Annotated in this window: 38 protein-coding genes and 1 CRISPR repeat array (1 of these 39 running past the window's edge); of the genes, 23 read left to right on the forward strand and 15 right to left on the reverse strand. The window is 43.5% G+C overall.

The annotated features are described in order from the left end of the window. Nucleotides 1-106: 106 nt before the first annotated feature. The 9 genes from lpdA to AABK37_RS07940 all read right to left on the reverse strand — a co-directional run bounded on the left by lpdA (nt 107) and on the right by AABK37_RS07940 (nt 17,386). Nucleotides 107-1,648, reverse strand: coding sequence for a dihydrolipoyl dehydrogenase (gene lpdA / locus AABK37_RS07900; protein ID WP_432551037.1), 1,542 nt, complete (start codon nt 1,646-1,648; stop codon nt 107-109). A gap of 282 nt (nt 1,649-1,930) precedes the next feature. Then, entirely contained in the window at nt 1,931-4,816 is a 2,886-nt protein-coding gene (locus AABK37_RS07905; protein WP_432551038.1) for an NHLP bacteriocin export ABC transporter permease/ATPase subunit, read from the reverse strand. Between the two features lie 77 nt (nt 4,817-4,893). Then, nucleotides 4,894-7,212, reverse strand: a complete 2,319-nt coding sequence (locus tag AABK37_RS07910) for an NHLP family bacteriocin export ABC transporter peptidase/permease/ATPase subunit (RefSeq protein ID WP_432551039.1) — start codon at nt 7,210-7,212, stop codon at nt 4,894-4,896. Next, the gene (locus AABK37_RS07915; RefSeq protein WP_432551040.1) at nt 7,199-8,647 is read right to left on the reverse strand and encodes an NHLP bacteriocin system secretion protein; all 1,449 of its coding nucleotides are present in this window, start codon (nt 8,645-8,647) and stop codon (nt 7,199-7,201) included. The genes AABK37_RS07910 and AABK37_RS07915 overlap by 14 nt, the downstream gene beginning before the upstream one ends. A gap of 432 nt (nt 8,648-9,079) precedes the next feature. Next, on the reverse strand, nt 9,080-12,169 hold the full coding sequence (locus AABK37_RS07920; protein ID WP_432551041.1) for a filamentous hemagglutinin N-terminal domain-containing protein: 3,090 nt from the start codon (nt 12,167-12,169) through the stop codon (nt 9,080-9,082). A gap of 64 nt (nt 12,170-12,233) precedes the next feature. Further along, nucleotides 12,234-13,109, reverse strand: coding sequence for a DUF928 domain-containing protein (locus tag AABK37_RS07925; RefSeq protein WP_432551042.1), 876 nt, complete (start codon nt 13,107-13,109; stop codon nt 12,234-12,236). An 85-nt stretch (nt 13,110-13,194) separates the two neighbouring features. Then, the gene (locus AABK37_RS07930) at nt 13,195-15,498 is read right to left on the reverse strand and encodes a CHASE2 domain-containing protein (RefSeq protein WP_432551043.1); all 2,304 of its coding nucleotides are present in this window, start codon (nt 15,496-15,498) and stop codon (nt 13,195-13,197) included. A 118-nt stretch (nt 15,499-15,616) separates the two neighbouring features. Then, on the reverse strand, nt 15,617-16,567 hold the full coding sequence (locus AABK37_RS07935; protein WP_432551044.1) for a DUF1822 family protein: 951 nt from the start codon (nt 16,565-16,567) through the stop codon (nt 15,617-15,619). A gap of 168 nt (nt 16,568-16,735) precedes the next feature. Next, on the reverse strand, nt 16,736-17,386 hold the full coding sequence (locus AABK37_RS07940; RefSeq protein WP_432551045.1) for a sigma-70 family RNA polymerase sigma factor: 651 nt from the start codon (nt 17,384-17,386) through the stop codon (nt 16,736-16,738). A gap of 500 nt (nt 17,387-17,886) precedes the next feature. Here AABK37_RS07940 and AABK37_RS07945 point away from each other — a divergent pair, with 500 nt between their 5' ends. Together AABK37_RS07945 and AABK37_RS07950 are read left to right on the forward strand one after the other, a co-directional pair. After that, nucleotides 17,887-18,096: a hypothetical protein gene (locus AABK37_RS07945; RefSeq protein ID WP_432551046.1), complete on the forward strand. Its 210-nt coding sequence runs from the start codon at nt 17,887-17,889 to the stop codon at nt 18,094-18,096. 40 nt (nt 18,097-18,136) lie between these two features. Then, entirely contained in the window at nt 18,137-19,414 is a 1,278-nt protein-coding gene (locus tag AABK37_RS07950) for an ATP-binding protein (RefSeq protein ID WP_432551047.1), read from the forward strand. A gap of 4 nt (nt 19,415-19,418) precedes the next feature. Here the strand turns inward: AABK37_RS07950 and AABK37_RS07955 are convergent, their stop codons facing one another. Then, a complete protein-coding gene (locus tag AABK37_RS07955; protein WP_432551048.1) occupies nt 19,419-19,583 on the reverse strand; it encodes a hypothetical protein in 165 nt (54 codons plus the stop codon). 154 nt (nt 19,584-19,737) lie between these two features. Here AABK37_RS07955 and AABK37_RS07960 point away from each other — a divergent pair, with 154 nt between their 5' ends. Next, nucleotides 19,738-20,544, forward strand: a complete 807-nt coding sequence (locus AABK37_RS07960) for a response regulator transcription factor (protein ID WP_432551049.1) — start codon at nt 19,738-19,740, stop codon at nt 20,542-20,544. A 140-nt stretch (nt 20,545-20,684) separates the two neighbouring features. Here AABK37_RS07960 and AABK37_RS07965 read toward each other — a convergent pair whose 3' ends face one another. From AABK37_RS07965 to AABK37_RS07980, 4 genes are all read right to left on the reverse strand, one after another. After that, nucleotides 20,685-21,899, reverse strand: a complete 1,215-nt coding sequence (locus AABK37_RS07965) for a S8 family peptidase (protein WP_432551050.1) — start codon at nt 21,897-21,899, stop codon at nt 20,685-20,687. Nucleotides 21,900-22,306: 407 nt separating this feature from the next. After that, nucleotides 22,307-22,681 carry an NHLP leader peptide family RiPP precursor gene (locus AABK37_RS07970; RefSeq protein WP_432551051.1) on the reverse strand — a complete coding sequence of 125 codons (375 nt, stop codon included), beginning with the start codon at nt 22,679-22,681 and terminating at the stop codon, nt 22,307-22,309. Between the two features lie 236 nt (nt 22,682-22,917). Beyond that, the gene (locus AABK37_RS07975; protein ID WP_432551052.1) at nt 22,918-23,295 is read right to left on the reverse strand and encodes an NHLP leader peptide family RiPP precursor; all 378 of its coding nucleotides are present in this window, start codon (nt 23,293-23,295) and stop codon (nt 22,918-22,920) included. 234 nt (nt 23,296-23,529) lie between these two features. Then, entirely contained in the window at nt 23,530-23,901 is a 372-nt protein-coding gene (locus AABK37_RS07980) for an NHLP leader peptide family RiPP precursor (protein WP_432551053.1), read from the reverse strand. A gap of 413 nt (nt 23,902-24,314) precedes the next feature. Between AABK37_RS07980 and AABK37_RS07985 the strand changes: the two genes are divergently transcribed. From AABK37_RS07985 to AABK37_RS08035, 11 genes are all read left to right on the forward strand, one after another. Continuing rightward, entirely contained in the window at nt 24,315-27,581 is a 3,267-nt protein-coding gene (locus AABK37_RS07985) for a type 2 lanthipeptide synthetase LanM family protein (RefSeq protein WP_432551054.1), read from the forward strand. A gap of 15 nt (nt 27,582-27,596) precedes the next feature. Continuing rightward, nucleotides 27,597-27,779, forward strand: a complete 183-nt coding sequence (locus AABK37_RS07990; RefSeq protein ID WP_432551055.1) for a hypothetical protein — start codon at nt 27,597-27,599, stop codon at nt 27,777-27,779. After that, entirely contained in the window at nt 27,757-29,208 is a 1,452-nt protein-coding gene (locus tag AABK37_RS07995; RefSeq protein ID WP_432551056.1) for a cache domain-containing protein, read from the forward strand. The genes AABK37_RS07990 and AABK37_RS07995 overlap by 23 nt, the downstream gene beginning before the upstream one ends. Nucleotides 29,209-29,883: 675 nt before the next feature. Beyond that, a complete protein-coding gene (locus AABK37_RS08000) occupies nt 29,884-32,499 on the forward strand; it encodes a hypothetical protein (protein ID WP_432551057.1) in 2,616 nt (871 codons plus the stop codon). An 18-nt stretch (nt 32,500-32,517) separates the two neighbouring features. Next, a complete protein-coding gene (locus AABK37_RS08005) occupies nt 32,518-32,643 on the forward strand; it encodes a hypothetical protein (protein WP_432551058.1) in 126 nt (41 codons plus the stop codon). 77 nt (nt 32,644-32,720) lie between these two features. Continuing rightward, nucleotides 32,721-33,533: a MinD/ParA family ATP-binding protein gene (locus tag AABK37_RS08010; RefSeq protein WP_432551059.1), complete on the forward strand. Its 813-nt coding sequence runs from the start codon at nt 32,721-32,723 to the stop codon at nt 33,531-33,533. Then, complete coding sequence (locus AABK37_RS08015; RefSeq protein ID WP_432551060.1) at nt 33,530-34,696, forward strand: DUF7005 family protein; 1,167 nt, start codon at nt 33,530-33,532, stop codon at nt 34,694-34,696. Before AABK37_RS08010 ends, AABK37_RS08015 begins: the two co-directional genes overlap by 4 nt. A gap of 330 nt (nt 34,697-35,026) precedes the next feature. Further along, a complete protein-coding gene (locus AABK37_RS08020; RefSeq protein WP_432551061.1) occupies nt 35,027-36,121 on the forward strand; it encodes a cyclic nucleotide-binding domain-containing protein in 1,095 nt (364 codons plus the stop codon). Nucleotides 36,122-36,424: 303 nt separating this feature from the next. Then, entirely contained in the window at nt 36,425-39,520 is a 3,096-nt protein-coding gene (locus tag AABK37_RS08025) for a filamentous hemagglutinin N-terminal domain-containing protein (RefSeq protein WP_432551062.1), read from the forward strand. Continuing rightward, entirely contained in the window at nt 39,510-41,279 is a 1,770-nt protein-coding gene (locus AABK37_RS08030) for a ShlB/FhaC/HecB family hemolysin secretion/activation protein (RefSeq protein WP_432551091.1), read from the forward strand. The genes AABK37_RS08025 and AABK37_RS08030 overlap by 11 nt, the downstream gene beginning before the upstream one ends. Further along, nucleotides 41,234-43,969, forward strand: coding sequence for a CHAT domain-containing protein (locus tag AABK37_RS08035; RefSeq protein ID WP_432551063.1), 2,736 nt, complete (start codon nt 41,234-41,236; stop codon nt 43,967-43,969). Before AABK37_RS08030 ends, AABK37_RS08035 begins: the two co-directional genes overlap by 46 nt. A 299-nt stretch (nt 43,970-44,268) precedes the next feature. On the opposite strand, the gene AABK37_RS08040 is transcribed toward AABK37_RS08035, so the two are convergent. Then, nucleotides 44,269-44,373: a hypothetical protein gene (locus tag AABK37_RS08040; RefSeq protein WP_432551064.1), complete on the reverse strand. Its 105-nt coding sequence runs from the start codon at nt 44,371-44,373 to the stop codon at nt 44,269-44,271. A 261-nt stretch (nt 44,374-44,634) separates the two neighbouring features. Between AABK37_RS08040 and cas6 (AABK37_RS08045) the strand changes: the two genes are divergently transcribed. The 9 genes from cas6 (AABK37_RS08045) to AABK37_RS08085 all read left to right on the forward strand — a co-directional run. Next, complete coding sequence (gene cas6, locus AABK37_RS08045) at nt 44,635-45,750, forward strand: CRISPR-associated endoribonuclease Cas6 (RefSeq protein ID WP_432551065.1); 1,116 nt, start codon at nt 44,635-44,637, stop codon at nt 45,748-45,750. A gap of 212 nt (nt 45,751-45,962) precedes the next feature. Then, nucleotides 45,963-48,376: a CRISPR direct-repeat array (repeat unit 36 nt; unit sequence CTTTACAAACCACTTACCCCTAACGGGGATGGAAAC). Between the two features lie 285 nt (nt 48,377-48,661). After that, entirely contained in the window at nt 48,662-50,959 is a 2,298-nt protein-coding gene (gene cas10, locus AABK37_RS08050; RefSeq protein ID WP_432551066.1) for a type III-A CRISPR-associated protein Cas10/Csm1, read from the forward strand. Next, nucleotides 50,956-51,504, forward strand: a complete 549-nt coding sequence (gene csm2 / locus AABK37_RS08055) for a type III-A CRISPR-associated protein Csm2 (protein ID WP_432551092.1) — start codon at nt 50,956-50,958, stop codon at nt 51,502-51,504. The genes cas10 and csm2 overlap by 4 nt, the downstream gene beginning before the upstream one ends. A 51-nt stretch (nt 51,505-51,555) precedes the next feature. Next, nucleotides 51,556-52,533 carry a type III-A CRISPR-associated RAMP protein Csm3 gene (gene csm3, locus AABK37_RS08060; protein WP_432551067.1) on the forward strand — a complete coding sequence of 326 codons (978 nt, stop codon included), beginning with the start codon at nt 51,556-51,558 and terminating at the stop codon, nt 52,531-52,533. Between the two features lie 2 nt (nt 52,534-52,535). Then, nucleotides 52,536-53,609, forward strand: a complete 1,074-nt coding sequence (gene csm4, locus AABK37_RS08065) for a type III-A CRISPR-associated RAMP protein Csm4 (RefSeq protein ID WP_432551068.1) — start codon at nt 52,536-52,538, stop codon at nt 53,607-53,609. Between the two features lie 85 nt (nt 53,610-53,694). Beyond that, the gene (csm5, locus tag AABK37_RS08070; protein WP_432551069.1) at nt 53,695-54,966 is read left to right on the forward strand and encodes a type III-A CRISPR-associated RAMP protein Csm5; all 1,272 of its coding nucleotides are present in this window, start codon (nt 53,695-53,697) and stop codon (nt 54,964-54,966) included. A gap of 27 nt (nt 54,967-54,993) precedes the next feature. Then, complete coding sequence (locus AABK37_RS08075; protein ID WP_432551070.1) at nt 54,994-56,277, forward strand: protein kinase domain-containing protein; 1,284 nt, start codon at nt 54,994-54,996, stop codon at nt 56,275-56,277. 31 nt (nt 56,278-56,308) lie between these two features. After that, nucleotides 56,309-57,070 carry a CRISPR system precrRNA processing endoribonuclease RAMP protein Cas6 gene (gene cas6 / locus AABK37_RS08080; RefSeq protein WP_432551071.1) on the forward strand — a complete coding sequence of 254 codons (762 nt, stop codon included), beginning with the start codon at nt 56,309-56,311 and terminating at the stop codon, nt 57,068-57,070. Between the two features lie 17 nt (nt 57,071-57,087). Then, nucleotides 57,088-57,671 carry the 5' end (the start) of a putative CRISPR-associated protein gene (locus AABK37_RS08085; protein ID WP_432551072.1) on the forward strand. It continues 595 nt past the right edge of the window, so the window shows 584 of its 1,179 coding nt (coding positions 1-584); it begins with the start codon at nt 57,088-57,090; its stop codon lies off the right edge, out of view.

Consider the following 57,671-nt stretch of genomic DNA (forward strand, 5'->3'; position numbering starts at 1 on the left):
CCTTCGCAGGCTATATGAGTTTTAGAGCCTGCGAAGGCAGGCTTTGTTCGTATAGCCCCAGGCTTATAGCCTGAAGGCTTTTTGCCAAATTGGGATGCTCCCTACATTAACGTCTCCACGCTAACCAAGCCGAAGATAACTTCTTAAAGCTGTCCAAACGGGCAAGGCTATACTTATCAGCAGCTTTGCGGATAGCTTCTGCTTGGGTAGGATATGGGTGAATTGTTTTGGCGATCGCACTCAAACCCAAATTATTAGTTATTGCTAAAGTCACCTCGCTAATCATCTCACCCGCATGTCGAGCGACTATCGTTGCTCCTAAAAGCTTATCTGTTCCCTTTTTTACATATAACTTGGTAAATCCTTCAGTTTCCCCATCAACGATCGCTCGATCGACATCGTTGAGAGGTACGCTAAATGTATCAACTTCAATACCCTTTGCCTCAGCTTCTTCCGGATACATACCTACATGGGCAACCTCTGGATCGGTATAAGTACACCAAGGCATAATCAAAGAACTTAGCTTTTTACGTCCCAGCCCAAAAATCGAAAACAGCGCATTTTGAATTACAATCCGAGCCGCAGCATCAGCAGCATGAGTAAACTTCCACTTCATGCAGACATCACCCACCGCATAAATACGGGGATTAGTTGTCTGTAAGTAGTCATTGATAATAACACCTTGCTTTTCATCGTATTCTACACCCACAGCTTCCAGATTCAAGTTTTCCACATTAGGCGATCGCCCTGTCGCGACTAAAATTTCATCGACTGCAAGCGCTTCCTCTTGTCCGTTAATCTCGTAATGAATGACTTTTTCTGCATCGTTGCGTTCAATGCGTTTAATTTTCGACTCAAAAAGTAATTCAATACCCTCGCGCACAAAAGCTTTTTGAATAATCTCTGCTGCATCAGCATCTTCGCGACTCAGCAAGCGCGAGCCTTTTTGTATTAAAATGACTTCTGAACCTAAACGTTGAAACGTCTGAGCCAATTCGCAACCGATGTAGCCTCCACCAATTACCGCCAATCGATTCGGGCATTGTGTCAGAGAAAACACCGTTTCATTAGTGAGATATCCGACTTTATTCAAGCCATCAATCGGTAATTTAGTAGGACGAGAACCTGTAGCGATCGCCGCTTTTTTGAAGTATAAAATACTTTCTCCCACTTCTACCGTATCAGTATCTTTAAATCGAGCTTCGCCAAAAAACACATCTACGCCAAATTCTTCTTGAAAGCGTTTAGCAGAATCATTCGGACTAATTTCTGTGCGTATTCGTCGCAACCGCTCCATCACTGCGGGAAAATCAATATCAATATTACGAGGTTTGTGAATGCCAAATTTTTGCGCGTAATGGATATCTGCAACCACCCGCGCAGAGCGTATCAGAGTTTTTGATGGTACGCAACCCACATTAGTACAATCACCGCCCATCAAGTGCTTTTCTATTAAAGCCACTTTCGCACCTAACATTGCTGCACCCGCAGCAGTCACCAATCCAGCCGTACCCGCACCAATGACAACCAAATTGTAACTCGGTGCAGCGTCAGGATTAACCCAATCTGGGGGATGGAGGTTATCAATTAACGCCTGATTATACCGATCCATTGGGGAAACGGTTACGGTGCTAACTGCTGGGGTCATAATAATGGGCTTTTTTTTGACAAGAACTTATTAAATATCCTAAACAGAAAGTCATTAATTTTCACTCTCTTTGCTTTAACTAATTCCCAAAACATTCAAAAGGGTTGCAGGTTTAGGGTGTGGGGTGTAGAGACCTACGCGCTATATCGTGGGATTGAAATAGCGCAAAGTATGAGCCGAGGCTTCCTCGGATCATAACTTTGTAAGAGAAGGACGCTCGTATTTCATCGCACTGCATTCATAATTCATAACGCGCTAGAGCGATTAAAAGAAAACTTTGGTCTAAGCCATCTGCCGAGCCATTAACTGGGCAAACAGCCCTGACTGAGAAGCTAATTCCTCAAAACTACCCTGTTGCACAACTTGCCCTGATTGGAGTACATATATACGGTGTGCCTTGCGGATTGTACTGAGGCGATGGGCGATCGCTATCCGGGTAACTTGCAATTTCTCCAAACTTTCACTAACAATTGCCTGGGTTCTGTTATCTAAAGCACTAGTAGCCTCATCGAATAGCAAAATTCTCGGTTTCAATGCCAAAGCGCGAGCAATCAGCAGTCGCTGTCGTTGTCCCCCAGAAAGATTGCCACCTCCTTCACTAATCACTGTATGCATGGACATTGGCATCGCGGCAACATCGTCAGCAAAGCCAGACATCCGGGCTGCTTCCCAGGCTTCATCTAAGGTAATCTGAGCACCACCAGCTATATTCTCGAAAATCGAAGCTGATGTCAGTTGACCACCCTGCAAGACAACACCCAACTGTCGGCGCACTGCGTCAACATCTAACCCAGACAAATCTTGACCATCGTAATAGATAGTACCAGTTTCGGGAGTCTCAAACCCCAGTAGTAATCGCAATATTGTTGATTTACCGCTTCCAGAACCGCCTACAAGGGCAATAAACTCCCCAGGCTCCGCAGAGATACTTATATCATCCAGTGTCAGCGGTCCTTCATTTTGGTAGCGAAAGCGAAGACGATCTACAACAATTCTGCCTATAAGCTTGCCAGGATCGGCTTTAGTGAGATTCACTTCCGGTACGGTTGCCAAAATTGGCTGAGTGCGTTTCCACTGAGGAATGACTTGCAAAACTTCAGTAGCTGTATTACTAAGGTCTGTCGCTCCCCTAATAAAGTTACCAAAGGCTGTATTGAAAGCTAAAAAAGTGCCAAGGGATAGTCCGATACCTCCTGAAGTCTGAGTCTCTTCAAGTAAACTCATGGTAAACCAAAACAGTATTCCAGAAGTTAGTGTAGGCATCACAGTATTGAAAAGTGCAACAACATCTTCAACTTGCTGCGTGCTGAGTTCCAGCTTAACTTGCCGACTGTAGTTTTTACTCCAAGAAGCAAAGGCGCGATCCTCAGCACCAGCAACATGCAATTTAGAAATTCCGTTAATTAACTGCACCGTCTGTCCAAAAATATTTCCCTGCAATTCCAGCAGCGGACGCACCTTACGCAGGAGGAGTACACCAGAAAAGGTGGTGAAAGCGATCGCAACTAAAGCTACAGCAACAGCAACTAAAGCTAATTTGAAGTTGTAGTAAAACAACTGCCCCAAGTAAAACAGTGCGAAGAGACTGCTAATCAGATTTATCAGCGTCTTACCACTGAGTTGGCGACGGATTGTACTAATCGATGATACGCGGGACTGAAGGTCGCCTGTTGTGTACTGACGAAAAAAAGATACAGGCAGGTTCAGCAACCGATCCCACACGGCTGCTTGAGTAGAAGCGTCACTAGCCGTTTCCATCCGCAGGATAGCAAACCCCTGAGTTAGCTGAAATAAAGCTGTCCCCAAAGCAGCAACCAAAAGCCCCAATCCAACTTGCAGCAATAACCCCCTGTCGCTATCTGGAATCGCGTTATCCATGAGAATCGCAGTTGCTTGGGGTGTGACCATCCCCAGTAATGTCACGGTAATGCCAGTCATCAAAATGACAATTAATTCTTGACCGCGCCCTTTAAGTGCGAACTGAAGTAAATCGAAAGCTTTGAGTGCCTTATCAGGCAAAGACCGATAAAACATATAGGCAACGGGAGCCAGTGTCGCAGCTGTGCGCTCATCCACAAGAACGCGGGTCTGCTCAACTGGGTCAAAGACTTGATAGCGAGTTGCAGAAACTGGCAGCAGCGCCACTGGTCGGTTGTCCTGCTGAGTGTAAGCAACTATTGCACCAGAATCCTTTTCCCACCAATTGTCCCGCAACAGCACCCGTCGCATGCGGATGCGCGAAGCCCGGACAATTGTTTCCAACGGCTCTTTAACCCGTTTGAGGTTTTCTGAACGAGCAGGGGGGCGGATTTTTACACCCATCGCTTTTCCTACCGCACCAGCAGCAACTAACAAAGGTGTACCTTCCTTGAAAAAGTCTCCATCTTGATAATTCAGGGTCGATGCTAGCTCTCCTATAGCCTCCGCTGTAACTTGACGATTCAGGCGTTGGCGATCGCGCAACCGTTGTATTTCTTCTTGCGCTTCTTGCTCATCTAAAAGGTAAGTGCAGTGCAAAATTTGAGTATGAAGCTGGGACAGCCCTTGAAGCAGGATATCTGCGTTGCGGATTTCTGAAGTGGCAACACTGGCAAGCTGAACTTCCTCCACTGCTTCTAACCACATTTCGTCATTGAGGGGAAAAATTCCTGCTGCGATCGTCAAAGTCAATTCCTCAAACCCCAGAAAGCGGACAGTCCCTTGAGTCAGATGAACCCAAGAAACAACATCTGCTTCCGGCTGGAAAGTCTGACCATTAATTAAAGAAAATCGTGCTTGTCCAGAAGCTTTCACCTGAATCGCTGGCGTGGTAATGTGGGATACACTACTAAGTAGCCTCAACCAAGCTTCTATCCAGGCGATCGCCCTAACATCTGCATTCGCTACTAATTCTCTGAAACATTCTTGATTTACTTGTAGCAATTCTGTCTCCCCCATCGGCACTGCCAAAATTAGACGCTGGCGATCGCCACCAGCAACAGTTCCGAAAACTGCCTCACCCTGACTAATACTGAATAGATAACGGCGAGTCCCTTCTATAACACCATTTTTAACTGTGACGGCAAACAACGCCATAGAGCCAGACTGAATCACCCAAACCTTAAAAGGGTCATCCAAAAGTATCGGCTCATTCCCCTTAACTTGATAAACTTTTCCCTGTAATAGCATTTTACTCATTTCTCAATAATCTCCCCCTTGTCCCCCCTGTCCCCTTGTCCCCCTGTCCCCCCATCCCCCCATCCCCCTCATCCCTCCTCCAACGCTTCCCCTTCCGTGCGAATCAACCGCGAGTACACACCCTCGACTTGCCACAATTGTTGATGAGTGCCTCGTTGCACCACCTTTCCGCGTTCCAGGACGATGATTTCATCACAGTCTCGAATCGTACTTAATCGGTGTGCGACAATAATACAGGTGCATCCCCGTCGTCGGAGATTCTCATCAATGATTTTTTCCGTCTCCGCATCCAAGGCGCTGGTAGCTTCATCCATGACGAGTATCGAGGGGTTATTTACGAAAGCACGGGCAATTTCCAACCGTTGTCGCTGACCTCCACTTAAATTTGCAGCACCTTCTATCAGTTCTGCATCGTATCCCCCAGACATTGAGAGAACAACATCGGCGATCGCTGCATCCTCACAAGCGCGTATCAGGTTTTTGTCTGATATCGTCGCATCCCAAAGAGTTAAATTGTCTCTTACGGTTCCGCCAAACAGCAGGATATCCTGTTCCACCATTGCAACAGAGTTAGTAAGTAGTTGGTGGGGAATTTCTTCTTTAGGTTTACCATCAAAGAGAATTTCTCCCTCACTCGCTTGATAAAGTCCGCTGACGATTTTGGCAATGGTAGATTTGCCAGAACCGCTTCCACCTACCAAAGCTACTCGCTGTCCGGGTTTAATTGAAAGGTTAAAGTTTTCAATCAAGGGGGGGTCTAAAGGGCTATAACCAAATGTAATGTTTCGCAACTCCACATACCCCTGTAGGCGAGGAGATGGGGAAGATGAGGAGGATGGGGAAGATGAGGAGGAATAATAATTGTTTACTCCCTCATCTGCCTTATCTCCCTCATCCCCCCCTGCTCCCCCATCCCCCCCTCTCCCCCTCTCCCCTACCGGGTTATCCAGCACATCATCTAGGCGAATCAAATTGCCCTCCAGTTCTTGCAGGGTACTGCCGAAGTTGACAAGATTGTTTACTGGTTCCTCGAAACTTTGCATCAGACCTTGAAAAGCTACGAGCATCCCGATGCTTAGGTGTCCATCCATCACTCGTAAACCGCCTACAACCAACAGCAGCATGGACGAAAGAGCGGACAGTAATGTGGGTAAGACGGCAAATGTCTGATTTGTTACCCCTAGTTCTTGCTGAGAATTGATAGCCTTGGTGTAGTAACCTGACCACCGGGAAAAAAAATCCGACTCTAAGCCTGATGCTTTAAGTGTTTCTATACTTTGCAGAGCGGCAATAGACGCGCCAGAAGCTTTGCCCTGCTCTTGTATCAATCGCTGATTAGCGTCTACACGTTGACGGGAAATCCACTGTAAGGTGAAGACATTCACGGCTGCAAAGCTAACGACAATTAATGTCAGTACCCAGTCATATTGGAGCATGACTAAAGCGTAAAAAATCACCATGACTGCATCAATGACCGTAGTCGCCATCTTTCCCGAAAGGACATCAGCAACTTCGTCGTTAAGGCTGGTGCGGCTAGTGATTTCTCCGGCAAACCGTTGAGCGTAGAAACTAACGGGTAAGCGCAGGATATGCCAGAGAAAGCGGCTGGACATGCCGACAGCCAGCTTGATTTTCAAACGGCGCAGGTAGCGCAACCGCAGTAGGGTTAGCCACCCTTGGAGTACGGTGGCGATCGCCATTACCAAAAGCAGCGGACGCAGCCAGTGCAGCCGTTGCTCAACCAAGATGTCGTCTACAAAAACCTGGCTGAATACGGGTACTGCCAGCCCAACAATAGTTAAGAAAAATCCCGCAATTATACAGTAAACTAAAGCACCAGCAGCACCTTGTAGCCGTGACCGCAACGATAAAAACATGCTGGGTTTGCGACCACCTTTTTTGAATTCAGTGCTTGGTTCCATAACTAGCACCACTCCGGTATATCCCTCATCAAATTCTTGTAGGGACACAGTTCGCGGTCCAGTGGCGGGGTCGTTGAGATAAACCGACTCTTTGCGAAATCCCTCGACTACGAGGAAGTGGTTAAAATTCCAAAACACAATATAGGGAGGACGCAGGTCTTGCAGTTGCTTCAGTTCCTTTTTAAAGCCTTTCGCTTGGAGTCCATAGCTTCTAGCAGCTTTGAGCATATTAGAAGCCTTGCTACCATCGCGGGAGACTCCGCACTGTTGACGCAGTTCTGGCAAGGGCACAATCCGACGATAGTAATTTAGAATAATTCCCAAAGCAGCAGCACCACATTCCACTGCCTCCATTTGTAGAAGAGTGGGGGTTTTTACACGCTGTATGCCTTTGCCTTGCAGCAGTTTTTGCAAGTGCTGTAAAGGTAAATTAGGTGTTACTAAGGTGGGATTAGTTGAAACCACTGAAAGACCTCAAAATAGGTAGAACATACGTGATCGGAGCGCGTTCTTCCACTTTGACTCGAACAACACTCGTAGTTCCAGAAGAGATTTTTAGGTGGGGTCCTGTGGAAGAAGACCACTTATAGCCGCTCGGAGTGGTAGAATCCAGTTTGAGGTCAGCGAATACTTGCATTACTCCTTCTTGTTTTTGAGATACTAGACCTTCCACCACTTCTGAATTGCCGATGGTACTAGCGGCTCCTTCCTTGGTGATCGGAAATGGTGAGACACTGGTGATAGTACCCACGATGCCGCCAAAGCGTTCTCGCTTCACGGTTTGCGGGGTAATTTGGATTGGCATACCCGCTTGAATTTTCTTGCCCTCGGCGATCGCAAAATAAGTAATGCCAACCAGCTTGCTAGATGGATTTTCCTCATCTATACTCCCCAAGCGGGTTCCCGCACTCACAACCTGTCCGGGTGTAAGAGTGATTTCGAGAATGCGTCCATTGTGTTGACTGATAATCAAGCTGTTATTGCGTAGTTGCAGTTCTAGTTTGGCAATCTCTCGCTTGATTTCTTGAATCTCGTTTTTCCGGGTAGTTGAAGTTTGCAGGTCTTCTTGAGCTTGAGTTGCTTGTTTGCTGTCGAGTTGTTTCAACTGAGATTGAAAGTCCGAGATTGCACTCAGGTTTTCACGATAAGCCTTTTCTTGTTCAGTCTCCCTAACATCTAGTTCCTTTAACTGGGTTTTGAGTTGAGAAATTTTTTGCAAGTTCTCCAGATATTCCTGTTCTGCCCTGAGAACTTCATCACCTGAAATCGCTCCTTCTGTCTCTCGTAAATGTTTGCGGATTTCCATTCTCTTCTTGAAAACCGGGGTTAGAGTTTGGGCTTCCCGGATGCGTTGTTGCAAACCTTGGCGTTGCTGTTTAATAGAGTCGTTGCCTTTGGTTTTGAGCTGAGGTGTCACGGCTTGAAGTTCTCGTATGCGTTGCTGGAAATACTGCTGTTGTTGCTGCATCGAGATTTTTTCCTGTTCGGTTCGTACCCCTTGCAGTGAATTGATAGCTTGGTCTTGTGACTGTAGTTCCGTTAGTTTAGATCGCTGCTGTTGCAGTTGTTTGCGTAAGTCCTGTTGGTCAATTGTTGCCAGCACCTGCCCTTTTTTGACGACATCCCCAACTTTGACATTCAAAGCAAGTAACTGTCCTGAGCTTGTTGATTGCAGTGGCACAACTTTGCGCGGGTAAATCAGTACTCCGCGACCTTCGACGGTGATAGGAATGCGTCCATAAATACTCCAGACAATGCCTACTCCCACCAAGGAACCCAAGGCAAGTAGAGGTAGCCAGCTTTTGGGACTAACCACTTGCATCAGCTGGTCTAGTCTTTCAGGAGAAGATAAACGCTCTAGTGACTCTTTTCGGAATAAGCTGTTTTTTTGGTTTAACATTCACAAGTCTCCTGGATTTGTGGTGGAAAATCCTGGTTTTCGGGAGTACAAAATTTTGATTTGAATTGATACTAATTAACCGCCTAAAAAAATCAATTTATATCATATTCGCTTAATTAATATTAATAAAAACATTGCAACCGTCGTAGAGACGTTCCACAGGAACGTCTCTACAATATAGGCAATTAACCGGACATGATATAATACAGGCTATTTTTACAGCCAATAATTCATAATTGCTGTACTATTATGATAGTATCTTGTAAAAAGATTGAAGACAATGCGAAAAATTTCGGGAATATTATGATTTTTTTGTTTTGCTTTTTTTGAAGCTAAATTGGGGTTATATCGAGATATGTGCTGTTTGAAGCAACTTTGGTAAAGAAATGTAACGAGCTTTGAAAAGGACAGCTATCTTGGGCGATCGCACTTCTATTTATTTGATTGAATTGCACTGCAATCTGCGGGTTTCTGCCATGAACCATGAGGTGTGACGGTGGGGGGATTGGCTGTAAGAACAACCTCTCCCTTTTCGTTTCGCACCCACCCAGTAGCTTCTACGATTTTTTCTGGTGTGGCTGTAGTTCGTTTGCTGCTAACAGATGAATTAGAGCGGTTTTGTGTACTAGGTTTGAGCGTTACCCAATCTACTTGCACGGCATCAGGAGTGAGAAGGTCAGTCCTGGGGTTGGGTGGCAAACCACCGCGTCCAGTGATAATAAAACTACTTTGATTTTCTGCTGTACGCGGTTGACAGACTTGGGACACTTCAGTGTCAAGTGGTACGGTTGGCAAGTTGATTAAGCCGCGACTGGGGTCGATTTCGGGTGTATTGATTTCTACAGTGCCATTGATGCCAAAATCTGAACTGGCGGTGATGTCGCTTGTTTGTCGATTCTCTTTTTCTCGAAATTGAGTGCCGTAAACACCAAAAGCGTTGATTTGGATGTTACCACCAGATCCTGTGTAAGCATTAGCGGTGATGTCGCTATTTTCACGAGGGACAGCAACAAGAAAGCCATTAGGGGCATTGATGGTGATATTACCGCCGTTCCCACCAGCACTTGCTGTGCCTGCGGTGGCAGTTATGCTGCTGTTGTTACGCAGTAGTAGAATGTCTCTGACTTTCAGGGTGATATCCCCACCTTCACCCAATGTAGTCTCAGTTGTAATAGTTCCCTGCTTGTCAAGTCGGATGGAGCGAGCGTTGACTTCAATTGTGCCAGCATTGGCAGTTGCATTACCTCTAACACGAGCGAATAAGCCACTATTGGAACCGTCATTATCAACTATCGCCTCACCAAATTGTTCTTGTCGATCGGCGTAGGTGGGATCGCTGCCAGAGATATTGACGCTATCATTGGCATTGACAGTTATGTTACCTGCATTCCCACTATTAAAGGCACTGGTAAGTATCTGTCCGCCACCAGTAAGCTCTACGGTATTGGTTTTAACAGTTATATTTCCGCCACTTGTAGCGTTTCTAGTTCGTGCATTCAGAACTGCCCCATCCGATAGGCGCAAGGTATCAGTAGTAAGTTCGATATTACCTCCCAGTCCACTGGCTTCTCCTTCAGTGGCAGAAATCAGCCCAGTAGAGAATCCTCCTAAAATAACGCTATCGTCTGATTCAGCGACTTTTGAAGAAGCAAAGCCAGAGATATTAACAAAATTTGCAGCATTAATCTGAATATTCCCTGCATTTCCTTCTCCACGAGTTAGAGATTGTACTTCAGATCCGTTAGTCAAGGAAAGAGACCGCGACTGAATTTTAATACCCCCAGCATTGCCTTGAGCTTTGGACTCCACAGTACTAAAAATGCCAGTACTAGCAACGCTTTCGCTGAGGTTAGCAGGAAATGCTAGAAAAGGGCTTCCTGGCAGTGTAGGCTCTGAAGGCAGCTGTGATTCTACAATGGAACCACCTACGAGAGAGATAGAGCCGTCAACCTGCAAAAATATGCTTCCAGCATTCCCTTGACCAAAAGTACTGGCAATAAGTTGCGCTCCATCAGCCAAAAACAAGGATTGAGCCTTGAAGGTGATACCTCCACTATTGCCCACAGCGCTTGTATCTTGAAAACCTACAGTGTTGAAGACAGCAGTACCTACATCGATGAGAGAGATAGAACCATCAGCTTCCACAAACACACTTCCGGCATTCCCTTGACCAAAGGTACTAGCAGCCAGTTGGGCACCTTTAGCCAGTGAGAGAGATCCAGTTCGGATCGTAATGTTGCCACTGTTGCCTATAGGCAAGGGGTTTTCATTAACCAATGCAGACCCAAGCGAACCTACATAGCTGCTGATAGCAGCCCCTGTATCTAGAGAAACCGATTCAGATACCTGTATAACAATATTAGCAGTATTCCCCATTCCATAAGTGATGGTACTGATGTTAGCACCAGTGTTTAGCGAAAGCGATCTACCCTTGACAGTGATATCGCCACCGTTACCTACTGCTTCAGTTGCTACATAGTTGGAGACAGAAGAACCAGTAATTTCGATTGTTCCTGTAGCGTCGAGCGTAATGTTTCCTGCTTGGCTGCCAACTGTCCCCAAACCTTTTGCTATTCCAGCCAAAAGCTCACTGTCAGAAATATCTAAGTTTCCAGCATTGACTGTAATACTGCCGCCATCTCCGGCGGCTACATTAACTGTAGCTTCATTAGACAGTGATACATCTCCTCGTTGCACTCCTTGGGGAAAACTCAAGCGCAAATTGTTACTATCAATATTCAGCCCTACCGTTCCCGGTTCTGACACTCCTCCCAACTCAACTCGACCGCCCGAAGCAGTTATCTTTCCCCCATCCAATTTCACATCGCCACCCACCAGTAACAAACTTCTACCATCAGGAACTTGAAGCCCATTGATAGACCAGCCTAGTACCGAATTGGTTGCGGTGGATTGGTTGACAATTCCTTGCCGAGAAACAGCGTTAAAAAAAAGTGCAGATGGATTGACGGTTAGTAAATTACTCGTTGCAGGCTCAGAGGCGCTAAATATCCCGTTATCTCCCAGCCGAATGGCGTTGGCTGTCGTTGCTAGAAAGGAACCACCAGGACGAGGATTATTCAGTCCAGCATTCCCCATATCAAGACTGGCATTTGGTCCAAATATAATCCCTTTTGGGTTAATCAGAAACAGGTTGGGATTGGAGTTACCATATGTGCCAATGGTTCCAAAAATCTTAGAGGGGTTATTACCTGTAACGCGAGCTAAGATGTTTTGAATATCTGCGCTACGACTGTAGAAATAGGCTCCTCGTCCTTCACCCACATTGAATTCCCGAAAACTATGGAACAGATTTGCACCCCGCTGTGCCCCGCCATCGATTATGTCAACAGGTGAGTCAGAAGTGGAAGTTCTGACCAAAGAACTTTCAGCACCCAACGTGTTATCGGGTATGGGCTTGAGTTCCTGGGCAAAAGCACATTTTCCAGAAAAAGCGATCGCTCCCCCCACCACTAACAATTTTCCTAATGCCCATCTTTGCCAGTATCGAATCATCCCAGACATACTACACCCCTCAAAAGCAGTAATTGTCAGCCTCTATTTATCCACCACTTCAACTACATCGCCATTATCTTTCAAAACCATAACGCCAAACAACCGATGCCGAGGCAAATTTTTCTAAACCAACAGCTCTTAACAAGTTAGCCCAATCTTCAGCAACCACCCGCGAAGCTGAATTAGTCCGGCGCAGTTCAGCTAAATTAGTTACAGCATCCTGCCAAATATTATTAGTCGCATAAGCATTATATTCCTCTGGTTTCGCCGTTTTTAACTGACTTTCAAGCTCGCTCGTGAGCGCTACTCGTTGCACCCATGCTTTCACATAAAAATACTCAGATGTGTTAGAGCGATCGCCACAATAAACCTTAAAGTACCATTGATACTTGTTGTTTGTCTTTAAAGCATATTGCGGATTTTGTGGTAAACTAATGCCGATCGCACCAGACTTTTCAGGCAGCGTTAAAGGCATCCGGTAGACATCGTTACCCAAATCATCCTGAAATACAAACTCTCCAGAGCGAACCTTGCTCGGTAACTGTGGTACATAAACCCAAAAAGTTGGATACTCAGACACTGTAAATGCTAAGAAAGATTTCGACTCATCCGCACTTTCTTCACCAGGCACCAACGCAGTCATAGGCGTTTTCAGGTCTGGGCATTCAGTTCCAGTACGTCTTGCCCCTCCTTGACGGCGACCAATCGGTGCGCCGTTACGTGGAAATTTCAATTCCGCAAGGCGGTTTTGTCTGTTAGGTACAACCTTATTGACAGGTTGCGTAACTTGTGCATTTACTTGTGCTGGGTAACTCGCAAGCAGTATCAAAAGAATAACGCTTCGTAGTAAGCGCTGAAGCGCTTTCGCACTAACTGCACCAGAAATTATAGGTTGATGAATCGCTCCGAGAGAATCTGACGAGTTCCCGTGGTGAAGTACTAGTTTCATCTGGTTTTGAGATAGATTATTCTTGCTCATAATTCAGTGTCAAAATATCTGATGTTATTTCCCAAATAAAGACGATAAGCCAGCATCACAATTGTTTATTACGTAATATCCACACAAAACCCGTAGCCGTCAACACCAATGTCAATACAGGCGGAACAAGTGGTATCCACCCCGCTTGTGTAAAAATGCCAAAGCAGACCCCAAATAATGTTAACAGCGCTGTTGCGATCGCCAGCCCAAGGTAAAGCGGCTTTGAGCAACGCCATGCTATAATACCTCCCATCAATGACCATCCCCAAACCCAAAGTGCTTCCACCCACCCAGACCACCACCAAAACAAAGGTCTGCGATCCTCAACGGCACTGAGAATATGGCTTACCATATTTGCTTGCACCAAGAGTCCTTGTATTTTCTTTTCTTTGGACGGGGTTTTCCAATAATCAGCTTTAGCGCTTGGGGCAGTAACGCCAATCATAACGATACGATTTTTTAATGACTCGATTAATTCAGGTTTGATTTGGTCAGTCAAAACATCTTTAAGAGATACTATCTCGGCAATTTTTTCCGTTGGACGCAAAGAACGATAATTCAGCAAAACTTGATAACCCGATGCATCAATTCTTTGATAACCGCTAGAGTGTTCTTTTAATGGCTGAAAGACAACGTTACCAATCTGCAAATATCCCTGATAATTAATGTCTGCTTTTAGATTTTTAGCTTGTAAATAGTGACGTGCAAGCTGAAGACTAAAAGCATCTTCTGCGGTACATGGCGATTTTATAGGAGGAGTTAAATTCAACAATTGACGACGAAGAATTTCATCATTGTCTGCTACAAAATCACTAAAACTTTGGCGTGATTGTGGAACTTCATCAGGGGGGTGAATGCCATCAGCTTCACCATCCGAATCAGCAGAAACTTTGCACACTGCAAAAATGCGCGAGTCTTGCTGTAGACTAGTAACTAAATTTGGATAATCGGGGTCTACAGGAAAATCACGATAAATATCTATACCAATAGTTGTTGGTTGATACTGCTTCAATTTTTGCAACAGTTGAGCGAGTGCTTGATCGGAAAGCGATCCTTTCGATTTCATCCCCATTTGGTTTTGATAATAAATATCAGCCTCCCCAACAGTAACTATTAACAAACGCGGATCAGTTCTTTCCGAATGCGATCGCACTTGCATTAAATGGTCATAAGCTTGCAATTCGCTTTGTTGCAACATCCCCAGATAACGCACTCCCATTACACTTGCTGTAACAAGCACACTCACTAGAAATACAGTCAGAAAAATACGTTTAAAATCAATATGCCGAGAGGATAACTTTTTCCAAGTCGGTGGTACAACTCCAGGGTTCTGAAAAATTACTGGCAACCAAGTTGCATTAGGAAATCTATCTTCCAAACCTTGCAGTTTTTCTCTTGCTTCACGCAATGCGAGATAAAGAGACTTCCCACTAGAAAAAGCTACCAGAAAATGTTTTAAAAATTCCTGTGCGACTTCATCTGGTACTGGTTCCCGCATAACAATCATTTGCGGGATGTGTAAAGGTAGGAGTTGTGATGCTAATCCCAAACCATCACAGGAGTTAAAAATTGCTAATTGCAAACCTTGAGCGATCGCGCTTTTTAAACCATTCTCTAAATCGTCAATTGTTAAACTATCAATTTTATTAATATAAATCTTACCTTTCCCATCAGCACTTTCACTATGACCCGCGAAAAACAAAATATCCCATTGCTGCCACAAATAATTATTTAACTCATTGCGTTGTGGTTCTACTAAAAAAACTATTTCGGATGATGGTAAACTTTCTAACAATTGACGGTCTTTTTGAACATCAATTCCAGTACTATTTCCCAGAATCGCCAAAATTCTGACTTTCGGTTTACGCGGTGGTGTATTGGGTGCTTCAGAAGCTGTTGCACTTAGGGCAAATTCTGCTTGTGAGTATCTGTTAAAAAAATCCCACAAATGCCAAGGAAGCCTTTGTAATTCGCTATCATCAGTGCGAATTAATACCCGAATTATTTCCTCTCGGTTTAGTTCTTCGCGTAATGTATTATTGATAGAGCGAAATTCCGGAGACTCAAGTAATATTTGCAAGCGATCGCTCAAAACTTTGGCTGACTCACTACATTTTTTCACTCGACTTTTGATACAGCCATCGTAAATAATTTCTTGGGGTTTAATTCGGCTAGTTATCCCCAAACTGCGATAGTTATCTTGCCACTGGTGCAGGTAATTTGCCAAGTCCGGGGATGCAGGTAAATTGCCAGAAACTTCTATTTTTGGGCGAGCATTTTCGGCTCCAATTTCCAGTGTTACCCGACACCCGTGTGAGGACAAATTACCATCTAGTTTCATAACAACTAACTTTGCCATAAACCCTCATTTGAACGAGTCAAATTAACGCGCTTCAAATACTGAAATTTGACAACCTTTGTCAACCATAATATATTTTTGGTGATTGTTGTGTATCAGTATTTTTGCGCGACGAATTTCAAACTAGAAAAAGTTCTGTAAAGTTGACATCACCTAATGCCACTTTTATGCTAAAACGTTCTCCAAATTCGCTACTAAAGTTTAATTGAATACTCTTGGTATTTCTTGCAGTAGCTTGCATTACAGATATTCCCAAATCATCCAACACCATTAATTCAAGTTCTTCTGGCAGATACTTTTGACCATTAACAGGACAAACTTTCACACAGATGTTTATTTCTTGTTCAGACAGAGGTATCAGTCCAACTATTAAAGCGATCAGTTTACTTTCTGATTGTCGTCCTAACTCCAGCAATCTACCTTTTTGGACATTAATAGGGGAATTTTCTGAGTTTTGAGCTAAAGTTTTTTCAGCTGAGCGAAATCTAAAAGCTAGTTCGGATTGTTGCGTGAAAAGCGATTCTACCGTTTGCCAACCAGCGTCAACAATATTAGATAACCACTGGCTGAGGTGAATTGGCTGTTTAACTTTTTGGGGAATTTCGCTCAGTTGTAAAATGAATTCTTCAAGCGATCGCAATTGGTTTATCGGTATCTCACCACTTTGAGCGGTTTTGCTAAATCCTAACAGAGTCGCTTCTCTTAACGATTGGTCAAATTGTACAGCTACATAGCCAATTCTGTCTGACCAAACTTCTGGTGGAATATAAACCACCTTTTCGTCTGACAGCACCGGACGACACTCTAACTTTCCCAAACCGATGATTTCTAAATCGGCAACATCCATCATAGTTTGCATCACACGGTTACAACTAGAACTAGCTGACCAAGAAGTTTCAACTCCCATGCAACGCAGATAAAAATTTACAGCAGATACCGCCAAAGTATTAAAATAAACTTGTTTAGCTTTTTTGGAATTGCGATGAGAAAGGCGAAATTGTTTTGCTAAAGAATGAAGCTCACTACTTATCGGGACGGTAAATTTTAAAGATTCTGATTGTCTCATCATTTTTTCCTCTGGTGCTTATACCAATTCTATGTGAGGTTGCGCTTCCCATCTGTGTAGGCGACCCTTCATGAATTGCTTTATTCACGTAGGGGCAATTTATGAATTGCCCCGACTACAACGTTTAGTTTTGCGTAATTTCTATAAACGCATCTTCATCGAGAATTAGTATTAATTAATATCATCGTTGTCACAGTATTCTTTCAGCTTTAAAGAGAAATTATTTACGCATCGGTAATAAAAGCTGCTGACTGTAGGAACTTTAATCGCAAATTCTACGGAAATCTCTTTCCAAGATTTTCCAGACATTCGTCGCATTGCCACTGCTTGAAAGTTAGCTTGAGGACATTTCTCTACATGTTCATTTTTGAAAATGTTTTCCGGGTCTGATTCTATACATTTTCTCAGAACTTCTGCTAGGTCTGGAGGTTCTTCTGGGGCAGGAAGATTATCAGGGTCAGTATCAGTTATTTTTGTTACATTCTGCTGAGTCTCGATTTTTTTAATAGCATCTTTAAAAAATCGCCGCTGCAAAAGAACATTCACCCATGCCATGACGCAACCGCGTTTTGCATCATACTTGTCAATATTTTCACAAATATAAAGCAAAAGTTCCTGGCGTGCCTCATCATAAATTTCTGCATAAAACTGAGGTGGAAATTGACTTTTTTGTGGATGGCAAAGCCTGCCAGAGCGCACAATCTCATAAACCATCTTTGTTAAAGCAAGTCGTCTGACTCCAGAACGCGGTGGGTTAGCTTGGGCTTCTGTAGCTAGTTGTAGTAGGTACGAATCTAGTTCATCTGTTTGGGGATGATTCATTTGAGACTTCATGCCTGAAAAATAAGCAAAAGTGAATCTCTATTTTTCTCTCGCGGTTATACCGGGAATTTTATGCGAAACCAACAGTATTGTTACAATTGTTTACATTTAGCTCTTGAGGCAAAAGTGTAAAGCTTTTACCCGCCCCGAAGGGGCTGGTGTGGGGTTGCGTGTCGAAAAAGCCCCGAAGGAAGGGGTACAAGCTTCTACTCTTATGTATGAAAACCGAAACAAGATGTATTTTGAGACACAAGCTTGCGAAAAAGACAGCGTCCTTATTTGAAACCCCTGCTTTCAAGCATGGGGTTCCCCACACCCTACACCCTACCCCCTACACCCTGTTCATATAACCTTGAGCAAACCGACTTGGAAATGTAAATATCAAGTTTTGTAAAGAAAAACCGAACTTCGCGTAAAACAAACTGTAGTTCCCAGAGATACAAATAGAGCAACACATCGGTTCTTTCAGGGATTGTATCGATACTAAATGAGTTTTGAGTATGGTGTTAATTCGTGACGTTGTTCAACAAGCTATAACAACTGGTTATTTAACTGTTTCAGCAGAAGAAAGATTGCGAGAACTGCTTAGAACAAAGTATGACAGTGAAGATTTAAACGCTTTCATGACTTTGCAACAAGCAGCGATCGCTGGAAAAGTTCGTCAAGAGTCGCGTGACAGACGCAACCAGCAGCTTGGTGATAAAGAGTAATTTTCACACATTTCAATTAGTAATTGCAGTGAGTTGAACTATGGTTTTTGGCAACCGCATTTTAGAGCAAAGCAACCTTCAAGTCACACTAGAACTAGAAGAAGAATTGCATACCAAATCCCCAATAAATCTGTGGCAGCGTGCAGTTTTCTGGGTAAATCCAGACGCACAGTTTTTATACATCAATGATGCAGCGTGCAGTTTGGTTGGGTATTCCCGTGAGGAATTACTCTCCATGACCATGCACGATGTAAAACCAGACTTTTCAAAACAAGATTGGTCAAAGTATTGGAAAACTATTAAACAGCAGGGCTATCTATATTTTGAATCTCTACATTGGACTAAAGAAGGTCAAAGTTTTCCGCTGGAAATCACTTTTACATACATGGAATACAACGGCAATGAGTATGGCTGTATCTTGGTTCGCAATATCAACCAACGCAAGCAAGCTTCACTAACCTTACAGAGGGATAATGAAGCAAACAAACGCAAAGTGCAACAACAAGCTGTTGAATTATCCGAGGCTATTCAGCAATTAAACCGCGAGAAAGCTTTGCGGCAGCAGGCAGAGATGGCTTTAGAACAAGAAAAACAAGCTCAAGACTTCTGGCACTTCGTCTCTATGGTTTGTCATGAATTCCGCTCTCCCCTAAATATCATCTCATTGTCCACTAGCTTATTGAAACGTCATCATCACCACTGGACTGAAGAGAAAAAACTACAGTATTTGCAGCGTCTTCAAACAGCAGTCGAAAATATCAGCCTATTGATGGATGAAGTTTTAACCATCGCTAGAGTGGAAGCCGGAAAGCTAAAGTTTGACCCCACACCACTTAACCCGATTCAATTCTGCCGTGAGATATTGACAGAAATGAATTTGAACGAAAGCAGCCAACATAAAGTCACCTTTGTCAGTCAAGGCGATCGTCAAGTCTGCATAGATCGAAAATTGCTACACCCCATTCTCAGGAATTTACTCTCGAATGCCGTCAAGTATTCCCCGATTGGCAGCACGATTGATTTGGTACTCTCCTACCAAGATGAAAAAGTAATTTTCCTTCTTAAGGATCGGGGAATTGGCATTCCTTATTCAGATCAACAACAACTGTTTAAGCCATTTCATCGAGGTGGAAATGTCGGCGACATACCCGGTAATGGATTGGGGTTAGCACTTGTGAAAAAGCTTGTAGACCTGCATAATGGTCAAATCACCGTGGTGAGTGAAGTTGGGGTGGGTACTACGTTTGCGCTCGCATTACCAATCAACCAGTATAAACAAAAGCTTCTCTCCAGGTCTGACCAAATAATTAATAATTAATAATTCATAATTCATAACGCGCTGTCTCGGTCAGGCGATCGCTCAAGCTGGTATCGCCAATGTAATTCATAATTAATAATTCATAATTCATAATTGAAATTAGTGTCAGCTTGAACTCTCCACTTAAAAAGTTGATCGCGCTCATTAATACAAAAGCGTAAGTACCCATTTTTTTAAATATGAATTATGAATTATTAATTATGAATTAATAATTATTTGGTCAAATCGCTGTGAGAAGTGAAGTTGAGGGAAATGAGGAGACAAATAACTCCGCTTTTCCTAACTACTAACAACTAACTAACGACTAAACATCAAAGGAAGTTATGACAAAAGTTTTGGTGATTGAAGATGAGGCAGAAAGCCGAGATATCTTTCTAGACAGTTTAGAGGCAGAAGGGTTTGAAGCGATCGCAGCAGAAAACGGTCGTATCGGCGTACTCAAGGCACAAGAACACCTGCCAGACTTAGTAATTTGCGACATTGTGATGCCCGAACTCGATGGTTACGGTGTTCTGACCACATTGCGCCAAAACCCTCTAACAGCAACGATTCCCTTCATTTTTCTCAGTGCCAAAGCTACTAAAGCTGAAATTCGTCAAGGCATGGATTTGGGAGCAGATGACTATCTTACCAAGCCCTCTACGATAGAGGAATTATTGACAGCGATCGCTGCCCGACTAAAAAAACAATCAGCCATCAAGCAGTGCTACGCTGCACAGTCCCAGCAAGTTCTAGAGGCATCTTCTGCTGAAACAGCGAAATCGACAGACCCCCAGTCAATCTTGCCTTCAGACCCCCAGCTAAGTGAGGTATTCCAGTTTATTGAGGCAAATTATCATCAAGCGATTAACTTAAATGACGTAGCCCGGGCAGTTGGTTATTCCGCAGCTTACTTAACCGACCTAGTGCGGCGCCAAACGGGACAGCCACTGCATCGCTGGATTATTCAGCGTCGTATGGCAGCAGCGTGTTCTTTGCTTTTGGAAACTAACCAGTCAGTTGAGCAAATTGCTGAGGCAGTGGGCTATCGCTATACAGGGTGCTTCTTTCGTCAGTTTCGCATCAGCTTTGGAACGACTCCTCAAGTATGGCGAAACGCGCAGCGCACCCAAGGTAGTACTCTGTCATAGAAACTATGAGGGGTTAGGTTAGTCAAATTCCCGACTTCTTAAAGACAGATTCCCGACTTCACAGAAGAAATCGGGAATCTCGCGGCACAAACTATGACGGCATTCCGGGGAAAGTTATTTACCCTACTTTGCCTAATTTGTCAAGCGTTGGTGTGGTGGACTACTAGGGCAAGGCGATCGCCGAGCTTAACTATGACCTCGGACTTCTGCTGAGTGCGTTTGAGTGATAGACCGACAATCAGAACACCGATGCCCAGCAAGGCTGGGACTGCGGAAGGTTCAGGAATTGTTTTTGGTTTCACGCCTAATGCTGCGATCGCTTTGTCTCCCCGAATCAAGCCAAAGCCAAGTCTGGAATCGAAACCAGGCAAAGGGCTATCAGCCGTATTTCTCAGAGCGTCATATATCTCAGTAGGCGTTGCGGTTGGGTCTGCCTGTAACAGCAGCGCTGCCACCGCAGCCGTATACGGAGCCGATGCCGAGGTACCGAAGAAGTCGAAGAAGCCGGGGTTGGCAACACGACGGGAATCTCCACCCAAGTTGAAGGAAATCGGCAGTGCGTCCGGACCCACAACATCAGGCTTGAGGAAATTAGGGTTGCCTTCCGAAGAAAAGGGTTCCAGTTGTCCCTGCTCTATAACAACGCCGTAGGCTTGGTTTGAGTAGGATTCTGCGTTCCCGTAATACACGGCTCCAACGCTCAGTGCATTTGGGTTATTCGAGTGCCCATAAATTGGCAATTCGGGAAAACTATTACCAGCTGCACTGAAGTAAGAAACCCCCTGATTGACTACCGCGTTAATCGCCTGGTTGATCGGTCCATTCGGAGGCTCCAAATCTAAGAAGTCTAAAGGTGCATCAGGAGTATTCGGGGGGACATAACCAACATCATCCACGATGATATCTGCCCCGGCAGTCGCTAGAGCCTGAATGCCCTGACCAAAGACATCCACACCCCCCACACCTGTATGAAACGCCAAGTTAGCTTTCGGAGCCACAGCATGAATGAGCTGCAATATGGCGCGACCCTCATCTGTAGTACCAGGTCCTGGGAGGTCTTTTAGCACGTTAACGCCAGATGGTAGATAGCCGTTGGCTATGTTGGTTGCATAGGTATCCAGATTGCCAGAGGTGTCGAAGGTCTGTGCTGTGGCGAAGCTATCAGTTATCACACCGATAGTGATTCCGGTGCCATCTAAACCGTAGCGATCGCGCAAAACATCAACCCCTGTAGCTTTGGCTGCTGCTTCAATCGGCAGGGTAAAGGTAGCCGCTTGAACCTCAGCAACGAAGCTCCCAAATGCGGCAGTCGTCGCAATCACCCCTGACGTAACGATTTTTTGGAGTAGTCTCAAATTTCTCATGGTGTTTAAGAACCTTGAAGCGTAAAATGCTCGCGGCATTAAGGTTAGGTCTAATTTTATTGAATAACACAAGTAGTGCGAACCTTTGTGAATTATAAAAGGCTCAGGTTTAGAAGTTATGCAATTTACAGAATACATTTACAGCACCACTTTAAAAAGGGCGAAATTGGGAACTAGAAAATCCCAGTTATCGCTGTTGCCACAACTTGCCACGTGATACCAAATTGCAGTCAAAGACACAATGTAGTGCAAGCCTTTCGCTTCCACTACATTGGAACACAAATCCGTATGAATCCTTGCGAAAGTAAACCCAGTCAACCAAGAAGAAATTTTTTCAGAACTCACTGGGTTAGAACACTTTGGATTTCCATGTAGTTACTGGTGTACTAAGCTTACGCTTACGTTAAGTCGTTGGCATTCCTTAGTGGTCTGGTAAAGAATTGGCATTTGATGATAGGTCTAGTAAACAATACACAAGTACCACCTGCCACTGTCTCCAAAGCTTCCTCAGATAATTCTTCCTCATCTGTCATAGCTGGAGTAGGGTTAGTTGGAATTACTAAGTAGACCTTATTTGCAGTTTCTTGCAGAACTTCAACTTCAATGTTTTTTGGAAGTTCTTCTCCTGATTCTCTCGTATAAACTGCTTGGGGATTGCTGAGTAATTCTTGTTTGAAGTTTTCATCTTCCCAAACCCGCTGAATCAGCTTCTGCTCGAACTCGAACCGGGTGTTCATTGCCTGAGAGATGATTTGTTTCAGTTGTTCGTGCATTTTATTTTCTCCTTACTAGCTTCTGTCAACCTGTGATTGACACTAACTAGAATATTGATTCGTCAACTAAACCGTCAATTGGAATTTTTTATGCATCCAATCGAAAAAAGAGGAGTAATGAACTGTTGATATAAAGTAAACCCAGTGAGTGCAAAAGACTTATCTGTCATCTGAACACTGGGTTATAACAGTTTGGTTCTCCAAGTAGTTATTAAGCTACTAAAGTTTCGCTTAAACTACACTTTATTGTTAGCGTTCCATTTACAACGAGCAGACCATAACCATCGATCCTCTACCCAATTTCGACTGCTTTGTTTGCAAACACCGCCTGCCACTGCCTCCAAAGCTTCCTCAGATAATTCTTCCTCAGAACCAGCAGGCTCCGGGTTATTTGGAAGCACCAAATAAACCTTATTTGCAGTTTCTTGCAGAACTTCAACTTCAATGTTTTTTGGAAGTTCTTCTCCTGATTCTCTCGCATAAACTGCTTGGGGATTGCTGAGTAATTCTTGTTTGAAATTTTCATCTTCCCAAACCCGCTGAATCAGCTTCTGCTCGAACTCGAACCGGGTGTTCATTGCTTGAGAGATGACTTTTTTTAGTTCTTCGTGCATTTTATTTTCTCCTTACTTGTTTCTGTCAATCTAGGATTGGTACTAACCAGAAGTTCGATTCGTCAACTAAACCGTCAATTTGAATTTTTTCGGCAGAAAATCCCAAAAAGTAGGAGTAATTATTTGCTGATATAAAGTCAAACCAGTGAGTGCAAAAGATTATCTGGCAAGGCTCACTAGGTTATAACAGCATGGAGTTCCTCGGAGTTACTGCTGATTACTGGTCTGTTAAGCTTACGCTAAGTTATTGGCGTTTCTAACAGCACTCCAACCAATGCAAACATTTTTAATACGACTCCAAAGTGTACAGCCTGATACGCCACCTGCGACTGCTTCCAGAGCTTCTTCAGATAATTCTTTCGTAATGTCTGGAGCTGGGTTAGTTGGAAGCACCAAATATACCTTATTTGCAGTTTCTTGGATTACTTCAATTTCCAGGTCTTTTGGCAATTCTTCTCCTGACTCTCTTGCAAAAACTGCTTTAGGATTGCTGAGTAATTCTTGCTTGAAGTTTTCATCTTCCCAAGCTCGCTGAATGAGCTTCTGCTCGAACTCGAACCGGGTGTTCATTGCTTCAGAGATGATTTTTTTCAGTTCTTCGTGCATTTTTTTTCTCCTTATTTACTTCTGTCAACCTGTGATTGACACTAACTAGAATATCGATTCGTCAACTAAATCGTCAATTTGAATTCTTTCTGCAGAAAATCAAAATAATTAGCATTAACAAGCTGTTCGAGTTAAACATCAATGCGATTTTTTTAGGAAAAACGAAAAAATACAAACTAAATAACAGAAACTAAAAAATTGTTAGTCTTACCGAAAGATTTTGGATTGTAATTCTGGGTAGGCATCCCTTAAGCTATAAGTCTAAGTACAGTTTTGCGTAAAAACAAGCGCGTTTTTAAACGCAAAGGAACGCAGAGTGAGCGCAAAGGAACGCAGAGTTTTTCTGAATTTAATTCGTTACTAAGTATCGGTACAAACATTATATAAGTTCAACTAAAAGGGAATGCATATAAATGGAAGTTTCACAGCAAGATTTAATCAAAATAGTCGAGCAAGCTAGTACGCTCTGTGAAAGATTGGACAAGTGCTTCATCAAGAATGAATCCCAAACCAGCGAAAAGCTAATTATCTCTCGCTCAGAAGCGTGGTGTCAGGTTGTCGCACAAAACAACCCAGAAAAATTTGCCAAACGTCTTGCTTGGGATAATCTGGATTCTAAAGCTGTCGGTAATGTTCTCGGATCTATTTGCCTCGCTGATGTAAAACAACTCCCTGTCTGGGCAGAAACTTTGCAGTCAGCTTTGCAAACTGACTGGGAAACAGTTTATGCAGATGCTTCTCGCTGTCTGGATGCTGAAAAGCCAATTCCCTTTGAAGAAGTTTATCTGCCGTTTGTTTATGTAGCACGGCAGAAACTGATGGCACAGGTTGGTGATAATTGGCAACTGCTGTCGTCAGCAGTTCACATACGTCTGGAACGTCAACTGTTATTGCAGTTAGTGTCTGTTTGCACCCAGTCTCTAGAGCTTGAATTTTCACTATTTAAAGCGCTCAAGCAATCCGCTTTCACCCTCTTATGGGGACGAGGACAAGACATAGGTTTTAATTCTAATCAACAGTATCAAACCTTTGTCAAAGACCTGAAAACAGGCAAGCTACTGTCATTTTTCCACAAGTACAGCGTTTTAGCTCGGTTGGTAGCAACGGCAATGGATCTCTGGGTTGAGGAAAAAGCGGAATTTCTCCAGCGATTAGCATTAGATTTGCCAACTATCCAGCAAAACTTTGAAGATACAGGTCAGGTCGTTGCTATCCAATTAAATCTCTCCGATCTTCATAATAGGGGACGCTCTGTAATTGCTCTCACCTTTGCCTCTGGATTGAAACTGATATACAAACCCAGAGGTTTGAGCTTGGAAGCTGTGTATTTTCAGTTACTAGCTTGGTGCAATCAGCAAAAAGTTTTGCTACCGTTCAAGTTAGTAAAAGTTATCGACTGCAAGACTCACGGCTGGATGGAGTTTGTAGAGCATTTGCCCTGTGAAGACGAAGCCGCAGCGCAGCGATACTACCAACGTGCTGGAATGCTTCTGTGTCTACTCTATGTGCTGCAAGGTAATGATTGCCATCAGGAAAATCTGATTGCTAGTGGCGAACATCCGGTGCTGGTAGACTTGGAAACCCTTTTGCAGCCTGTAGCTCAGGAGATTGACCCCAAAACAGAGGAAGTGGGAGGAGCGCAATACGAGGCAAATCAACAATTTTTCGACTCCGTACTGCGAACTGGACTACTGCCGAGATGGGAATTTGGACTAGGAGGGAAGGCTGAAGACATTAGTGGTTTGGGGGGAGTTGGCGAAGGAATCCCTGTGCAAATGCAAAAGTGGCAAAACATTAATACTGACAACATGGCACTGGAGTATGAGCCAGGGATAATGCCAGCCGAAGCGAATACACCTTTCCTCAATGGCATCACTTTATCACCAAATGATTATGTTGATGAACTTATAGATGGTTTCCAGCAGATGTATCAGTTCTTGAGAGAGCGAAAAGAAACGCTTTTGGCAATTGATAGTCCTTTAGCTGCCTTAGCTCATCAGAAAGTACGGTTTTTGTTTCGCAATACCCAAGTCTACGCTGATGTTCTAGGTAAAGCCCTCAACCCAAAATTTCTACAGCATGGTATAGACCGCAGCATTCAACTTGATGTGCTAAGTCGGGCGTTTTTGACAGGCGATGGCGCAGAGCGCCCGCATAAATGCGATCGCAAACCCTCTATCTGGTCGCTGCTAGCAGTCGAACTCCAAGCTCTAGAACAAATGGATATTCCTTACTTTGTCGCTGACTCTAGCAGTGATGCTCTCTGTATCAACCCTGACTTGATAGTTGAGGGATATTTTAAAGAACCTAGCTATGAGCGAATGATTTCTCATCTCAGACGGCTAAGTAACGCAGATTTAGCCCAGCAGATTGCAATTATTAGAGGTTCTTTTTATTCGCGGCTCGCTCGTGGAATTACTGATGCAACATCTACTAATTTGGATTTGGATGCAACTGTTCCTTTGACACCAGCACAACTGGTGCAGTCAGCAGTAGAGATTGCCAAAGAACTGCACGCACGAGCAATTTACGCTGCTGACGGTAGTGTTACCTGGATTGGCATGGGATACCTGCCGTCTGCTGAACGGATGCAACTTCAGCCCTTGGGCTATAGCTTGTATGATGGTGTTGGCGGAGTTGCTTTATTTTTAGCAGCGTTAGCAAAAATTACTGCTGATGCAAAATTTCGAGATTTAGCACTCAGCGCTTTGCAAGACCTGAGAAAAACCTTGCAGGACACAGACCCGAATTTTCAGCGTAAATTTACCAAGCAAATCGGTATCGGTGGAAGTACTGGATTAGGGTCTATCGTTTATACGTTAGTTAAAATTAGCCAGTTTCTGGATGAACCGCAACTTCTAGATATTGCTAGCCGTGGAGCCTCGTTAATAACTCAGGAAAGCATTGCAAGCGATCGCTCCTTTGACACAATATCCGGATCTGCCGGGGCAATACTAGGATTACTAAGTTTGTACCAAGCTTCATCAGATCCAGCAGTTCTAGATCGAGCCACTGCCCTAGGTTATCACCTGCTGATTAACCGCACCAAGAGCGATTCTGGATTTAGAGCTTGGGCAACTTTAGAAGGCAAGTTAGCAACGGGATTTTCTCATGGTGCTGCGGGCATTGCCTACGCTTTATTGCAATTGTATAAAATCACCCAAGAAACAGTTTTTCTGGAAGCAGCAGAAGAAGCGATCGCCTACGAACACAGTTTATTTTCCCCCAGCGCCGCAAATTGGCAAGACGTAAGGGAGAATAAACCAACATTTATGACCAGTTGGTGTCACGGCGCTCCTGGCATTGGTTTAGCTCGTTTGGGGGGTCTATCCATTCTCGATACTCCAGAAATTCGGCAAGAAATTGCAGCCGCTATCAACACAACTCAACAGTTTGGTTTACAGAACCTCGACCATCTCTGCTGCGGCAATTTTGGCAGGATCGAAGTACTTTTGCTAGCAGCCTCTAAGCTGTCGCATCCAGAACTTTGCAATACTGTGCAAAAACAAGCGGCATGGCTTGTCGCAAGAGTAAAGCAAGTCGGTGCTTTTTACCTGTTTCCCGAACTTCCGGGAGATGTTTACAATCCTGGTTTCTTTCAAGGCACCGCCGGCATCGGTTATGAACTACTGAGGCTAGCGCATCCAGAATCACTTCCTTCCGTATTGCTGTGGGAGTGAATGAGAGACTGGTTAGTGGGGCATGGGGCATGGGGCATGGGGCATGGGGCATGGAAATCTGAAACTTCTTTTTATTCCCCTTTACCATTAAACAATTGCCCATTAAACAATTGCCCATTAAACAATTGCCCAATGCCCAATGCCCAATGCCCATTAAACAATTGCCCAATGCCCAATGCCCAATGCCCAACAATCTAAAATCAGAATGAAGCTTATACATCGGTTATTTTACCCGCCTGCCTGGTCTCTAGCTGCCAAACTTTCGGCAGCATTGCTCGTGGCTGCGATCGCACCGATGAGCTTCACCGCATACTACAATTTGCGACAAAGCTTAGAAAGTGTGGAGGCAAGCGAATACCGCAAACTGGAGTTGTCAGCCGCTAGTACTGCCAGTCGCCTCGATCGCCTAATTATCGATATTCAAGCTAATGTATTTCAAGTTAGCAGCGATCGCAATGTGGTGGGTTTGCTGGCTTCAAAAACGCCTGCAAAGCAAGCAGCCTTCCGTTCCAACGTGCAATGGACACTCTCAAACATCTTCCGCTCTAACCCAGAGTTTGATGCTGTCTTTATCATTGATAGAAAAGGTAAATGTCTCGCTTCCACCGATCCAACATTCGTTGGTCAAAACTACGCCTTCCGCGAATACTTTCGCTCTAGCATCCAAGGAAACTCCTACGTCTCTAGCATCCTTGTGGGTCAAACCACATCTCGACCTGGGCTTTTTCTCTCCAACCCCGTGCGTTCTGATAATGGCGAGATTGTCGGAGTGACGGTACTTAAAATCAAAGGAGAAGATATTTGGGCGATCGTTAATACATTGCAAGTAGGCTCCGATAGCTACGCCTTTCTTGTTGACCAGCATGGGGTAATCATCAGCCATCCCGATAAATCCCGACTCTACCATAGCCTCAACCCCTTACCGCCAGAAACGCAAAAGCAGGTTGTTACCGACAGACGTTATGGTGTTGATGAAATTAAAAGCTTGAATATTCCAGAGTTGAAGGTGATGGTAAGGGCAAAACAACTCGGTCATACCAGCTATCGTTTTGGGGTAAATCAAATGCCCCGGATAGTTGGCTTCGCACCTTTGGAAAAGCAACCTTGGGTGTTGGGAGTCAGCCAACCCAAAGAAAAATTTGAAGAACCCTTGAAGCGTTTGATCTGGCTGAACGGCACCAGCGTGCTGGTAGTGGGGGGAATCACGGCAATTATAGCGCTGTTTCTAGCCCGGAGCATTTCCCGACCGATTCGCGCCCTCACTGCCGCAGCGCAAGCACTAGAGCAGGAAAATTTCAATCCTCAGGAATTAACTGTTGTATCTGGCACTCAGGACGACATAGGGCGGTTGGTGCGTGTCTTTCTACGCATGGCTCGTGAGGTTAGGGCTAGAGAGCAAAACCTGAAACAGCAGGTAATCAATCTAAAAGTTGAGATTGATGAAACTAAAAGAGCAAAAGACCTTGTGGAAATTACTGAGAATGAACATTTTCGCTCCTTACACAAAAAGATCCAAAAGCTCAGAGAGCAAGCGGTAAGCTCAGGTGAAACTGAGACGCAATACTATGAGCGATTGCAGAGCCAGGTGCAATCCATCAAAGAGCGATCGCGCGAGTTAGCTGAATGAAACCAAGAGTTACGCACTATACAAATTAACCAAAATGTGCATTGTAAAATTTGGCGAGTTCCACACTATACGGCAATTAATAAAGCCCGACAGCAATAAGCAAAAAATCTACTTAACTAGGACTTACGCCCTTTACAAATCGATTATTGTATGCATAACGATATAGTGCCAACTTACGTGCGCTTGGGCAATAGTCAGATGAGCGCAAAAACTTCCCATTTATATCTCAAAAGTACATAAGTTGATTTGAAATGCATTTAATTAAAGAAGGAATTTAATAAGTCTGACCCACATAATCAGATTTTTGTCAATGCCTAAGTTTTGTGAACAGCGCTATTACTATCAAATACGAAGAAACAGAACAATTATGGTTTTCATTACCCCAATTCTGACACAAGCTAAAGCTGTTACTGCTAAACAAATGTCCAATCTGGAGATAGCAGCAAGAACCATAGTAGTTCTTATAGTTATTTATTACGGAATTTTGCTTGATTTCTTATTAGGCACTTTAGAAGACTAGGGACTAGGGACTGGGGACTGGAGACTGGGGACTATTACAGCGTGGCGTAAGTAAAGCAACCATTTGAAATAGGCTTTGTTTTGAATGCGCGACTTTTGCCTTTTGACTTTTGACTTAAAGTTTGATTTTACAGTATCCGACAGGAGGTGATTAATATGTCATCCGACGATGAACTGATATCGCGTGAGGAAGTATTAGCGGGTTTACCAGCAAAACGAGCGAATACTTTGCTGTTTTTGATTGAGAGTCGAACAGCACAGATAGTAGCGCGATCGCGTGTGGAATTTTCCCTTACCGAGCAAGCTGCGTCGGAGCGCGATTTAGCTTTCCTAGAAGCCTTTGCTTTCTTGAATGCGCCACCACTCCACCCTACCATCCAACACCTCGAACGCTACGCCCGACAATGGACACTTCTCCTACCGGAAAACCCTAGACTAAAAGCCGCCATTGCCCACGCTCTCAGCCAAAAATACACCTTTACCTATCAAGCAGTACCTAACATCCGGGCAGCTTTGGGTTTGGATGAGAAAGCGGTACAGGTGGGTTACTCGCGCTTGTACAGAACACAGCTAGAAAAAATCTTTGCATCTAAGCTGCCACTAATCGAACAAATGCGCTGGAAGAATAGTGCGATCGCACAACGACTGGAGGAAATGCCACCTTTCTGGCTTGCCTATGCAGTAACCGTTGCTCTAGGTCTTCCCCAAGCTTTCTTAGCCTTGCCCATCGCTGTAGCTGATGTTGGTCCCTTGGCTACTGTTGCCTTTCTGGTCATCATCGGCACCATTAACATACTAACTATGGCTTGCATGGCTGAAGCTGTTAGTCGCAGTGGTGACTTTCGTTACGGCAATGTCTTTATCAAACAATTAGTATCCAACTACTTAGGATATGCTGGCTCATTTATATTCTCTGTCGCCGTAAGTATCCGTGTTTTTCTCATAGCCTTGGCTTGCTACATCGGTTTGTCAACTACTATGGCAAACTTTACACACATACCAGCAGCACTGTGTGCCGTGTTGCTTTTCTTCGCTGGATTATACCTGCTGTCGCGGACATCGCTTAATTTCACGGTTGCGGTGATGGTATTGCTTGCAGCCATCAACGTTAGTTTGCTTCTCATCCTGTCATTGCTGGCATTCCGCCATGTGCAACTTGACAACCTTTTATATGTCAACTTACCTTTCCTTGATGGTCATCCTTTCCAACCTTGGATGCTACAGCGGATTCTCGGTGTTAGCCTGATGCTTTACTTCGGACATGTATATGTGGGTGAATGTGGCAAATTGATACTCCCCCGTGACAAAAGCGCGTCCTCACTGATTTGGGGTAGCGTGGCGGGAACTGCTTTTTTAACTGTGCTGTTTTGCATCTGGGTATTGGCTGTCAACGGAGCGATCGCACCACAGTTACTAGTTGGGCAATCAGGCACCGTCCTGGAACCACTGGCTGCTGAGGTTGGTTCCATCGTCACAGTTTTGGGAGCAGTCTTAATCATCCTTTTGTTGGGAATGGCTTGGCTGCGTAGTTCCAGTCTCCTACTCAACTTAGCTAAGGAGTGGTTGCCTGCAAGAGCGCGACCTATCTTGATGCTGCCTCGCAAGCTCTTAACATTGATATTGCACCCCTGTGGCAACCCCAATTGTGTTCCCCATATTGGTATAACCTACTTGGGACTGGAAGAACAAGCGCCAAAGTTTCGCCTAGATATCCAATCGAGCGGCAAAGTTTATCATCAAGAGATAACAGTTACTGAGCGTTGGGACATTAAAGAGCTATTTGGGCAGTTTCCATTGGATAAGTGGAATACTCGTCTGACTCTAGAAGTGCGATCGGCTAATGAAGATAATGCGTGTCTGCAACTGACCTCACCAATGCTCCTAACCTACGAAGGAGATTTCAGGGCAGATGTAGCTAATATTGCACCTAAAAATCAAAGTCAGACTAATAAGCTTGATATGCAAGCGCTGACACAATTCTGGGCAACGCTGCTGAAACAGCGTCGTTTCTTGTTATCCATCAGCCCGTTAGTGTTAGTCTTCCTACTAACTGAGTGGCTTTTGCTTGCTGGTACGCAATCCTTTACCAGCGTACTGGCATTTGCTGGTGTACTCGGTAACTCTCTTGTTGGTGGTATTTTTCCAATTCTTTTATTGGTTTCCAGTCGGCGCAAGGGCGAACTCGTGCCCGGAGTGGTTTTGAAAATTCTGAATCATCCGGTTTTCAGTGTCGGTATATACAGTCTATTTTTAGGGATTCTGCTCCTCCACGGTCTGTTCATCTGGGAAAATCCTGTAGCGCGGATCGGTGCATTGTGCGTTGCCTTGCTATCGCTTTTAGCGACTCTTATCATGAAACGCTATGGAGCTTTCGCCAACCGTGTGGTAGTAGAGCTACGACAGTACCCAGGAGGGCAATCCGTCTTCGCGATCGCTGCTGGTGGACAACCGAAGATGGCAGAGGTGCGGTTGGGATATGCCGGGGGTGAGCAACATACTAAGTCTGCCACTGTGGAAATTCCATCACTTTCGTCCCTGCGTTATGCCATCTTCCGCTTACCAACCAAGCATGAAAAGGAACTGAGAGTGTGGACACACAAAAGCAACTTTAGCGGAGACTCCAAGAGTCTACCTGCACTTGTGGAAGTCGAAAGTGGAAACAAGAATATGCAGTTTGACCTGAAACTGTCCAACGGAAAAGTTTTGCTACCTCTGGTCAGCGATGCTTGCTCTTTAAAATTCACATTTCCAGGGGTAGAAAGTCGGGAGTAGGGAGTGGGGAGTAGGGGGATGGGGGGATGGGGGGATGGAGGACAAGGGAGACAAGGAGGACAAGGAGACAAGGGGACAAGGAGACAAGGGGACAAGGAGACAAGGAGAGTAATAATTCTTAACTACCTAATTCCTAATTCCTAATTCCTAACTCCCTACTAACAACTAACAACTAACAACTAACAACTAACACCCATCAACTAACAATTTTGAGGTAAAATATGGCACAAATTATAGCTGTTCACTCTTTCCGTGGCGGAACTGGCAAATCAAATTTGATTGCTAACCTAGCCGCTACTATGGCACAACACGGGCAACGGGTAGGTATTGTCGATACTGATATCCAATCGCCAGGAATTCACGTTCTTTTCGGTCTAAACGAAGAAAAAATGGATCGTGCCCTGAATGATTATTTGTGGGGACGCTGTAATATTAAAGACACTGCTTACGACGTTAGTCCTACTCTCATAGCACAGGGAGAAACAAATACGATTAAGGGCAAAGTTTACCTAATTCCCTCTAGTATTAAAGCTGGTGAAATTGCCAGAGTTCTGCGCGAGGGGTATGACGTAGTTCGGCTCAATGACGGCTTTCAGGAACTCATCCGCTGTCTGAATCTGGACTACCTGTTAATTGACACTCACCCAGGTTTGAATGAAGAAACCTTACTTTCCATCGGTATATCTAATGTTCTAGTTGTTATTCTGCGTCCAGACAGCCAAGACTTTCAAGGAACAGCCGTGACGGTGGATGTAGCTCGCAAGCTGAAAGTACCTAAAATGCTGTTGGTGGTCAATAAAGTGCTACCAGCCTTCGATTTTGCAGACTTGCAAAAACAAGTGGAGACAACCTATAACGTCTCAGTGGCTGGTATTTTGCCTTTGTCTGAAGAGATGATTCAGCTAGCGAGCCGAGGTATTTTCTGCCTGCGCTACTCTGGGCATCCCATCAGTCAGAAGATGAAAGAAATTGCGGAACAGATTGTTGGTGAGGGTGAGACAAAGAAAATACTTATTGCAAGCGATCGCTTATGAGCAACCAACAGGAATTTCGCAGGAATGTACTTGCCTCCTATGGTGCTAGTGCCTCCCAAACAGAGGAACTGCTTGCTTACAATCAAAATCTCTTCTCGCACAAATGTTTAAAACATGCCGTCAAGTTTCCGCTTGCACCCGAAGCCCATGTTACCGTTTGGGAGGAGTACGCTGTTGCAGCAAGAGTTATAGGAGCATTTGAGGCACTAAAACAGCGTCTGGTGCAGTTCCGATTTCCCATACTCAAAGGCATCAGCCAAACCGAAGCATATCGCTCTGCCACCCGTAAGGGTGTGACCGTGGATAATATACCCGAAGCAACTGGTTTGATTCTTACGCTGCCTGAGAAACTCCAGTTGATAATACATCAAAGCTTGGCAGGAACCATCCCGGTTTTGCTGACTGGAAACCGAGAAGACTTTGTAACTCTTGTACAAGCGCTCACAATGCAAAATGAACCCAAACTAGTCCCAGCTTCTATGGGAGCTTGTATGGTTGCTGGTTTCAATAACTGGGACAGAATTCGCCGCTATCGCCAACAATGGTCAGCTAGAAATGGTAATTACTGCGAAAGTAGTTGGGCGGCAGAATTTCGCAATATTATACCACAAAAAACGCTCTATCAGGATCGGTTCATTATTTTGAGTGACGGTTTCTATAGCGACGTTTCAGCCGAGGACATGGGACTTGAGGAACTAGAATGGCAGCGCTTATCCCTAACCATTCGGCTGGAACATGAATGTACCCACTACTTCACACGTCGCTTGTTTGACTCAATGCGAAATAATATCCTCGACGAACTAATTGCCGACTACAGAGGCATTGTAGCCGCTACGGGGTACTATCGAGCCGACTGGTTCTTACGCTTTGTGGGGTTGGAGTCGTTTCCACATTACCGAGAAGGAGGCAGGATGCAAAACTACCGGGGTCAACCCCCGCTTTGCGATCGCGCTTTTAAAATTCTACAGGCATTGGTGAAGGCAGCCGCAGAAAATTTGCAGCGCTTTCACACCGACCATGCAAGCGAGTTAAGAGACACCAATATTCAACCTTTGATGTTGATTGCCTTAACCCACTTAACCTTGGAAGAATTGGCTTCAAAGTCGGCAAACTTCCGCATCCAACAAACCTTAGAAGAGTTGCAGAAAACTATATCTGCATAAGGCATTAAAGCAATACTTGTCAGTTAGTGATGTTTATTCCTTGCAGATCCTCCCAACCCCCCTTAAAAAGGGGGGCTATATTCCCCAACCCCCCTTAAAAAGGGGGGCTATGTTCCCCAACCGCCTTTTAAAGGGGGTCGCCACAGGCGGGGGGATCAACTCTTATCCGAAAAGTACTGGGGCATCAATGTGCCTAGTGCTGCATTCTCTTCTCTGCGACGGACACGTTCCTTAACGGGGGGGAACCCCCGCACGGAAGTGTCCTCCTCTGTGCGCCTCTGCGGTTCGTTTTTCTTCAAATTCTCCTAAAAAACATAGGTAAATCGACTTATGACAGAAGTTCTACTTAAAGAATTGAGTAACAGTGACATCGATTGGATGATTGCTACAGGTCGTCGGCGAGAAATAGCAGCAGACACCGTACTCGTCCAAGAAGGAAAAGCCGCCGATTCCCTACATATCCTACTAGAGGGAATTTTAACAGTTACTGTCTCACAACCGGGCAACAATCCTCTGGCTCGTGCTTTTGCAGCAATCGAGGGTAATGAAACCTCACGCAGAGAGATTGCGCGGCTTTCCAGCGGTGAGGTAGTAGGAGAAATCCCTTTTTTAGGTACTCGTCCAACTACCACCACTGTTAAAGCTGTTGAAAAGTCGCTGGTAATGTCAATTCCCCAGCAGCAATTGGCAGCAAAATTGCTTGATGATGTGGGTTTTGCTTCGCGCTTTTATCGTGCGATCGCTATTATGCTCTCAGACAGACTGCAAAGCATCATCAATCAGCTTAGTCGTAGTAACCTTGCACAAGGTCAGCCACTGAAGGATGTATTGTGTGTGTTAGGGGAAATGAATGACAGTGACATCGATTGGATGATGGCTACAGGTAATCCGCAAAAAATACCTGCTAACACTGTACTCATCCACGAACAGGGACCAGTGGATGCGCTGTATATTATACTGGGTGGAACAATGTCAGTTTCTATTTCTGAAGATGAGCGCAATCCTTTAGCTCGTGCCTTTGCAGCTATAGAGGGTGGCGAAATCTCAGAGCGAGAAATAGCCAGATTATCCAAAGGCGAAATTATCGGAGAAACACCCTTCATTGATGCCCGCTTGCCCTCTGCAACAGTCAAAGCGCTTGAAGACTCGCTTGTGTTGTCAATTTCTCGACAGCAACTGGCAGCAAAATTGCTTGATGATGTTGGTTTTGCATCCCGCTTTTATCGAGCGATCGCGATTATGCTTATCTTAAGATTGCAGGAAATGCTGAGTCGGCTTGGTTATGGCAGACGGGTTTATAGCAAAGGTCAGCCACTCAATGAAAATATTGAATATGAGGATGAACTTGATTCCAATGTTTTAGATCGTATGGCGCTAGCTGGAAAAAGATTTGATTGGATGCAAGGACGTTTAAAAGTAAGTTGAATCAAATGCGGCAGTGAGGAACGCTTCGACGGTCAGCAAGAAGGGTGTGGGGGGTAAGGGTGTAGGGTGTGGGAAGAAGATTGCATTGGTCGAAAAGTATGTTTAACAGACCAATGCAATCGGACTGCATAAGGACGGGGCTTGTGACAAAGTTTGTTGTTAGGGCTTGGTCATTTCTGCCGCCAGTTTATTAATGAATTTTTGTAAAGAAAATCAAGGTTTTGCATAAACTCTCACCTGTGAAACTGAGAATTAGTAGAGGTTTCTTCGACCACCAGTAACTGCTAGGTTTGGAGGGGTGCAATGTCGAGGATAAATAATCGGGGTCGGAGGTTTTTAGGTATTGCCAGCTTGTGTGCGATCGGCGCAGCCATGTGGCAAACATTCGCTTTTTTTGGGAATTGTGCATTAGCCCAGCTAAAGCCGATACCCGATAATAGCTTAGGTGCTGAAAGTTCTGTTGTGATACCTAACGTTGATATCAATGGTATCAACAGCGATCGCATTGATGGTGGGGCAATTCGAGGAGCAAACCTCTTTCACAGTTTTCAGGAATTTAATATTGAGCAAGGACGAGGAGCCTATTTTACCAATCCTGCTGGCATTGAGAATATTTTGAGCCGAGTGACGGGGGGTAATCGTTCGGAAATTTTCGGAAAGCTCGGTGTATTGGGCAATGCCAACCTGTTTTTGATAAATCCGTCAGGGATTATTTTTGGGCAGAATGCGAGTTTGGATGTCAGAGGTTCGTTTGTAGGGACGACAGCGTCGGCGATCGGCTTTGGCAATCAAGGCTTTTTTAGTGCAACGAATCCGAATAATCCTGAACTACTAACGGTAAATCCTTCAGCTTTTTTCTTCAATCAAATTGCCGCACCGATTCAAAATAACTCAGTAGCATCAGCAAGATTACCTTCCGAGAACTTTAATACATTTGGTCTACGTGTTCCAGATGGTCGGAGTTTGCTGCTAGTTGGCGGCAACATTAGCATGGATGGTGGCTTATTGAATGCTTTTGGTGGGCGAGTGGAGTTAGGAGGATTAGCAGCACAGGGAACGATAGGACTGAATTTTACTGATAATAATTTGAGTTCGAGTTTTCCCCAAGGAGTACAACGAGCAGATGTATTCCTTACTAATCGCGCTGGAGTGAATGTACGCGCTGGTGGTGGCGGTAGTATTGCCATCAATGCCCAGAACTTGAACCTGGCGGGAAAAAGTACCCTGCGAGCAGGGATAGATTCAGGGTTGGGTTCTATTGGCTTTGTGGCAGGGAATGTTGAAATTAATGCGACAGGATCAATAAACCTTAATGACAGCTTTATTGCTAATGCGGTGCTACCTAGAGCTATGGGCAAGGGAGGCGACATCAATATCACAACTGGGTCTGTTGCTTTGACTAATGGCGGTCAATTGAATGCCGTCACCTTGGGACAAGGGGATGCGGGCAGTGTAAATATCAATGCCCACAATACCGTCTCCTTTGATGGAGTGAGTAGCGATAAGCTTAAAAGTGGGGCATCAAGCATTGTGCAACTTGGAGCCGAGGGCAATGGTGGGGGTATCAATATCACAACTAGTTCACTTTCGGTAAAAAATGGCGCTGAACTGGTTACCAACACTCGTGGTCGGGGGAATGCGGGCAGTGTAAATATAAATGCCCGTGATACCGTCTTTTTTGACGGGGTGGATAGTGATGGATTCCCCAGTGCGGCAGCCAGTCAAGTGAGATATGGGGCTGTGGGCAATGGAGGTAGCATTAATATTACTGCTGGGTCACTCTCGGTAACCAATAGCGCTAAACTGAGTGCCAGCACTCGTGGACAGGGAGATGCAGGCAATGTGACTATTAATGCCCGTGATGCCGTTTCCTTTGACGGTCTTGGCAGTGCTGCATTCAGCACGGTGCAAGCTGGAGCAGTCGGCAATGGGGGTATCATCACTGTCTCTGCTGATTCGCTCTCCTTGACCAATGGCGGTCAATTGCAGACCCTCGTGCGTGGAGCCGAAGACGGACTCCCCCCTGGACAAGGAAATGCTGGGAACGTGAATATTAATGTCCGCGATACTGTCACTATTAGCGGGGTAAATGATGGATTGTTTAGTGGAATTGGCAGCCTCGTCTCCCCACAAGTCATAGGGAATAGTGGCAACATCACTATCACATCAGGGTCTCTCTTTTTAAGTGATGGTGCCCGACTGAGTGCCAGCACTGCTGGACAGGGGGATGCAGGCAACGTGACGATTACTGCTCGCGATACAGTGTCCTTTGATGGGGTAAATAGCGATGGAAACCCCACTGTAGCATTAAGTGCGGTAATCCCAGGAGCAGTCGGTAAGGGGGGTAACATCAATGTCACAACTGGGTTTTTCAAATTGACTAATGGTGCTCAAATATCTACTGCCACAGGTGGTAAAGGAGATGCAGGCAATGTGACGATTACAGCACAAGATAGCATCTCCTTTAATGGTGTAGGGAGCAATGGATTATCCAGTGGAGTATATAGCACGGTAAACTCTAAAGGAGTAGGAAATGGGGGTAATATCAGAGTTACTACTGGGTCGCTGTCTGTCACAAATCGCGCTGCACTGTCTGCCAGCAGCTTTGGACAGGGGGCTGCCGGAAACATCGAGGTTGGCTCGAACTCTATCCGGCTAAATAATCAGGCTCTTATCCAAGCTATAACTACATCTGGTAATGGTGGAAACATTACCTTGAGAGTCCGAGACTTATTACTCTTGCGTCGTGGCAGCGAAATCTCCACGACTGCTGGGACTGAACAGGCTGGTGGAGATGGCGGTAACATCGTCATAAATGCCTCTAATGGCTTTGTTGTTGCTGTCCCTACTGAAAATAGTGATATCACCGCGAACGCTTACACAGGATCTGGTGGCAACGTCCAAATCAACGCTTTTGGTGTCTACGGCACTCAATTGCAAGAAAAACAGAACCCACAAACAAGCGACATCACCGCTAGTTCCCAGTTTGGGGTAAACGGCACAGTCGAAATCAACACACCCGAAATCGACCCCAATCGCGGATTAGTCAACTTACCCACCGTACTACTTGACACTGAAGTGTCCCAACTCTGTCAACCGCGTACAGCACAAAATCAAAGTAGTTTTATTATTACCGGACGCGGTGGCTTACCACCTAATCCCAGAACTGAACTTCTCACTCCTGACGCTGTTCAAGTAGATTGGGTAACACTCAAACCAAGGGGTGAAAACCGCGTTAGTACAAATGTTTCAAAAACAATTAGCCCGACACCAGCACCGATTGTGGAAGCGCAAGGATGGGTGAGAAATGCTAAAGGGGAGGTTGTACTCACGGCTTATGCACCCACAGCTATTCCGCATAATTCCTGGCAAACTCCAGCTTTTTGTCATGGTTCGTAAATATCCTTGTAGTTTTGCAGTGTCCTGGTTGCTGGTGAGTTTATTTATCTTACTCAGCAGCCTGATAACTAAACCGTTGAAAGCGCAAATGGATGCAGCACAACTACCGAATCAACAAATCCCTCCGCCGCAGGATGTCCTGCCACCCTCAGCGCCACCATCACCACCACCGCAACCACCAGCGCCACTTCCCCCACCATCCGACTTACTTCGACCTGATAACCCAGTTCCCACACCCAACGAACAAATCCCAAGCGTTTCGGAAACCTTCACTGTTAAACGCTTTGAAGTTGTTGGCAGCACTGTATTTAGCCGCGAAGAGTTAGCGAAAGTACTTGCGCCCTTCACCAACAAACCGATCGCATTTACACAACTGTTACAAGCTCGTGACGCAATTAGCGAATTATACATCAAAAAAGGTTACATTACTTCTGGAGCCTATATTCCACCTCAAACCCTTACCAGCGGTGTAGTCAAAATCCAGGTGGTCGAAGGTGGTTTAGAAGACATACTCGTAACTGGTACCGGGCGGTTAAACCGCAATTATGTACGCAGCCGTTTAGCTCTAGCTACATCACCGCCTTTTAATCGCGATCGCCTATTACAAGCACTGCAACTACTGCAACAAAATCCTTTGATTCAAAACTTGTCTGCCGAACTGTCCGCTGGCTCCCGTCCTGGTACAAGTATACTATCAGTTCGGGTGAGGGAGGCTAAGTCCTTCAATACTCAAATAGCCTTGGATAATGGGCGATCGCCTAGCGTTGGCAGTTTCCGCCGCCGCCTTCAAATCAATGAAGCAAATTTATTAGGGCTGGGGGATAATTTAACCGTCGGCTACACCAACACCGATGGCAGCAACTCCTTCGATGCTAGTTACACATTACCCCTTAATCCGCGCAATGGCACGTTAACATTTAACTATGCTAACACATCCAGCAATGTTATTGAACGTCCTTTCAACATCTTAGATATTGAATCAGCTTCCCGCTATTATGATTTGACATTTCGCCAGCCAATAGTCCAGACTCCCACCCAAGAATTCGCCCTTGGTTTAACGGCTTCTCGACGCGAAAGTGATATCTCCTCGTTGCTCTTTCGAGAGGAATTTGGGCTTCTCCCAACTGAACTTTCGCCTGGGGCTGATGAACAAGGACGCACTCGCGTTTCATCGTTGCAATTTTTTCAAGAATGGACGAGTCGCAACAGCCGTGAAGTTATCGCCGCTCGTTCTGCGTTCAACTTTGGCATCGGTGCATTCGATGCCACAATTAATGCAAACCCTCCCGATAGTCGCTTTTTTTCTTGGCAGGGACAAGCGCAATGGGTGCGTCTTTTAGCTGAAGATACTTTAGTATTAATACGTGCGAATATGCAACTAGCAGACCGATCGCTTTTGCCAATAGAGCAGTTTGGCTTGGGCGGTTTGGGAAGTGTTCGGGGATACCGCCAAGATTTTTTACTTACAGATAATGGTGTATTCGCTACCGCAGAACTTCAGTACCCAATTTTACGCATTCCCCAGTGGCAGGGAGTTTTGCAAGTTGTTCCGTTTGTGGATGTGGGTAGCGCTTGGAACTCAGGTAGACAAAATCCGGAGGTTAACACTTTGGCATCCGTCGGTTTGGGTTTGCAGTGGCGTCAGAGCGATCGCTTTACTGCTCGTGTTGATTGGGGTATTCCTTTAGTATATGTTGATTCGAGGGAAAGAACATGGCAAGAAAACGGCGTGTATTTTTCCATACTTTACAATTTGTAGTAAACGCTTCAGCGCTTAAAGAAGCACTTCAGTGCTTACTACGAAATACGTTTACCCGTCAATTTTTGGTTGGCGGACTATTGGCGCTGATAACTGCATTTATGGTAGTATCACCTGTTCTGGCGAAAGCTCCTGCCGTGCAAATGACAAGTAGCTCATCTCAGACTGAAAGTCTAGTGGAACAGGGTAAAATCTTATACGATGCGGCACAGTTTGCTGAGGCGGTTAAAGTATTGCAACAAGCAGTTACTGCGTATAGAGCCTCTGGGGATAAATTAAGGGAAGCGATGACTCTGAGCAATCTTTCCCTCACCTTCTTTGAACTTGGACAGTGGACGGAAGCTAACAAAGCGATTCGCAATGCGATAGCTTCGCTTCACGCCCAAAGTCTGCAAATATTACAAAGCGGGGAAAATACAGGTACTTCCGGTGAGCGATCGCAAATTCTCGCACAAGCCTTAGATGTGCAAGGAAGGTTACAATTAACACAAGGACAAGCGTCAGCAGCTTTAACTACCTGGCAAAAATCCGCTGATATTTATCAGCAAATAGGCGATACTGCTGCATTAACTCGTAACCAAATTAACTCTGCACAAGCAATGCAAGCTTTGGGGCTTTATGTTCAAGCTAACAAGATTTTAACCGAGGTGCAGCAAACTCTTACAAGCCTTCCAGACTCACCTATTGTAGCCACAGGATTGCGTAGTCTCGGCAATGTCCGCCGAGTCGTGGGTGATTTAAGTGTATCGCGGCTGGTGTTAGGGAAAAGTTTAGCAGTGGCACAGCGAGTGCAATCTGAAAATGCGATGGGCAAAGCCCCGCTGGAAGCGATCGCACTTGCTCAACTCAGTTTAGGCAACACAGCCCGTGCCCAGCAAGACACTAAAGCGGCTTCAGAGTACTACCAGCAGGCTGCTACATCTGTTTCCTCTATTATACGCATTCAGGCTCACCTAAATTTACTTAGCCTACTTTTGGAGAACAAGGAAGATTTTCATAGGTTGAAAGATGCATTAGCGTTGTCATCCCAAATTAAATCAGAAATTAGCAACTTGCCCCCCAGCAGAACTTCAGTATATAGTCGGATTATATTTGCAAAAATTTTAACACAAGTAAGAACAGAAACCAGGACAGATACCCCCTCATGGCTGGATATTGCCCAACAATTATCCACCGCTGTCAAGCAGGCGGTGTTCTTGCAAGACCAGCGAGCAGAATCTTATGCTGAAGGTACTCTTGGTGAGTTGTATGAAAAAACGGGGCAGTTATCTGATGCTCAAAACCTCACTGAGAAAGCTTTGTTCAAAGCGCAGACTATTAATGCATCGGACATTGCTTATCAATGGCAATGGCAGTTGGGACGTTTGCTGAACAAAAAGGGAGATATTAAAGGCGCGATCGCATCCTACAATGTAGCTTATAAAACCCTGCAATCTCTGCGTCGGGATTTAGTTGCTATCAATCCAGACGTTCAGTTTTCCTTTCGGGAAAATGTCGAACCGGTGTATCGAGAGTTAGTTGAATTGCTTTTGCGCTTTCCCCAATCCGGTATCAATCAAGACAATCTAAAGCTTGCTCGTGATGTAATTGAATCTCTGCAATTGGCAGAACTGGATAACTTCTTTCGGTCAGCTTGTTTAAATCTTACGCAAGAACTTGACCCAGTGGTTGACAAAAAAGACCAACGAGCAGCAGTTATCTATCCGATTATTTTGCCAGACCGCATAGAGGTTATTCTCAAGTTGCCTAATCAAGACTTGCGCTACTACAAGACTGTAATAGCCCAAAAGGATGTGGAAGGCATTATAGCAGATTTGAGGACAAACTTACTAGATGTCAGCGGGACAGTTCGGGTTCAGCAGCGATCGCAACAGATATATGACTGGTTAATTCGACCAGCAGAAGCAGAGTTAGCTAAAAGTGGGATAAAAACCTTAGTGTTTGTACTCGATGGTGAGTTGCGGAATATCCCGATGGGGGTTCTTTACGATAAACAGCAGCAGAAATATTTGTTAGAGAAATATGCGATCGCCTTAACTCCTGGTTTGCAACTTCTCGACCCCAAACCTTTGCAAAAAATACAGTTAAACGCTTTAACTGCTGGAGTCAGCGAAAAACGCTTAGTCGAAGGCAGAGAATTTCCCGCACTGGAAAACGTACCACGGGAATTAAAAGAAATCAAGACTGAGATACCTAGAAGTGAAGAACTGTTAAATCAAAAGTTTACCGAATTGAACCTGCAAAATCAGTTGCGATCGACTTTCTTCTCGGTGGTTCACCTAGCGACGCACGGCGAATTTAGTTCCGATCCGGAAAAAACTTTTATTCTCACCTCGGATAAACTGGTTAAGGTTAAGGAATTTGATACTTTACTGCGAGTAAGCGACCAAAGCAAGTCTAAGAGCATTGAATTACTCGTCCTCAGTGCCTGCAAAACTGCTCTTGGAGACAAACGAGCAGCCTTAGGACTGGCTGGGATAGCTGTGCGAGCGGGCGCACGCAGTACATTAGCTACATTGTGGTCAGTGGACGATCGCTTTACCGCCGATGTGATGAGTGAGTTTTACCGACAGTTAAAGGCTGGGGTAAATAAAGCCGAAGCCCTCCAGCTTGCCCAACTCACTGTTTTTGCTAAGGACAAAACTCCATCAAACTGGGCGCCTTATGTTCTGGTGGGGAATTGGTTGTAACCTGCGCCAGAAACCCGGTTTCTCTAAGAAACCGGGTTTCTTGGGACAAGAAGCAGGAGTAAGCCAGGAACTGCGAGGCGTGACGGTGGGCGCATAAGCCGTGAGTACAACCTCCCCTTTAGCATTTCTCACCCACCCCCACGATTTGCGCCTTCTTCTTTGGCGTTTCCAAAAACAACTTTAGGCTGCATCACTCAATCCCAAACAAAAAACCAAAATTCGTCCACTGTAACCAGCTTGGTTGTATTGTTCAAGGATATCAGTTGCGATCGCTTTCCCCTCACCTGCTGCAACCAAAGCTACACTTGCACCGCAGCTGCACTGCTAGACAAACCCGAACCCATTGAAACGCAAGATTTGACATACAAATTCAGCGGGGGTATTGTGTTTGGTGCTGATTTCAAAACCTCGATACAACCAAAGATGTATAGCAGGGGACTGGGGACTAGGGACTGGGGACTGGGTGAAAAGTCTTTTGGTGTCTAGGTTTTATCATCTGTTGATGTCCGGCAGCACCAAGGCTTGTGCTATAACTTGCTTTCTCCAGAGGGTAACGAGCGCATACCGGGACGAATGCGATCGCCTACTAATACTATTGACTGATTAAATCCCCATCAGGGGATGAAAACTTGATAAGATGCAAAAAACATAGCTTAAATGCTACCATGCCTCGACGCATTCAAAAAAAGCTAACTACATCATCTTCTGTGCTTACATGGTCGCCAAATACAGAGTTAATCGGCTTGGAGTTTGAGTTAATCCCCGAAAAAGATGCTTACCTTTACCCGCAGTATACTATTGGACTCCATGCTTGGTTTCTCAACCAAGCGCGATCGCTTGACGCGGAACTTTCTGCTTACCTCCACGATGGGGAATCGGAAAAACCTTTTACTATCTCTGCTTTAGATGGAGAGATAATTAGTAGCGGCAGACAAATACAATTATCTGCTAGCACTACTTACCGCTGGTCTGTCACAGCTTTATCAAGTCGAGTCCAAAGGTGGATGCTTGAGTGGGTGGAAAACTTGCCCAGTGTAGTTGACTTACGCGATGCACCTTTAAAGATAAATTCTTGCGATATTATTCATCCTCCCACAACTTATGCCGAACTGCTAAATTCTGAGCATGGCAATACTGTCAGCTTAAAATTCTTGAGTCCTACAAGTTTTCGCCGCAAAGGTCATCACTTCCCGCTCCCAGTACCAGTTAATATCTTCCACAGCTACTTGCGACGCTGGAATGACTTTTCTGGGATAATTGTTGACCAAGATGCTTTCCTGGCTTGGGTAGATGATTGTGTGTTGATAAATCGTTGTCAGATAACAACCGCGAAGGTACTAGCGGGTAAAAAAGGCGCGGTGACAGGTTTTACTGGGGCAATTGAGTTTAGTTTAACTAAGGAAGGATCTAAACAGGCGGAGTTTCAACAGTTATTTTATGCTTTGGGGAAACTCGCACCTTACTGCGGTACCGGTCATAAAACTACCTTTGGGTTGGGACAAACGCGGTTAGGTTGGTCATCCGAAGTTTTGCACGATGTACCGGATGTGGAAAGTGTGTTGGCAAAACGGATTGAAGATTTAGCAGAAATTTTTAAGCTACAACGCAAACGTACTGGGGGCGATCGCGCGGATGAGATTGCAACTAAATGGGCGACAATTTTAGCACGGCGAGAAATGGGAGAATCGTTGCAAGTGGTAGCGCAAGATTTGGGGATGCCTTATGAAACGGTGAAAACTTATGTTAAATTAGCGCGACGGGCGTTGAAACAAGAGGATTAAATACTTATAATTCAAAAATGTATCGATAAATCGACACCAGTCGCCAGAACCTTGAAAACCGCATAATTCCGTTGAGTGGTGTCGATGCTTTATGTAGCAAGGTTTCCAGGCTGCGAAATCGGCTAACTTTTGGAAATTTTTTGTAATTTTTCAGAGTGGTGTCGATTAGGGTATCTCAAACACAATCACAGCAATGGTTCCAAAGGTGAACTCTTTACAAACCACTTACCCCTAACGGGGATGGAAACGATCCAACAGTAGTTATTGGGATCATCAGAATGGCAAAGGCAACTTTACAAACCACTTACCCCTAACGGGGATGGAAACGTTCTCAACACAGTAATCAGTTGCGCCAAAAACTTCTCTTTACAAACCACTTACCCCTAACGGGGATGGAAACCGTAGCATTGTTTGTTCCGTCTCCACTTTGGTTAACCTTTACAAACCACTTACCCCTAACGGGGATGGAAACGCTGTGTGGCAGAAGGTCTGTAACACGAGGTCTGCACTGCTTTACAAACCACTTACCCCTAACGGGGATGGAAACATCAATGGTAATCTGCTGTCTTTGAATATTAATTCCCTTTACAAACCACTTACCCCTAACGGGGATGGAAACTGCCCAATGCACCTGGCGACTCGGCTTCTGATATTGTGCTTTACAAACCACTTACCCCTAACGGGGATGGAAACTTAATAGCCAAACTTGCATTATCAAGCTCCTTATTCCTTTACAAACCACTTACCCCTAACGGGGATGGAAACGTTGTTCAGAAGGAACTCTTTGGGAGTAACCTTCGGAGACTTTACAAACCACTTACCCCTAACGGGGATGGAAACGTTAGGGGCAACTGATCCAGGTTGTAAATTAACTTTACAAACCACTTACCCCTAACGGGGATGGAAACAATAAAGTGTCACCCGCAAACGCTGTATCCATTTCTTTACAAACCACTTACCCCTAACGGGGATGGAAACTTCTTTTGAACTTGTCCAGGACGTAAATTGATATCGGTACTTTACAAACCACTTACCCCTAACGGGGATGGAAACTTTCCGAGTGCCGCCTTGCGTATTTTGAGTTACATAAACTTTACAAACCACTTACCCCTAACGGGGATGGAAACATAACACAGAGTTAAGCGAGAGCGTACCTCGCTTCTCCTTTACAAACCACTTACCCCTAACGGGGATGGAAACCACCTGCCAAAGTGATGAGCGCCAGATCCCCGTCGTCTTTACAAACCACTTACCCCTAACGGGGATGGAAACTCTCCGTTATCGGAATTGTTATTGTTGCATATGGCTGTACTTTACAAACCACTTACCCCTAACGGGGATGGAAACCTGTAGAGGCTATTGACAACAATACTGTCGTAGGCGCTTTACAAACCACTTACCCCTAACGGGGATGGAAACGAAGGAGTCCCCAATGGTAGATTCCGATCTAACAACTACTTTACAAACCACTTACCCCTAACGGGGATGGAAACTTGACTCTTTCTCAGAGAATGGTTGCAAATAAAATTCTTTACAAACCACTTACCCCTAACGGGGATGGAAACGCTACATGAAGCCAAAGCAACTGCAGAAGCCAATCCGAGAGCTTTACAAACCACTTACCCCTAACGGGGATGGAAACTCTCATCAACTCTCCAGTTTCTGTTTCTCCAAGGGGACTTTACAAACCACTTACCCCTAACGGGGATGGAAACCATTTCCATATCCTTAAAATCAAAGGAATCACATATTTTACTTTACAAACCACTTACCCCTAACGGGGATGGAAACCGTTAAAATTGTTTTTGAAGGTATAATCGCAGCATCAGGTCTTTACAAACCACTTACCCCTAACGGGGATGGAAACAATTTGTTGGCTTGTTACTCCTTTAGGCTCTACAATCGACTTTACAAACCACTTACCCCTAACGGGGATGGAAACTCTGCATTTGCGCTCGGATTAGCAATCAATGTTGCGTTCTTTACAAACCACTTACCCCTAACGGGGATGGAAACGTTTTTTATATTCTTGTTTCCAAGTTGCGTAATGGATTGCCTTTACAAACCACTTACCCCTAACGGGGATGGAAACCCCTTAACCTTGTCGCCGTCCAGGTAGATAACGGCGACTTTACAAACCACTTACCCCTAACGGGGATGGAAACATTTGATCGTCAGCTCATGGCATATGACAATCAACCTTTACAAACCACTTACCCCTAACGGGGATGGAAATATGTCCCACACCTTCTTCGGCAGTTGGCAAGGTTTAACAAAGTTTACAAATCCTCTTCCCCTAACGGGGATGGAAACCCTTCACCTGATGCTAACCATTTGATAGCTTTGCTCACCATGTTTACAAATCCTCTTCCCCTAACGGGGATGAAAACGCAATTGGACGGACATACTCCGCTTCGTTTAGAAACGGAAAGAGTTTACAAATCCTCTTCCCCTAACGGGGATGCAAACACATTCACGTCACCAACAGTTTGGTGTTGTCTTTGTCCTGTGTTTACAAATTCTCTTCCCCTAACGGGGATGGAAACCCTTTATCAGCAAGCTCAGGCATCTTTATTTCATAGTTCATTTCGTTTACAAATCCTCTTCCCCTAACGGGGATGCAAACTAGAATCTAGAAAAACGATCGCCTAACCTCCGCTTTATTCACTGTGGACATAGTTATTTTTTCCACTTACCTAACTGGAAAACGCCTTTTCCACCTCTGTGTGATAATTTATTCGTCCAATTAAAAGAAAACGGATAAGTTATGTATCCATTTGTGGCGTAAATGTCGATTTTCTGCCATAAAAGCTAGAAAAGCGCTAATATGTGCTTGATGTCTCAAATATGACTTGTGCGATTCACTTGAAATCAAATCATATATAATGCGTCGGTTTAAAACGTACTGCCCATGACACTTTCGCCAATCTCACCAGATAAAGAAGCTTTAACAGTCATCCAACAAGCGGTATTTTATTTAGCTAAGTGGTCGGGTGTACAGCTACCTCGACCTGAAGATTCTCAGGCGATCGCCCAAGCAAAAAACTACTTAAAATGGTCAGATGAACCTCAAGCATTACGGTTATTATTTGACTCGGTGAAGCTGTCGCAAGGTCAAGATAAACAGCATTTTTGGCTGCCGAAAGCGATTGACAATTCTAACCCCAATATCCCTTATCCTCAAGAAGAAAAGCCAAGTTCAGATGACTTACAAGCACTAAAACAGCAAATTCACAAGGAAATCAAATTTCTGGAAAATAGCCCTAATAATTGGCAAAATTTATCGCTGTTAATCCTGATTTTAGAAAAGTTCGGTTCTTTTATCAGCTTTGGGGAAGCGGATGTAGCGTTGGTAGATAAAGCGAGAACTACCGCTGCGGTTGCGAGTGCGATCGCAAATAATCCCGACGCAACTAAACTTAGTATTGTTGCGGGTGACTTATCGGGAATTCAGAAATTTATCTACACGATATCTTCCGATGGTGCGTTAAAATCCCTTCGCGCACGTAGTTTTTATCTAGAGTTGGTGACAGAAGAAGTTGTCCAGCAACTACTTAGCAAATTAAACCTTCCCCGCACCAATGTTATATATGCGGGTGGTGGAAACATCTATATATTAGCACCAGGTACTGACGCAACAAAAGATATTATAAAACAAGTTCGGATACAGTTTAACCAATGGTTGCGAAAAGAATTTCAAGGACAAGTTTACCTTGCACTCGACAGTTCAGAACCGTTTCCGATTGCAGATATTGCTAGCGAAGGTAAATTTGCACAACATTGGACGGATGCAACAAAACAATTAGCTGCGTACAAATCGCGTAAATTTGCAGACAGAATAGAAGATTTATCGGAGTTACTCAAGCCTTATTTTGCACATACACCGTGTCAAGTTTGCCATCGGGATGATGAAGAAAACTTGAAACCTTTAAACGACAAAGAACCTGATTCTGTGTTAGCGTGTGGAACTTGTCGTAATATGTTTCGGTTGGGGGGACGGTTGTTTCGGGTGGATGCGATAGTGCGATCGCACGCTAAAAACCCTGGTAAAGCCTTGCATACACTGGCATTTGAATTTTCAGACCAACCAGTATATTACCATTTATTTGATTACTGGAAGCAGGTAGATTTAAAATCGGACACAATCTTATTAGTTAATGATTGGGATATAGAACATTACAAATTTAAAGGTTTTCGTAATTGTGTACCTTTACTGTTAGGAAACTATCCGCAGGGAAAAATCGGTGAAAATCCAGAAGATACCAGCTTTATGTCTGCGGGTGAAATGGCAGAAAAAGCCAGGGGTATCAAACGCATGGGTTATTTACGAATGGATGTAGATAGGTTGGGACAAATTTTTGCTAAGGGGTTAAGCGAAAATCAAACATTACCACGACTCGCTGGATTATCTCGCCAAATGAGCTATTTTTTCAAAGTATATCTAAATACTTTGGCGAATAATCGTCAGGATAATATTCCTAAAAGTACAAAACAATTACCAAATAAAGATGACACTGTAGACAAAATACCCAGAATTTTACTATTTATTTACGCGGGTGGTGACGACTTATTTGTTAGCGGTGCGTGGAATGAAGTTGTTGATTTTGGATTTGATGTTTATCAATCCTTCCGCGCTTATACTGGGCAAAACCCTGATATAACACTATCGGCTGGAGTCAGTATTAATGATGCCAAATTTCCGCTTTACCAAGCAGCAGAAGAATCGGGAGACGCTGAAGAGATTGCCAAAGGTAATGGACGAGATAGCTTGTGTTTATTCGGTCAAGTATTTAAGTGGGATGAATGGTTAGGTATTGATGATATTGAAAAAAATCATTCAGATATTCAAGATTATTTAAAGTCAGAAGCCAAGCCAAATTTGTTAGGGATAATGCCTTTTGTTGAACGTTTAGAATCACAGCAAATTGGACTAAACTATTCACGTAACTTTGTGCGTAACTTGCTAGCAACAGCGCAAATTCAAGAACAAGCTTTGAAAAACTTTGTTTCGGAGGAAGCTAAGAAATCAGAGGAGGCAAAAGGAACTCGCTATTATTTACATCTCCCAAAAATCGCTTATACTCTAGCTAGATTGCCGAGAGAGGTACTAAAAGATGATGATTTTCGTAAATCATTGAAAAATCCTTATAACGCTCTTTACTTTCGAGCGATCGCAACTTGGATTGAACTATTAAATCGTGTACCATAAATATGCCGGACATCACAATTGTTGACCAAATAACTTTAAAAATTAAAAGCTTGCAGGGTGGATTAAAAGACTACCCTATCCGCGACCTTGTAAAACACGCAGAAGATTTTGGTCCCTATTTAAAACAACAGCGCTTGGAAACTAATCAAGTACGAAAATTCTTAGATGCTGTTAATCAAATCAAAGCTAGTCTCACTCAGGATGATGATGAAAATATCAAAAAAATCCAAGAACAAGCTGAAGCCGAAAAACAAAAATTGCAACTAAATATAAAAGATAATAAAGAAATTGATGATAAAATTAGAAAAATTCAAACTGATGCTGATAAACGAAAAGATAAACTAAGGTTTTCCAAAATAGAAACAGATATTGTATTACTTAAACCTAAACTCGCTTACGCAGCAGCCAGACAGCGTGCAGCCAAACCTTTAAGTGATGTTATTTCTGATGCAATTGATAAAGTCTATAGCAAAGAAGATTTTGAACGTCTCGTTCAATTAATTGAATCGATTATTGCCTATCACAAAGCCGAAGGAGGAAAGTAAGATAATTCAGCTTTGATGACGAACACCAAATCTAAAATCCCAAATATAACTATGCCAGCATCGCTTAATCAAAAACCTCTACTTGGTAAATTCACCATCAAAAGTAATCTGGAAGTAAAAACAGGATTACATATTGGTGGTGGTAATGAAAACCTCGATATCGGTGGACTTGATAAACCCGTTATTCGCGATCCACTGACCAAATATCCCTACCTTCCTGGTTCATCTATTAAAGGTAAATTACGATCAATTTTAGAACGGTTGCTAAATAAACCCCTCAATCGTACCGGAGGTAGCGGTACATATCGTTATGAAAGCGATGATTTAGAAGATGGAATCACAGAAATCGACGGCTTAATTATTCCCTATGAAGGTGCGCGTACTTGCAAAGTTAGCCGTATATTTGGTTCTACAGGTGGTTCTAAATTTTGGATGCCAGTTGATATAGCTAGAAATCAAGATTTTTGGGAAGAAAATAAAAGTAATCGAACTCGCACCTTACAAAGTAAAGAATATATCCAAATTAATCGCGGTCGCAATTGTCCCGCACGTTTAATAGTCCGCGACTGTCATTTACAACGCGAATCTGCCGAACAACTGAAAAAAGTTGACACAGGTTTATATATGACCGAATGGAAATTTGAAAACGGTATTGATCGCGTCACAGCAGCAGCAAATCCCCGACAATTAGAAAGAGTTCCAGCAGGGTCGGTATTCGAGTTTGAACTTATTTATACAGTGGAAGACGCAAACCAGGTATTTGAGGACTTACAAAATATTGCGATCGCACTGGCTATTCTCGAAGACGATGCACTTGGGGGACATGGTTCACGCGGTTACGGTAAGGTACTATTCCAAAATTTCCAATTTTCCTACCGCAACTTTGCACAATATCAACAAATTACCAACACCCCACCCGGTCAATCTGGGTTACAAGAAATTGCACCCATCGCCAACACGCAAGCATTATTAGAAAACTTTGCACGTCTGCGCGACGACATCCAACGACAACTTGCACCAGGGGGTTAATTATGACAACTTGGAAGTTGGTTAAACTCAACTTTGGGCGATCGCCTGTTCACTTTGGCGAGTTGGGTATTGGTATGGAGGAGTCAAAAGAACGAGTGCGTTCGGATACATTATTTAGTGCTTGGGTGACTGCGTATGCGCGGTTATTTGGTAAAGAAGCAGTCGAAAAACTGTTACAGGAATTTCAGCAAAATACACCCGTGCGGATGAGTTCGACCTTCATCTATCGAGAAGTTGACAAGCGGACAATTTTTTATCTTCCACGTCCTCTAAAATTCCCAATTAATTATCCCAAAGACAACGATTTGGCATTTTTCAAAACATATAAAGGACTAAACTACCTACCTCTAGAAATTTGGCAGCGATGGTATCAAACAGAAGGATTTAGTACCGATGACAGCCAAGAATTAATTGACAGAACAAATAAAAAAGATGGCACGGTTACAGCACTTAAAAATGCTGGTACATTTGATTATAAAACCGCCTTTAGTACAGATAAAGTACCCAAAATTGCCGTAGACAGAGTTACACGCGCTACCAACCTTTATCATACAGGATTTGTGCAATATCACTGGGAGCAAAATGGTAAAGACGTAGAAAGTCTATCAGGCTTATATTTTCTCCTACAAATTGAGCGCGACGACAAACAATTAATTACACAACTCCAACACGCATTAGAATTTTTAGGCGAACAAGGTATAGGTGGTGAACGTACCAGTGGTGCGGGACAATTCAAAGTTCAATGGTTAGAATTACCTAAGATTTGGCAGTCAGTTACTAAATTTTCAGATACATCCGCCCATCAGTGTTTACTCAGTATGTTCTGGGATAATGACCAAGCCATACTCCAAAATTTGATTACAGCCAATTCTAGCAGCTACGAAATTCAAGAACGGGGAGGATGGTTAGCTGAAAGTAATATTCGTCGCCAGATGGTACGTATGTTTACTGAAGGTTCAGTTTTTCCCAAACAACCACATGGAAAACTTATCGATGTCACCCCTAGCGAATTCAAAAGACACAAAATTTATCGCAGTGGTATCAGCTTCAGCCTAGCAATTAAAGTCCAAATTTAAACCCAAATTTAAAAATTTCTCTGCAAACTCTGCAAATGCGGTTTAATTTTCCCCAAATGCATAACTCATAAATCCCAAATCCCCAATGCTTGCTTCTCCCATTCTCAAAAAACCAGACACCTACGAGTCAAAACGGATACGCCTTGAAAGTCCAATTTTGCATATTGGTTCCTCTGTATCTCGCTTAAGCCCATTTGAATACGTAGATGCAAATAATAAAGTATACCTGCCAAACCAAGAAGCGATCGCCAAAGCCTTGAAAAAGCAGGGAGGGCGATTTTTAGACGACTATATCCAAGCAATAAATGACCGTCAGGACATCACAAACTTGCTAAAACAAGCATTTGGTGATGAGTGGTGGAACATTGTTGATGCAGATGGTGAGGCGATATTTCCCAAGTCTGCAATCAGTCAGAAACTAACCGAGGAACGCATCACCGATTTACGCCCGATGATCCGCAACGGCATGGGACAATTATACATTCCTGGGTCATCAATCAAAGGTGCAATTAAAACAGCGATCGTTTATCATCTTCTCAAATATGCTGATAAATACAAAATACCATCCGAAAAGCGAGTTAGCGAAATTGAGAAAAAATTACGTTCTAAGTTAGGAACACTTAACAAACATCAGCATAAATTTTTAGATGACGACCTCTTTATGGATTTGTTTTCAGATTTTACGCTCACCTATCAAGATAGAGTATTTACAGGTCGCAGTCAAAATACAGATTTTTTACGTGCGCTGAAAGTAAGTGATTCAGAACCATTAATCGAACGCAGAATTACTACTAAACAAAAAAAGCAAATCCGTGTTAATTTTTCTGTAGTCGCAGAAGTAATAGTTTCCAGCCGCTTCCCCGATCATTTAGCCAAATATAAAGCTTCAATCTATGCAGAAATGCTGCGGAATGTTCACACTGAATTTACCCTGACTTTAGACACAGAAATGTTGACTTGGTTTAAGCATAAACAAAAAATGCAACTACCATTTTCAACTCTCAATGAACTGATAAAAATATGTCAAGAATTTGCTCAAGATCAATGGGATTATGAACATGACTATTGGAATGATATTAAAAATAATCCTCGCGCTGGCAGAAATTTAGATTTTAATTATATCCGCGAAATTTACGAACCAGAAAAAAGTCCTTACGCTTTACGTCTAGGCTGGGGTAGCGGAATGACTGGAACAACTGTAGATTTACTTTTTGATGACGAACTGCGTGAAGAAATTCGAGACACTTGTGGGTTAAAAGCACCCGATTTTGAAGCACCCAAGTCTAGACGCAGCGTAGTAAATGCAGATGGTGAAATTAAATTTATACCAGGTTGGATTAAATTAAAAGTTTTATAGTTACCAATTATACTATTTTTTTTAAATATGATTGGAAAGATAATTCGTGAGCAATATAAAATTATTGACCTCTTAGGAGGAGGAGGATTTGGTCGAGCTTATTTGGCTCACGATATAAAATCATCGGGAGATATTTGGTATGTAGTTAAACAACTTCAGCCTTCAATAGATCCACTAAAGCCTATCAATTGGGAAACAGCCAAAAGATTATTTTCTACTGAAGCTGAAACCCTTAAGTTTTTAGGAGAAAATGATAGAATTCCCAAACTGTTTGATTTTTTTGAAGAAGACAAACAATTATATTTAGTAGAAGAATTCATAGAAGGATATGAACTAAGTGAAGAGTTAAGCAATGGAAATCTCGATGAGCAACAAATTTATTTTTTATTAATAGATATTCTGGAAATATTAAAATTTATACAAGAGAATAATGTGATTCATCGTGATATTACACCTGATAATTTAATTAAAAGAAGACAAGATAACAAATTAGTTTTAATAGATTTTGGAGCAGTAAAACAGGTATTAATTGATAATACTGGTAAGCCAAAACGTAGCAAAACAATTGTAATTGGTAAAGAAGATTATATGCCAGATGAACAAGCAAACGGTAGACCAGGATTTTATAGTGATGTGTATGCTGTAGGTATAATTGGAATTCAAGCTTTTATTGGCTCTGTTCCATCAAAAGATTATGACTCTGGTGAAATTATTTGGCGAAATCATGCACATATCAGTTGTGAATTTGCTAACATTATAGATAAAATGACAAAATGTTATTTTAAAGATCGTTATCAGTCAGCTTCAGAAGTATTAAATGATCTAAACAGTTTATCATCTTATTTTATAAATAGAGAAAATACTCCATCTAAATATTTTAGATATAGCTACACTCAAAAATGGTATATTCGAGCAAATATTCTCAAGAACCGAAAACACCATGAAGAAGCGATTTTACTATACAAAAAAGTTATTGAAATCAGACCTACACATTTTCGAGCTATTTTTAATATTGGTATTGCTTACAGTTATTTAAAACTTTACGATCTAGCCATAGATACATATAATACTTTGCTAGATATAAAACCAAATGCAACTGAAGTAGTGTTGCATAAAGGAATTATTTTCTACAAGTCTAGTCATTATGATGAAGCTCTAGAATGTTTTGATTTAGTTATTAATTCTCAATCTAATCAAGCAGTTGCTTGGTATTATAAAATGCTGACGTTCCAACAACTTAATAACGAGCAGGAAGCATCCAATTGTTATCAAGAATTAATTCAACTAAGATTGAACTATAAAAAGATATAATTTGATACAATTAAGTTGATAATTTCATAAAATGCTAATCCGTTCCACTTTCACTATAACCGTATCCGAACCAAGTTCTTTACCTCGTTCCTATAACTTGGAACTCGTTAAACTATTACATCAAAAACTGGGTTTAGAAGTAGGTGACGAAAGAATACCTTCTACATCCTATTCAGGTATCTGTGGACTATATACGACGACTCAAGACTTTTTTACTTTTCAACCCGATAATTTTTATCAACTCTCACTATGCGGGTTACAGTCAACAGCAAGTAAAGCAATTATCAACTTAAACCTCACAGAATCACTCGAATTTTTAGGCGCAAAATTTAATATTATCAACCGCGAAGACAAAATAACTAGCTATGAAGAACTTTATACCAACTTAGTTGCCAATGAACCCGAACCAGTGCGACAATTTGAACTACAATTTACCACACCCACTGCATTTTCTCAGCAAGCTATTACTATACCGCTACCAATTCCAAATTTAATCTTTCGCAATTGGTTAGAACGTTGGAATAAGTTCGCACCCGTGTACTTGGGTGGAGATGAATTAATAACTTATTTAAGTAATGCAATTTTTTTGAAATACCACAAAATCCAGACACGCAGCATTCAGTTACACAGGGGTTACGTCAATGGATTTATTGGTGATGTAACACTACAAGTTTTTAATCGTGCTGATTCCTTACTTGCGAATATTGCAGATTTATTAATTCAATATGCCCAATTTTCCGGGACGGGTATTAAAACTCGTTTAGGAATGGGACAAACCAAAAATTTACTTTAAAATTAGGAGTATTTATCATGAAAAAGAACATTTTAATCTGCACTGTTGGGACAAGTTTATTTAAACCAAATTTATTTGGACTTCCAGTTCCAGATAAATACGATGAATGGGTTGCCAAACAACCAAAAACAGACCATCAATATTTATCTGTAGAATTAATCACCAATCTGAAAACTGCATTAACAAATCAAAACTGGAAACATATCGCTGAATTATTAAACACTATACCTGGGACAACACGTCTATGTGGTGCTGAAATTAATTCGATTAGCGATTTAGTTGAACGCGAATACTGTGCTGATAAATCCTTACTATTTTTCTGTTATTCTGCTACAGAAGAAGGTGAAAATATTGCGAAAATTCTCCAGTATTATTACCAATTCAAAGGACATATAGCTAAACCGCGAAAAATTGAATATCTCCAAGACAAAGAACCGAAGCTTTTTCGTACTAAAGGACTTCGTAATCTTGTTAAAGAAATCAGTCGTATCGTACAGGAATATCACCCAGATAACTGTGCCATTAATGCCACTGGTGGCTATAAAGCCCAAATTGCAATTGGTGTTTTAATGGGTCAATCGCTGGGTGTTCCAGTTTACTA

Origin of the sequence: Tolypothrix sp. VBCCA 56010 (genome assembly GCF_050875635.1) — a bacterium.
Lineage (GTDB): Bacteria > Cyanobacteriota > Cyanobacteriia > Cyanobacteriales > Nostocaceae > Hassallia.

Coding starts and splice junctions, on each gene's coding strand:
- AABK37_RS07975 (WP_432551052.1), bottom strand. CDS start 23,295: ATGCACGAAGAACTAAAAAAAGTCATCTCTCAAGCAATGAACACCCGG.
- AABK37_RS07950 (WP_432551047.1), top strand. CDS start 18,137: ATGGTTTTTGGCAACCGCATTTTAGAGCAAAGCAACCTTCAAGTCACA.
- AABK37_RS07955 (WP_432551048.1), bottom strand. CDS start 19,583: ATGGGTACTTACGCTTTTGTATTAATGAGCGCGATCAACTTTTTAAGT.
- AABK37_RS07985 (WP_432551054.1), top strand. CDS start 24,315: ATGGAAGTTTCACAGCAAGATTTAATCAAAATAGTCGAGCAAGCTAGT.
- AABK37_RS08020 (WP_432551061.1), top strand. CDS start 35,027: ATGACAGAAGTTCTACTTAAAGAATTGAGTAACAGTGACATCGATTGG.
- AABK37_RS08015 (WP_432551060.1), top strand. CDS start 33,530: ATGAGCAACCAACAGGAATTTCGCAGGAATGTACTTGCCTCCTATGGT.
- AABK37_RS08000 (WP_432551057.1), top strand. CDS start 29,884: ATGTCATCCGACGATGAACTGATATCGCGTGAGGAAGTATTAGCGGGT.
- AABK37_RS07940 (WP_432551045.1), bottom strand. CDS start 17,386: ATGAATCATCCCCAAACAGATGAACTAGATTCGTACCTACTACAACTA.
- AABK37_RS07970 (WP_432551051.1), bottom strand. CDS start 22,681: ATGCACGAACAACTGAAACAAATCATCTCTCAGGCAATGAACACCCGG.
- AABK37_RS08030 (WP_432551091.1), top strand. CDS start 39,510: ATGGTTCGTAAATATCCTTGTAGTTTTGCAGTGTCCTGGTTGCTGGTG.
- csm4 (WP_432551068.1), top strand. CDS start 52,536: ATGACAACTTGGAAGTTGGTTAAACTCAACTTTGGGCGATCGCCTGTT.
- AABK37_RS07920 (WP_432551041.1), bottom strand. CDS start 12,169: ATGTCTGGGATGATTCGATACTGGCAAAGATGGGCATTAGGAAAATTG.
- AABK37_RS07925 (WP_432551042.1), bottom strand. CDS start 13,109: ATGAAACTAGTACTTCACCACGGGAACTCGTCAGATTCTCTCGGAGCG.
- cas10 (WP_432551066.1), top strand. CDS start 48,662: ATGACACTTTCGCCAATCTCACCAGATAAAGAAGCTTTAACAGTCATC.
- AABK37_RS07960 (WP_432551049.1), top strand. CDS start 19,738: ATGACAAAAGTTTTGGTGATTGAAGATGAGGCAGAAAGCCGAGATATC.
- AABK37_RS07915 (WP_432551040.1), bottom strand. CDS start 8,647: ATGTTAAACCAAAAAAACAGCTTATTCCGAAAAGAGTCACTAGAGCGT.
- cas6 (WP_432551071.1), top strand. CDS start 56,309: ATGCTAATCCGTTCCACTTTCACTATAACCGTATCCGAACCAAGTTCT.
- cas6 (WP_432551065.1), top strand. CDS start 44,635: ATGCCTCGACGCATTCAAAAAAAGCTAACTACATCATCTTCTGTGCTT.
- AABK37_RS08035 (WP_432551063.1), top strand. CDS start 41,234: ATGGCAAGAAAACGGCGTGTATTTTTCCATACTTTACAATTTGTAGTA.
- AABK37_RS08075 (WP_432551070.1), top strand. CDS start 54,994: ATGATTGGAAAGATAATTCGTGAGCAATATAAAATTATTGACCTCTTA.
- AABK37_RS07945 (WP_432551046.1), top strand. CDS start 17,887: ATGGTGTTAATTCGTGACGTTGTTCAACAAGCTATAACAACTGGTTAT.
- AABK37_RS07935 (WP_432551044.1), bottom strand. CDS start 16,567: ATGATGAGACAATCAGAATCTTTAAAATTTACCGTCCCGATAAGTAGT.
- AABK37_RS08025 (WP_432551062.1), top strand. CDS start 36,425: ATGTCGAGGATAAATAATCGGGGTCGGAGGTTTTTAGGTATTGCCAGC.
- csm3 (WP_432551067.1), top strand. CDS start 51,556: ATGCCAGCATCGCTTAATCAAAAACCTCTACTTGGTAAATTCACCATC.
- AABK37_RS07980 (WP_432551053.1), bottom strand. CDS start 23,901: ATGCACGAAGAACTGAAAAAAATCATCTCTGAAGCAATGAACACCCGG.
- AABK37_RS07905 (WP_432551038.1), bottom strand. CDS start 4,816: ATGCTATTACAGGGAAAAGTTTATCAAGTTAAGGGGAATGAGCCGATA.
- lpdA (WP_432551037.1), bottom strand. CDS start 1,648: ATGACCCCAGCAGTTAGCACCGTAACCGTTTCCCCAATGGATCGGTAT.
- csm5 (WP_432551069.1), top strand. CDS start 53,695: ATGCTTGCTTCTCCCATTCTCAAAAAACCAGACACCTACGAGTCAAAA.
- AABK37_RS07995 (WP_432551056.1), top strand. CDS start 27,757: ATGCCCAATGCCCAACAATCTAAAATCAGAATGAAGCTTATACATCGG.
- AABK37_RS08005 (WP_432551058.1), top strand. CDS start 32,518: ATGGGGGGATGGGGGGATGGAGGACAAGGGAGACAAGGAGGACAAGGA.
- AABK37_RS08010 (WP_432551059.1), top strand. CDS start 32,721: ATGGCACAAATTATAGCTGTTCACTCTTTCCGTGGCGGAACTGGCAAA.
- AABK37_RS07930 (WP_432551043.1), bottom strand. CDS start 15,498: ATGGCAAAGTTAGTTGTTATGAAACTAGATGGTAATTTGTCCTCACAC.